At 45.0% G+C, this 41,202-nt stretch carries 23 protein-coding genes; 13 read left to right on the top strand and 10 right to left on the bottom strand.

Features of this window, described 5'->3' with window-relative positions; genetic code table 11:
- Positions 1 to 131: 131 nt before the first annotated feature.
- Genes U2P89_RS13570 through U2P89_RS13560 form a run of 3 tightly spaced genes read left to right on the top strand, consistent with a single transcriptional unit; the run spans position 132 to position 7,910 of the window.
- Positions 132 to 2,420 carry an efflux RND transporter permease subunit gene (locus U2P89_RS13570; RefSeq protein ID WP_416188641.1) on the top strand — a complete coding sequence of 763 codons (2,289 nt, stop codon included), beginning with the start codon at positions 132 to 134 and terminating at the stop codon, positions 2,418 to 2,420.
- A 40-nt stretch (positions 2,421 to 2,460) separates the two neighbouring features.
- Entirely contained in the window at positions 2,461 to 7,161 is a 4,701-nt protein-coding gene (locus tag U2P89_RS13565; protein WP_322191652.1) for an efflux RND transporter permease subunit, read from the top strand.
- A gap of 32 nt (positions 7,162 to 7,193) precedes the next feature.
- Positions 7,194 to 7,910 carry a hypothetical protein gene (locus U2P89_RS13560; protein ID WP_322191651.1) on the top strand — a complete coding sequence of 239 codons (717 nt, stop codon included), beginning with the start codon at positions 7,194 to 7,196 and terminating at the stop codon, positions 7,908 to 7,910.
- A gap of 46 nt (positions 7,911 to 7,956) precedes the next feature.
- Here U2P89_RS13560 and U2P89_RS13555 read toward each other — a convergent pair whose 3' ends face one another.
- Both U2P89_RS13555 and U2P89_RS13550 read right to left on the bottom strand, forming a co-directional pair.
- Entirely contained in the window at positions 7,957 to 10,416 is a 2,460-nt protein-coding gene (locus tag U2P89_RS13555) for a kelch repeat-containing protein (RefSeq protein ID WP_322191650.1), read from the bottom strand.
- 402 nt (positions 10,417 to 10,818) lie between these two features.
- Positions 10,819 to 11,982: an IS4 family transposase gene (locus U2P89_RS13550; protein ID WP_076928794.1), complete on the bottom strand. Its 1,164-nt coding sequence runs from the start codon at positions 11,980 to 11,982 to the stop codon at positions 10,819 to 10,821.
- Between the two features lie 138 nt (positions 11,983 to 12,120).
- On the opposite strand from U2P89_RS13550, the gene U2P89_RS13545 reads away from it, so the two are divergent.
- From U2P89_RS13545 to U2P89_RS13515, 7 genes are all read left to right on the top strand, one after another.
- Positions 12,121 to 13,920: an MSCRAMM family protein gene (locus tag U2P89_RS13545; RefSeq protein ID WP_313382181.1), complete on the top strand. Its 1,800-nt coding sequence runs from the start codon at positions 12,121 to 12,123 to the stop codon at positions 13,918 to 13,920.
- 163 nt (positions 13,921 to 14,083) lie between these two features.
- Positions 14,084 to 15,532, top strand: coding sequence for a glycoside hydrolase family 76 protein (locus tag U2P89_RS13540; RefSeq protein ID WP_083711053.1), 1,449 nt, complete (start codon positions 14,084 to 14,086; stop codon positions 15,530 to 15,532).
- 22 nt (positions 15,533 to 15,554) lie between these two features.
- Positions 15,555 to 18,725, top strand: a complete 3,171-nt coding sequence (locus U2P89_RS13535; RefSeq protein ID WP_076931275.1) for a SusC/RagA family TonB-linked outer membrane protein — start codon at positions 15,555 to 15,557, stop codon at positions 18,723 to 18,725.
- A gap of 42 nt (positions 18,726 to 18,767) precedes the next feature.
- Positions 18,768 to 20,825, top strand: a complete 2,058-nt coding sequence (locus U2P89_RS13530) for a RagB/SusD family nutrient uptake outer membrane protein (protein WP_092120819.1) — start codon at positions 18,768 to 18,770, stop codon at positions 20,823 to 20,825.
- Between the two features lie 126 nt (positions 20,826 to 20,951).
- The gene (locus U2P89_RS13525; protein ID WP_092120822.1) at positions 20,952 to 21,767 is read left to right on the top strand and encodes a DUF3823 domain-containing protein; all 816 of its coding nucleotides are present in this window, start codon (positions 20,952 to 20,954) and stop codon (positions 21,765 to 21,767) included.
- 90 nt (positions 21,768 to 21,857) lie between these two features.
- Positions 21,858 to 24,029: a hypothetical protein gene (locus U2P89_RS13520; protein ID WP_416188642.1), complete on the top strand. Its 2,172-nt coding sequence runs from the start codon at positions 21,858 to 21,860 to the stop codon at positions 24,027 to 24,029.
- Between the two features lie 130 nt (positions 24,030 to 24,159).
- Positions 24,160 to 26,439 carry a GH92 family glycosyl hydrolase gene (locus U2P89_RS13515; RefSeq protein ID WP_322191647.1) on the top strand — a complete coding sequence of 760 codons (2,280 nt, stop codon included), beginning with the start codon at positions 24,160 to 24,162 and terminating at the stop codon, positions 26,437 to 26,439.
- 492 nt (positions 26,440 to 26,931) lie between these two features.
- Here U2P89_RS13515 and U2P89_RS13510 read toward each other — a convergent pair whose 3' ends face one another.
- Both U2P89_RS13510 and U2P89_RS13505 read right to left on the bottom strand, forming a co-directional pair.
- On the bottom strand, positions 26,932 to 27,330 hold the full coding sequence (locus tag U2P89_RS13510) for a two-component regulator propeller domain-containing protein (RefSeq protein ID WP_322191646.1): 399 nt from the start codon (positions 27,328 to 27,330) through the stop codon (positions 26,932 to 26,934).
- Positions 27,331 to 27,575: 245 nt separating this feature from the next.
- Positions 27,576 to 28,748, bottom strand: coding sequence for a Xaa-Pro peptidase family protein (locus tag U2P89_RS13505; RefSeq protein ID WP_322191645.1), 1,173 nt, complete (start codon positions 28,746 to 28,748; stop codon positions 27,576 to 27,578).
- An 83-nt stretch (positions 28,749 to 28,831) separates the two neighbouring features.
- Between U2P89_RS13505 and U2P89_RS13500 the strand changes: the two genes are divergently transcribed.
- Positions 28,832 to 30,190: a sigma-54 dependent transcriptional regulator gene (locus tag U2P89_RS13500; protein WP_322191644.1), complete on the top strand. Its 1,359-nt coding sequence runs from the start codon at positions 28,832 to 28,834 to the stop codon at positions 30,188 to 30,190.
- 28 nt (positions 30,191 to 30,218) lie between these two features.
- Here the strand turns inward: U2P89_RS13500 and U2P89_RS13495 are convergent, their stop codons facing one another.
- Positions 30,219 to 32,765, bottom strand: a complete 2,547-nt coding sequence (locus tag U2P89_RS13495) for an ATP-binding protein (RefSeq protein ID WP_322191643.1) — start codon at positions 32,763 to 32,765, stop codon at positions 30,219 to 30,221.
- A gap of 595 nt (positions 32,766 to 33,360) precedes the next feature.
- Here U2P89_RS13495 and U2P89_RS13490 point away from each other — a divergent pair.
- Complete coding sequence (locus U2P89_RS13490) at positions 33,361 to 33,960, top strand: hypothetical protein (protein WP_076931247.1); 600 nt, start codon at positions 33,361 to 33,363, stop codon at positions 33,958 to 33,960.
- 113 nt (positions 33,961 to 34,073) lie between these two features.
- On the opposite strand, the gene U2P89_RS13485 is transcribed toward U2P89_RS13490, so the two are convergent.
- The 5 genes from U2P89_RS13485 to U2P89_RS13465 all read right to left on the bottom strand — a co-directional run bounded on the left by U2P89_RS13485 (position 34,074) and on the right by U2P89_RS13465 (position 39,563).
- A complete protein-coding gene (locus U2P89_RS13485) occupies positions 34,074 to 34,826 on the bottom strand; it encodes a shikimate dehydrogenase family protein (protein WP_092026824.1) in 753 nt (250 codons plus the stop codon).
- Between the two features lie 100 nt (positions 34,827 to 34,926).
- The gene (gene ubiE, locus U2P89_RS13480; RefSeq protein WP_092027268.1) at positions 34,927 to 35,673 is read right to left on the bottom strand and encodes a bifunctional demethylmenaquinone methyltransferase/2-methoxy-6-polyprenyl-1,4-benzoquinol methylase UbiE; all 747 of its coding nucleotides are present in this window, start codon (positions 35,671 to 35,673) and stop codon (positions 34,927 to 34,929) included.
- 36 nt (positions 35,674 to 35,709) lie between these two features.
- Entirely contained in the window at positions 35,710 to 36,654 is a 945-nt protein-coding gene (locus tag U2P89_RS13475; RefSeq protein WP_092027266.1) for a phosphoribosylaminoimidazolesuccinocarboxamide synthase, read from the bottom strand.
- Between the two features lie 48 nt (positions 36,655 to 36,702).
- Complete coding sequence (locus tag U2P89_RS13470) at positions 36,703 to 37,638, bottom strand: PhoH family protein (RefSeq protein ID WP_091905847.1); 936 nt, start codon at positions 37,636 to 37,638, stop codon at positions 36,703 to 36,705.
- Positions 37,635 to 39,563 carry an amidophosphoribosyltransferase gene (locus U2P89_RS13465; RefSeq protein WP_091905845.1) on the bottom strand — a complete coding sequence of 643 codons (1,929 nt, stop codon included), beginning with the start codon at positions 39,561 to 39,563 and terminating at the stop codon, positions 37,635 to 37,637. Before U2P89_RS13465 ends, U2P89_RS13470 begins: the two co-directional genes overlap by 4 nt.
- A gap of 147 nt (positions 39,564 to 39,710) precedes the next feature.
- Between U2P89_RS13465 and dgt the strand changes: the two genes are divergently transcribed.
- A complete protein-coding gene (dgt, locus tag U2P89_RS13460) occupies positions 39,711 to 41,039 on the top strand; it encodes a dGTP triphosphohydrolase (protein ID WP_092027262.1) in 1,329 nt (442 codons plus the stop codon).
- Positions 41,040 to 41,202 lie beyond the last annotated feature (163 nt).

Genomic DNA, 41,202 nt, shown 5'->3' with positions numbered 1-41,202 from the left:
TGCATTTCCCTTCTATTTCTTTGTCAATGGTTTGAGGGAAGTGCGAAACATGAGTCAGTTATAATCCTACCGGGACAAGCACTGCAGGAGCCGCTTCGCAAAATACAGATGGCTATACAGAAAGGGCGCCTTTGTTTTTAGGTGAAGTGGCAACCGTGAAGTTTGAAAATGCACGTCCCGATAATATTGTGCGCATCAACGGAGAGCGTTGTATCGGCCTCTCCGTCTACAAAGAGACACAATTTAACACGGTCAGGGCTGTCAATTTAATAGAAAATCAGTTGCGTGTTATTGAGCAGGCGCTGCCGGGATATAAGTTCCAGGTCATCAGTAATCAGGGGACTTTTATCAAACAAGCGATCGGGGAGGTAAGAGACAGTGCTTTCCTGGGTATGCTATTAGCCGTGCTGGTCCTGTTTTTCTTTCTTCGCCGCATAGGTACAACGCTTATTGTCAGCATATCCATACCCATATCCATCATTGCTACGTTTAATATGATGTATTTCAATGGGTTGACGCTTAATATTATGACATTAAGCGGCCTGGCTTTGGGAGCAGGGATGCTTATCGACAATGCTATCGTGGTGATAGAGAGTATATTCCGAAATCGGGAACAAGGTCTGGATCGGGAAGAATCGATTGTCAAAGGAACAACTGAAATATCTGGTGCTGTCATTGCCTCTACATTGACAACCATCGTTGTATTTATCCCGATTGTCTATTTGCATGGCGCTTCGGGAGAACTTTTCAGAGATCAGGCATGGACCGTGACCTTCTCGTTACTGTCATCACTATTTGTCGCTTTATTGGTGATCCCCATGTTATATGACAGGTTTTCGGGACGGAAGAAGATTAGAACCGAGACAAAGGCAGTACAATTCAAAGGGTATAGTAAACAGCTTCGGGCTTTGCTCAAACATCGCTGGTTGGTGATTGGTATTTCGACAGCTATATTGGTTATTTCCCTGTTTCTTTTTCCATTTATCGGTACCGAGTTTCTGCCCCGTACGGAAGGAAAAGATTTTACGGTATCGGTCAAACTGCCGGAAGGTACCCGGTTAGAACGGACCGATGCAGTAGTGAATAATCTGGAATACCTGCTTCATACAATAAGTGAGGATAGTCTGGCCACGATATATAGCCATATCGGTAAGGGGTCTTCAAATGAGATATTCGAAGGTGAACATACGGCCATGATGAAAGTTATTTTATCCGAACAGAGCCGTTTATCACCTGAAGAGGTGATCTCCCGTTTTCTGGAAGCGACAGATAACATAGAAGGTCTGGAACTTTCGTTTAAGCAGGATGACCATTCATTGGGTGAATTTCTGGGAAGTGATGAAGCGCCCATTGTTGTGGAAGTCAAAGGGGAAGATCTGGATGAGATCGCTTTTCTCACTGATGAAGTTTTATCGGAAATGGCATCTGTGGACGGTATTTATAATATTAAGTCGTCGATGGCAGACGGGGCACCTGAATTGAACGTCTCTATTAACCGTACAATTGCGGGAATCAATAACATTACGGTTGCCACTGTAGTCCAGCAGATAGGGCAACAACTGCAGGGACGGGAAGTCGGGAAAATGGATTATAGGGGGGAGATGCGTGATATCCTCATCAAAGTGCCGGATATCACCAGGAGCGAATTGGGAAATCTGGTGATAAGAAGCGGAAGTCAGGAATTCCGGTTAAATGAAATAGCTACCATCACCGGCTCGCAGGCACCCAAAGAGATATTCCGTCGTAACCAAAGCCGCATCAACAAGATAGTTTCCGATATGGAAACAGGCAGGTCACTTGACAGGGTAGCCCAGGATATTCGCGTTGCTGTCCGGGATATAGAGCTTCCCTCCAATTATTCCATCACAGTAACAGGAGAAGAGGAGAAACGTAAGGAGTCGATGGAGAGTCTTTTGTTTGCATTATTGCTTTCCGTGGTTTTGGTATACATGGTTTTGTCTTCCCAGTACGAATCATTACTCTATCCGTTCGTGATATTATTAACCATACCGTTTGGCCTGGTGGGTGCCGTCATGATCTTTCTGATAACGGGGATACCTCTTAATATCATGGGTGTGATAGGTATCATCATGTTGGCCGGGATAGCTATCAACAATTCAATCCTGTTGGTCGCGCGCATCAACCAGTTGAAGACAACGATGGAACTGACAGAGGCGATCGTGCAAGCGGGACAACAGCGTATACGGCCGATCATCATGACAACGCTTACGACCATACTGGTGCTGTTGCCGATGACATTTGGTTTCGGGGAAGGGGCATCAATGCGTTCGTCAATGGCGGTGGCCGTGATTGGCGGACTGGTTACTTCAACGTTGATGAGTCTGGTTGTTATCCCCTGTGTATATTACGTCTTTGAACAAATGAAGCGGAGTTTGGGGAGACGAGGAGACAGGGTTTGAATGAGATTGATGGAAGCTGAATAAGATTGAAACGAAAAGGATGGACTTTCTTTTAAATAGAAGAATAACAATCAGTATGTTGTTTATTGCATTTACCCTGTTGGGGTATGTGTCTTATAAACAATTACCGATAGAGCTGCTTCCCAATGCGGAGTTGCCGATGCTGTTCGTATCTGTCAGTTCACAACAGGATATGGATCCTGCCTATGTGGAATCGGAAGTAATCATCCCGCTTGAAGGAGCCATCAGCTCCGTGGGTGGAGTTGACAAGATACAATCGGAGATCAGCAGCCGGCAATCATCCATACGCATTGATTTTAAGAGCAATGTGAATTTCAAGACCACTTCGTTGAGGCTGGAAGAGAAGATGAAGGAAGTATCGGCTTCACTTCCCGATGGTTTCACCGTACGTGTGCAGAAAATGGACGTGTCGATGATGAGTAATGCTTTCATGTCACTGCAGGTGCGTGGGTACGGGGGAGTCGATCGGGTACGTAATATTGTGGACGAGGAAGTGGTATCCGAACTGGAGAATATCGACGGGATCGCCGCGGTTCAGGTTTTCGGTGGACGTGAGCGGGCCATCGAGATACAATTGAATAAAGAGGCGGGCAGGGCATTGAATATCACTCCCTCCCAGATAAGCAATCTGCTGAGCAGCAACGCCCGTGAAAAAGTATTTGTCGGTACTGTCAAAGAAACCGAAAGCCAATATTTCGTTCACATAAACTCGTCTTATACCAAAGTGTCGGATCTGGAAAATCTCGTGATTGCCCCTGGTCCCATTTTATTAAAAGATGTGGCAACTATATTCTTCGATTTGAAAGAAGAAACCTCTTTTAGCCGTGTCAATGGCATGGAGGCGATATCTGTTTCACTTGTCAATGATGCACAGACAAATCTGATTGACCTGTCGCATCGTACGTTAGAAACCATTGACGAACTGAATGGACGACTGGCAATTCTGGATGTGGAGATCGTGGTCGACGCCAATACGGCCGAAACGATGGAGAATAATATCAACCAGATCATCAATCTTGCCTTGATGGGGGGATTGCTGGCTGTCCTGGTGCTTTGGTTCTTCCTGAAAAATGTCCGGTTGGTATTTTTTATTGTTCTTTCTATCCCGATATCTGTCTTTACCGCTTTCAACTTCTTCTATTATGCAGGAATCTCTGTCAATAGCCTTACGCTTGTCGGCATGGCTTTGGCTGTAGGTATGTTGTTGGATAACAGTATCGTCGTCCTGGAAAATATCTACCGGTTGTCCGGCACGGGCATGCCGCCCGGCGAGTCGGTTAAGCAGGGAACCAAAGAGGTGTGGCGTTCGATTGTGGCGGCAACCTTTACCACGGTAATTGTTTTTCTCCCTTTTATTTTTTCGGATAATTTTTTGCTCAAACTCATGGGAAGCCATATCGGTGTATCGATCATCTCTACCCTTTTGGTCTCTCTGGCCGTGGCGCTTTTGTTCGTGCCGATGACCACCTATTTTGTTTTGCGCAGTAAGAAAGACGAAAGTGTTTTTTATGAAAAAGTATCCTTGTCGCAACGCCCGACTCAGGTATACCTCGTGCTGTTAAAGACATGTATGCGCAACCCCGGTGTGACCATCTTCGGCGCCATCATCCTGCTTTTTCTTGCCCTGATCTTATCGCTTTCGACAGCTACGCGACAAAACAGGGAGGTGGATTCGGACCGTTTTAATATTTATGTTACGATGCCCGCCGGAAGCACATTGGAAAATACCGATAATATAGTTGTAGTGTTGGAAGAACGCCTTGAGGAGATCCCCGAAAAACAAGACCTTATCAGCCGTGTCAATGAGGAAGAGGCTGTATTGACGCTTGTTTTGCAGGAGAACTTCCAAAAGATCGGGAAACGTAAAATATCCGATATCAAAGCGGATGTACAGGCCCGAATTCCCAATGTCGGGGGAGCAGAGATATATGTGGCTGACGCTACGGGAGGTCGACAGAGTGATACCGGAGGATTGAGCGGAATGGTCGGTTTCATGAGCATGTTGGGTATTGGAGATAATCAGGAACGGATTGTTATCAAAGGGTCGGATTATGAAATGATGCAGCTGGTGGGCGAAGATATTCAATATCAAATTGACCAGCAGGATTATATACAAAATTCCCGGGTCTCTTTTATGCGTCGTCAGCCGGAGATCCTGCTTGATTTCGATCAGATATTACTCACTTCCTATGATATTACACGTGCTAATATATTGACCGGGTTATCCGAATTGAATACGGAGTTTTCGTCGGGAACCACGTTCAGGGTAGGCGATGAATCGTATGATATTATTATCCGGGATCAAACACCCGAAGAAGAGGAGGAGCAACGTAGAAAACAAAAAACGATAGATGATCTTGAAGCGGTACAGATCATGAATACAAGCGGAGGTTTGCATAACCTGCAAGATATTTCGACTATCAACAAAGGATTCGGACGAGCCCGTATCACGCGTGTCAATCAGGATAAACAACTTGAGGTACGCTACTCATTCTTACGGAGCGCCGAGCAATCCAAAACGTTGCTTGATAGTTATCGCAACAATATTGATGAGTTGATTGCCAACTATAATCTGCCGGCAGGTGTAGCTGTCGAGGTGATCCATGAAGAAGATCAGTTCGGGGAGTTTAGATTTCTTATCCTTGCTGCTTTTTTATTTATATTCATGATCCTGGCGGTTGTGTTTGAGTCTGTCACTACCCCTTTGGTCATGCTCTTTTCCATCCCACTGGCCGCCATCGGTTCGTTGCTTGCATTAATCATCACCGGAAACAGCCTTCTGAACGCGAATACATTGATGGGATTCCTCATCTTGCTGGGTGTGGTGGTAAATAACGGTATCATTCTGATCGACTACGCGAATATTCTCCGAAAGCGCGGATTCCGCCGTGAACGGGCGTTGATGACAGCCGGGCTGTCACGCATCCGTCCGATCCTGATTACGGCTATCACGACGATCATAGCCATGCTTCCGTTGGCGATGGGCGATACGGAATATGCGGGAGCCATCGGCGCCCCCTTTGCCATTACCGTGATAGGAGGACTTGTGTTTTCAACTTTGTTGACACTTGTGATTATCCCAACAGTGAATATGGGACTGGAGAACACGTTGGAATGGTATCGTACGCTGCCGGTAAAAACAAAAATAATCCATCTCGTGCTTTTTGTGATGGGTGTGGCATGCATCTATCTGTATGGAGACGGAGTGTTGTATCAGGTGTTATACCTGACGGCGCTGACAGCACTTATCCCGGGGGTTACCCATTTCATGCAGACCAGCCTGCGGCGTGCCAAAGCAGATGTGGTTGATCCGGATCAGGAAATACATATCGTGGTGCGCAGCCTGGTGAAGATATATGACCGTTCCGGACGTTTTGCCCGTGAATGGAACAGCGGATTGGCAATACGACGACGTTTGGGACTGAGTGGTGAGTACCATTCGCTGAAAGATTTTGTCAATGTCAGCTGGCAATTTATCCTTTGGGGATTTGGCTTCTATTTCACTTACTTTTATATCGAAAGCAAGTTATGGAGTTTCCTGCTCTCTTTTATTATGTATGCCGCCACACTGTATTTGTGGCGCAAGATAAGGGCATACCTTTTTTATCGGTTTGAAGGAAGCAGGGTAGTAAGATATGTGAACCGCTTCATTTTCTGGAGTATACCGCCTTTGATCTTGTTTGGTCTCTACAAGAAACTGGATAATCTTCCGATGGTCTTGATTATTGGAGTTTTGTGGGGAGTGGGTATTGCTATTTATGTCACGTCTCAATACCTATATGCAAAGAATATCAATATTGAACGCGTAAAAGGCCGGTTTGCAGGGTTGAAACGTTCCTGTTTCCGTCTGGTTATGAATATTCCTGTGATCGGTAAGCGTCGTCGTCCGTTTAAGGCACTGCGTAGTGTGTCGTTTGAAATAAAAACAGGCATGTTCGGATTGCTTGGCCCGAACGGGGCCGGAAAATCGACCCTGATGCGTATTGTCACGGGTATTTTGGAACAAAGCTATGGAAGTATCTGGATCAACGGGTTGGATACCCGTGTATACCGCGAAGAACTGCAGAGTCTGATCGGTTTCCTTCCGCAGGAGTTCGGTACGTATGAGAACATGACTTCCCGGGAGTTTCTGGATTATCAGGCTATACTTAAAGGATTGACCGACGGTAAAGTACGCAGTGAACGGATCGAGTATGTATTGAAAGCAGTACACATGTACGAACGCAAGGATGATAAGATCGGTTCTTTCTCGGGCGGAATGAAACAGCGGATAGGTATTGCCTTGATACTTTTGCATTTGCCGCGCATTCTTGTTGTGGATGAACCTACGGCAGGACTTGACCCGCGCGAACGTATCCGTTTCCGTAACTTATTGGTAGAATTAAGTAAAAACCGTATTGTCATCTTTTCCACACATATCATTGAAGATATCTCCAGCTCTTGTAACCAGGTCGTGGTAGTGGACAAAGGGGAGTTGAAATACTTCGGAGTACCGGAGAATATGGTGAATATGGCTGTGGGTAAAGTATGGCAGTTCCTGATCGATAAGGAGTCGTTTGAGGAAAAATTAGATAAATCGTTGGTGGTGCATAATATCCAGGTTGGAGATCGGATACAGGTGCGCTATATCTCTGTGACGGAGCCTTATCCGGGTGCAGTACAGGTGGAAGCCAACCTTGAAGATGCTTACTTATGTTTGTTGAAAAATATCAGATCCTAAGAGTGATGCGCTGGATGGTTTTATTGATCCGTATGAGTATAAAAAATTATATAGGCTTGACAACGAAGATCGTGCGGTATAACTTAAAGATTATATTTGCCGGTAAATTCTTCTGGTTTCTTTTGGCGGCTTTTGGCTTTTTTGCCTTTTTCATGTTTCAGCAGGCATGGAACCGGGCGGAGATCAATGAGGGCTCGATCTATGGTTTATTACTGTTTCCCTGTTTGCTGCTTATTTTCTATCCGGTTGTTTTCGGTATTCAGAATGATGAAGACAACCGTATTCTGGAGATTATTTTCGGTATACCCAATTATCGTTATAAGGTATGGGGTGTGCGTATGCTGATGATTTATGTGGCAAATTATTTTATCCTGGTTGTTTTTGCTTATGTCGCCCGTATTTTACTTTATCCGGTCAATGTGTTTGAAATGGCTGCACAGCTTATTTTCCCGATGCTGTTTTTCGGCAATCTGGCTTTTATGTTTTCGACCATCACCAGGAGCGGTAACGGTACGGCTGTGATCATGATTATTTTAGGGCTTCTGTTATTTATCTTCATGAATGCCAATCGCCAGATTGCTAATTCCTTTTGGAATGTTTTCCTGAACCCTTTTTCCATACCTGAAAACATCCACCCTATGATCTGGCAAAACACTATCCTTAAAAGCCGTCTTTTTCTGATAATCGGCGGTATAGTGTGGCTGATGGTCGGCTTTCTTAACCTGCAAAAACGTGAGAAATTTGTGTAAATTTATAGTTTAACTTTCGTAATCATACAACACCCGAAAGTTGAATTTATAATTTCAAGGGATTGGGATACTCCTTTCCCATTATTTTTTTGTATTCTATCAGGAAAGAAAGATACTTGATCTTGGCGCCTTCATGCATCCCCAGTTTCTGCATCGCCTTGATCATACAATTGAGTGCCGTTTCATTCATAGGGTCGATATGAAAAGCGGCTTGTGCAAGATCAATAGTCGTCTGCCACTGCTCCTTATCATAACTCTCTTCCATAGCACGGATGATGAGCGGTTCAATCCGTTTTTCCGTCTTCTCCTTCAACGAATCGTAAAACGGTTTATCTTCATTTTCCAGAAATTTGCCGCGGATTACAATCTCGATCAGCTCTTTGTATTCAGCTTCCCACTGATTTGAAGAAAGAATCTCCATACACCTTGTATAATCACAGTAAATCGGACTTTTTAGCGTGATAGTGAACATACCTTTCTCATAAAGAAGTTCTATCCCATCCAGCTCTTCCAATATCTTGCGGAGACGGTTTAAAGTTACATTCCTTATGTTTTTTACTTCCTGAAGCGGTTTTTCAGGCCATAACAGCCTGCTCAGATGCTGTGAGGTGATACCTTCCTTTTCCTGGCTGTATTGTAATAGCAAACAAAATGTTTCTTTCAGCTTTTTACTGAACATATAGGTGATATTGCGATTATCGCGGTTACACACTGTAAATTCACCGAACAGATAAATAGAATTGGTCTTAGGTTGTACTTTGTTTTTGTGATTGAGTTTATTAAAAGTGTTACTGATATCAAATATCTGTACATCTTTTCTTTTACCCCTGCCCGACCTGTATAAAACAATTCCTGTGCCGGTTAAGATCGCTACTATTATCAGGTAAATAATCCATGTGTCACTTTTCTTTCCTGTTGGCGGATGGTTGGCAAGCTCCTTTTCCGTAATCGGAGGAAAAGCGAGAGAATAGATATGCAAATCGGATTTAATATCATCTTCAAATTCATGAACAACAGCATAAAGGGTGTTCAGATCCTCGTCATAGTAGAGATTGGCATTGGTATTGATTTTGTCTGAGTAGATCGGGATGGAGTCACCCAATATGGTATAGTCTCCATCCTGCAGGGAGAATCGATAAAGTTTCAGGAACGACTCGGTGAAGTGTTCCGGGTAACACAATGTATAGAAAAACGATTTGTCATTGATAACCATTCCCCTCACCGGTACTGCATTTTCCTGATTCCATGGAATTTCCCATACTTTTTTGAGCACATTGGTTTGTAAATTCAACCTGTAAAGATCATAAAAATACTCCCTCCCCAGTAACTGGTCTCCCGACAAGTTTCCCGTACCCCCGAAAAGATAAAGTCGGTGACTTTCTTCATGATGTCCCAATGATGTAAAGTATCTGGGAGTGATACTCCCTTTATTATCTATAGGGAAGGAATTCCATTCCTGTGTGTCGAGACTATATCGGTAAAACTGGTCGCTGAAGCGCATATTGCCGAAGCCGCCGAATATCATGTATTGTCGTGACGATGCATCGAACCATGAAGCATGGTGATGAAGCTGAGTGGGTAGCCTATCGTAGCTCTCGATCCGCCATTTGAAAGTGTGCAGATCCAGGCTTGCAACGGTCGGGCCTTGATAGGTGCTGTCGTGATATACCTCGTAACAGTATAACCGGTCGTTCTCCTGGTCAATGAAATTTGTACCTAATCTGAGGTCAACGGGACAAGGTTCACTGAATATGATCGTCTCGGAACTCCTTGTTCTTAAATTGAATATCAGGATCGAATCACGATTAAAATAATAGAGCTCTTTTCGTCCGTCATGATAATTTGTACCTGAAACGGTAGAAGAACGGAATTGGGATTCTAATTTCCAGTGATAGGAGTCGTTGATCAGCCAATCGGGATTGGCAACACTTCCCATTTTTTTCCCCCGGATATCATGCACTATATTACCCTGATATTCATCGAGGAGAAATCTGAACTTTCTGTTATTACCGACAGAGAGATCCTTAATGGCAAAAGGAGGTACATCTATGATATGGTCGCTTCTTCCGAATACAATAGTCGGAGCGAACTTATCAGGAAGAGAGATATTATCCGACTGATAGATCTGATCTGCAACAGTAAGAGTAATTATATTACGTTTAAGATCGAATCCGATATGTATGGAAACCCATTCACGTGGAGGATAGACCGACTTATCCAGAGCGACGCTGATCAGATTGCTTCGCCCTTCTTCATTCAACAGGAAAAGATGATCTTTCTCATGCCCGTCGTAAAACAGATTGAATATACGATTGTCACTGTCTTTAATCCGGACAATATTGCCTATGTCGGATGTTAAGTATAAAGAAAGATCAAAGCTGATTTCGTAATTATCTGAAAATGTGACAGGATGCTCACTGAAAACATTATAGGAGGTTCTTTTGTCTATCGGATAACCGTTACCGAAAAAACGGAGTCCTTCCGCAAAAATTCCCTGTAAATTCAATGAGTAAAATATAAAAAAAATATATAATAGTTTCTTAGTGACTACATACATACGATGAATTCCTATTCCTGAGTCATATCATAATCCCCGATATTTAAGAATACCGTTATAAAAAACTCTTTCTACAAAGATAATATAACCACTCACATAATACAAACGGATCACTTTCGTACGGATGATAAAACAGATAGAAGAATAGTTAATAGTTTGATGGATTACTGTTAATTTAAAAAATGTAACCCTTATTTAACCCGCTGATTAACCACGCCGCCTCTATATTTGAAGCCAACGACGAGGTGCATATTTTTAAATATGTGAAAAATGTCAGTGAGGCTGAATGTATTATGTGAAAAACAGAGAAATGTAAATAAATCACAAGTGTCCACTAAAAATTGGACACGGTTAAAAGTTGAATAAATTTAGTTCACTCGAACCATAGAGATCTTTGACATCATTGATATTCTTTTTGTCGAACAAGTCCCGCAAATGGGTCTTGTCGGTAAGCGAGATTCCAAGAATTTGAAGGACTTCGTAGATGCTGCGTTCCAATTTCATGCCGTGTTGAACTATTGCTACAAGGCAATAAGTAATTATTGCACAATAGATTTGGACACGCACGGCATTCTCTGATGTACCCCAGAACTTCTTGATTCGGAGATGTTGCTTCACCCATTTGAAGAATAGTTCCACACTCCACCGATTGCGGTAAAGTTCCGAAATCAGAGAGGCCGTGGCTGTCAGATTATTGGTAAGAAAAATGTATTTGCTACCATCCTCAGGATCGATGCAAATCACCTTTCGCAGTTCCTCCGGATAAACCTTGGTGCTTTTATACACGGTGAAAGTGCCGACTATGTCGGAAACGATGCCTCGCGCAAGTCGCCTTTTCCAAGTTCTCGGCTTCATCTGGACGTTGTTTTTGGCTCTCAGAACGAAGAATCCTTTAGTGCGGTGAATAGTGTACAGGTTGCCGTAATCGTTGTAGCCGCGATCGAAAATATAATGGGCCCCTGGCTCGTATGGTATCTCAAGCATAGCCTTGGAATCGTGTACGTTTGCCGGAGTAATATGCACGAAAGCAGGAACTTGAGCCTCTATATCGTAAAGCGTGTGCATCTTGATGCCGCCTTTATGCTTACGGAATTTAGCCCATTCGAACACCGACAGACACAGGTCAATCGTAGTCGAATCGAACGCATAGACATGCCCTTCAAGCTCGAAGATTTTGTCAATCCGCCGCTTCCTTGCCTCGTTGATCATGAACTTGGCATAGTCCTCGAATATACGATAGTCGCGCTGCTCATTAGCCTTGCTAAGATTGCTTCGGGTCACCGACTTTCCCATTCCAAGATGGTAAAGTTTGCCGCTATGCGCCTCGGTCGCTACAATTAGATCGCGGAGGCTTTCGCGGTTGGTCAGTTGCCCGAACATCATCGTAAGTAGCTGATTCCAACAGGTAAAGCTCTTGACGTATCTATCACCTTCATACTTGCGTACAAGGTAATTGAAGTGATTCCTATCCATGAACTGGACTAATTGGGAGAAAACGAATGGGTCTTTATGCATAACGGTCTGATTCTGACCGCAAAGATAAATTCAAATCCGTTGACTCGAAAATCGGATACAATAAATTGAATATCAACAATTTCAAAGAACTATTATGATTTTTTAGTGGACACTAATGTAAATAAATTTATAAATCAGATGAAAAACTTATTCTATGTTGCATTAATCGGATTAATGCTATTGTGCCAGGTTTCCTGTGAAAAAGATGAAGGAACTGTAGATAATCGACTCGGTAAAATTGCCGGTATTGTTACAGACGCCAATGGTGACCCTATTCCCGGGATACAGATCACTCTTTCGGGTATTAAAGAAAAGGATATGTCCACAACGAGTGGGGATGATGGTAGGTACATTTTTGAAAATGTAACCTACAAAACGCATGCTCTCACTTTCTCTAAAGATGGATGGCTTACGGTTAGCCTTACGGTTACTGCCGATAAATTTGATGAGAGTGGTATGGCGAATGCCGATATGGAGATGATCAAGGCTTCTGCCAGAATTATCGGGAAGGTTACAGATGCCAAGAATGACGGTGCACCGCTTTCAGGAGTGAAGGTCACTATTGGTGTCGCAGGGACTGTAACAACAGGTGAAGACGGAACCTATGAGATACGTAACCTGGTTGAGGATGATTATACCGTAACATTTACCAAGGATAATTATGTAACGGTAGTACAGCAGGTGTCAAGTTCCGATTTTGTGGACGAGGTGGTAACAGTGAATGTGCAGATGGGCGGAGAAGAGTTACTCCGGGGCCTGACTGCCGCAGATTTGCAAAAAGCGGAGAAATGGTACTATAATGAATACCGGGGAGGTAGGAATGCCGATGATTATCCGCACTGGGACTGGGCATGTAACTATATGAGTACGCTCGATTTCAGGGGTGCATGGCAGGAACAGAATGAAGGTACCACGCTCCAGATCCGTAACAACGGAGATGAACAGAAAAACCCTGCTGATCTGGATGTATTCGACTCTTTCGTGTTCGGTAGCAAGTTGATCACCAATGAGAACAGAATTCTTTCATTAAGACTGCGTACCCATAATGCAGATGAATCGGCTCCTGCCTACTTTGGCGTGCAGGTAGTGGATCTTTCTGCTGAACAGCCCAAAGCTGAAAAAGTGGGTGAAACCCGTACGTATGGTTCGGGAGACTATACCGATTTCGATTTCGACCTGAGCGCTTATGTCGGAAAGGAAGTGATCATCGCCATCGGGATCTACCGGCAAACCACCGGTGACTACTGGAAACAGCTTGTACTTCGTGCTATCCGCTTTGCCGATAGAAAAGTAGAGGGATGGGGTTGGTTGCCCGGAACCGAAGTCATTGACGGATGGAAACTCAGTCGTGAAACTGTACTTTCTACCATGCCGCATACCAAGAAGAAGTTTACCGGAATCAGTCCTGTTGGCGGAAACCGTGACGAATATGTTACTGCGTACCGTGCATGGAGAGGGGTAGCTCATGTAGCAGCGGAGTGGATGTTTATGCCTCTGAAAAAAGATCCGGAAGTGTTCCCGTCAGAAGGATATCTGATCAAAACACGTGGTGATGCTGAGGTGAATACCACTGTGCCGGAAGCATACCTCTACGCGAAATTCCCCATAGCCTCCGGAAACAACCGACTGACTCTTAGTACCCGCAATTTCGGGAGCAACTATACCTATTTTAAATTAACCGCGATTGAAGATGACGGTACGGTAACTCATCTTGCACCGGTATCCAATACAGCAGACGAGGCGGAAGCCGCGGAAAACGGATGCTGGAGATTCAAACACGGGGATGGTGGTAAAGATAATCCCGAAGGATATGCTCTGTTTAATTACGACCTCTCACAGTTCAATGGTTCCAATGTTACCCTGGCACTTGGTATCTATAAGGGAGAAACCAACAGGGATGAAAATAAACTGGTACTGCATAATATCGAACTGAAATAAAAAAATTGATTGATGATGTGATGATCCTGATAAATCGGGACAACTTGTCCCGATTTATCGGAAAGTAGTGATGGTTTGACGATGTAATGAGGTGTCAAACGGAATAAAATAAGTGTCGTTAATCCAATTTAATCTTATTAATATAGAAAATAAAATAAATAGTATGAAGAAAAATGTGATTATTGTAATAGGCACTCTTTTCCTGCTCATGACCTGTGCTTGCGGAGAGACTACGCCGGAAAATGGTAACCAGGAACCTCCTCCTTCGCAGGAGGAGAGTCTTGCGGAAAGGAATCTGACGCGAGCCATGGAACTCGCCGATAACGCGATTGCCGCTCATTTTACGGGAAGTGCGATGACTATGGCCCGGTATTACAACCCTTATACCGATACCCGTTCAGATGAGGTGGGGAGTATATGGATGTATACCAGCGCTATAGAAGCAGTCAATGCGATCCTTCACGCACTTCAGGCAGAAAAAGAGCAGGGAAACGATTCGCGCTACAATGAGCACTTCGACCGCTACTCGGAGCAACTCAGTAACCTTTATGACAATGCTGATTACTATCTGGGAACATTCACGCTAACCTCATATACCCAGACGAAGGAATGGACGGTCTACGGTGTCAACCGGGGAGCATCCAAAGGAGGGGCCCGGGTAGATGGGATTGAAAATGTGTATGATGACCAGATGTGGTTGATACGGGAATTGCTGGAATCTTATAAACTGACGGGCGAAGTGCAATATCTTGAAAAAGCAGAATACCTTACTGAATATGTACTCGATGGGTGGGACTGTACTTTTGATGCGGATGGAAACGAGACCGGAGGTATCCCATGGGGGCCGGGATATGTCACCAAACACTCTTGTAGCAATGGACCGTTGGTGAGTCCTTTAGTCTGGCTCCATGAACTCTATAAAGGAAAAGATGATGAGGTGCCCCATCGCTATATCGATCCGGAAGACAGGAGAACAAGGAAGACGCAACAGATGAAGAAAAGCGAATACTATCTCATGTTTGCTGAAAAGATATATGACTGGCAAAAGCAGTACCTGCTCCGGGCCGATGGTGTGTATGACGATATGATGGGTGGATGTACCCCGGGAAATCCTGAATTGGAAACAATCGACGGAGTTACATACCGCAAGGGGATCACCTGCCGCGACAGGGTAGGACCTGCAATCACCTATAACAGTGGTACCATGTTGTCGGGTGCTGCCGATCTTTACAGGGCGACGGGCAATGGAAAATATCTGGCCGACGGGTCGGGGCTATCGGATGCGAGTTTCACCTATTTCGCCAGGAAAGACATGAATGTGCAAGGATATTATACCTATGATATCAGTGGCTTCAGAAATTGGTTTAACGGAGTACTGATGAGAGGATATGTGGATTTTTACCCCTCCTATTCGAAAGCTGCTACTTATATCGACTCTTTTCAGAAGAATCTGGATTATGGTTACGACCAGTTCCTCTATAACGGGTTTCTACCCACCAACCTGCTGGTCGGATGGAGCCGGACCAACAATAACAACAATACGGAAGGGATGTTCAATTTTGCTTTTGCGGCTGAGTATGCAGTGTTGTCACGGTATGAGCTGACAAAATAAAACCAATAAAAATTTTAAGGGTATGATAAAAAGATTTTTTACCGGAGTGAGTGCCTTTCTGCAACTGGCATTGCTGGTGCTTCTTCTGGTTCCGGCCACATCATTGGCGCAGAATATCAATGTAACAGGAGTGGTCAGGGATACCGATAATGAACCACTGCCCGGGGCAACGGTAATGGTAAAGAACAGTACTGTGGGAACTGTTACCGATATCGACGGGCGTTATTCGATCAATGCCCCGGAAGACGGGGTTCTGGAATTTATGTTCCTGGGATTCATTACAAAGGAAGAACCGGTGAACGGTCGTTCCGTGATCGATATGATTCTGGAATATGAACAGCAGAGCCTCGATGAGGTGGTTGTAGTAGGTTATGCCACACAGAGAAAAGTTACGCTGACAGGTGCGGTATCAGGAGTGAAAGGTTCCGAAATGATACAGACCAAGAATGAGAACCCTCAGAATATGCTTACCGGGCGTATACCCGGTGTAAGGGTATGGCAAAAAAGTGCAGAACCCGGTACATTCAACAATAATTTTGATATCCGGGGACTGGGTAGCCCGTTGGTAGTGATTGACGGGATACCCCGGAGTACCGGAGAATTTCAGCGGCTTAATCCCAACGATATCGAAGACATATCAGTGTTGAAAGATGCGTCGGCTGCCATTTACGGAGTACGTGCGGCCAATGGGGTAGTGCTGGTGACAACCAAGAAAGGTTCCAGAGAAGGAAAGACCAGTATAGAACTCAATACCTCCTATACTTTCCAGCGGCCATCGGGTATGCCGGTGCTGGCCGATCCCTATGAGACGATGACGATCTATAACGAACGGGCTATGAATAATATCAGCGGGGGAAATATCATTTATACGGAAGCAAATTTTGAAGCGTTTCGCAATGGTACGCGCCGTACCACTGACTGGACTTCACTGCTCTTCTCCAACTATTCTCCGCAAACCCAGTCGGATCTGAGTATTACCGGTGGGACTGAGAAAACCCAGTATTATATCGGATTGGGGCATCTTTATCAGGAAGGATTTTTCAAGTCGGGCGATCTCAACTATAATAAGATCAACCTCCGGTCGAATATCACAACTGAGATCATCGACGGCCTTACTTTCGATCTTAATCTGAGTGGTATTGCCGATCAACGCAATACCCCCTATGCCAGTTCGGTAGATATTATCCGGAATTACTGGCGTCAGGGAGTACTCTTCCCGGCCTATGCGGATCCCGAAAATACGATGCTCAATCATGAAGGTCTTGATCTTGAAGAGAATACGGTGGCGATGATTTACTCCGATGTGTCGGGTTACCGGAAATATGCCCAGAAGTACTTTCAGTCCTCTGCTGCCCTGAACTATGACTTCAGTAAGATTTCCGGCAGCCTGCAAGGCTTGTCGGCAAAAGCACTGGTCAGCTATGACTACCGGATGGATGATAATAATATCAATAGAAGAGAGTATTATCAGTATGCTTATAATACGGTAACCGGCTCCTATGATGCGAAACTGTATAACAGGAGCTCTCCCAACCAGATCAGAAGGGAGATGTATAGTAAGAGCCAACTCCTGGGTCAGTTTATCCTGAACTATAACCGTACGTTCGACGACAGACACTCTGTAAGCGGTTTGTTAGGGTGGGAAACACAGAAACGTGTCGGTGATAATTTCTATGCCCAGCGCGATCTCGCATTCAGGATGGAATACCTTTTCGCCGGTGTGGACGAGAACCAGATCGGAGGAATGAGATCCGGACAAGACGATATCTATGAACTGGCCAATTCGGCACTGATCGGTAGGCTTAATTATACCTACGGAGACCGGTATATCGCTGAGGCACAATTTCGTTATGACGGCTCTTCAAAATTTGCCGAAGGTTATCAATGGGGATTCTTCCCTTCGGCATCCGTCGGATGGCGTATCTCTGAGGAGTCGTTCTTCAAAGAGTGGGAACAAGCATCATTTGTAGACCAGTTGAAGCTGCGGGCAAGTTACGGGGTGCTGGGTGATGACGGTGAGTTGAGGTACGACTGGGCAACCGGTTACACCTATCCGGCCACATCCGGAAATGCCGAGAATGGCTATTACAACCAGTATGCTCCCGGTTATATTTTTGGAGATGAATTTGTATACGGGGTTTCGACCCTGGCGTTGCCCAACAGGATGATTACCTGGTTTACCGCGCATACGTTCAACGCAGGGATCGATTTTGACGGCTGGAACGGACTCTTCGGCTTTTCATTCGACTTCTTTAACAGGGAAAGGCATGGACGTTTTGCCCGCCGTGTGGGTGACCTGCCTACAGTGGTGGGAGCGGAGGCCCCACGGGAAAATCTCGACAGCGACCGCCATTTCGGAATGGATCTGGAATTGTCTCACAGAAACAGGGTTGGTAATCTCTATTACAGGATGAAAGCAATGGGGACAATCACCCGCCAGAAATATCTGACCGCTTCTGAGAAAGGACCTTGGGGAAATTCATACGACAGATGGCGTAATGATAACCTTACCAATCGTTACCAGGGGATGCAGTTCGGTTTTGCTACGGACGGACGATACCTGAGTTGGGAGGATATATGGAGTTACCCTATCTATAAAGAGCGGGGTACTTTGCCAGGCGATTATAAATACCTCGACTGGAACGGCGATGGAGAGATCAACGATCAGGACCAACACCCTATTGCCTTTGACCAGACTCCGTGGTTCAACTACAGTTTCACGTTCGACGCGACCTATAAGAATGTGGATCTTAGCCTTCTCCTGCAAGGATCGGCGCTTGGTTCCATGGAATATAAGGAAGCGCTCTACGGAATATGGGGAAGTAACGGCGGTGGCACACTGACGCAATACCTTGACAGGTGGCGTCCCGTCGATCCGTTGGCTGATCCCTGGGATCCGTCCATTGAATGGATCAGCGGTTACTATGGATTTACCGGGAACTATCCCCGTGCAAACTCTGGCTTTAACCGTGTAAGTACCGCCTATCTCCGTCTTAAAAGTATTGAAATAGGGTATACATTACCTAAACTGAGATCTTTCTCGTCAATGGACCTGAGACTATTTGCCAACGCATATAACCTGCTGACATTTACCGGAGTGAAATTTGTGGATCCGGAACATCCGGATGATGAACTGGGAAGACTCTACCCATTGAATAAGACATTTACCGTGGGACTTTCTCTTAAATTCTAAAAGTCTTCCAATAGTTATGTACAAGAAAAATAAAATAATCGTATGAACAAAATATATCAATTAATATTGGTACTGCTTCTCTTCATCACCTCATGTGCGGATCTCGATATCCCGCCGAAGAATATTATCAGTGATGAAGATCTGCTGACCAGCGAGTCGGGTATGAATATCTATCTGGCACGTATGTATAGTAATATGCCGTTTGAAGATTTCAAATACATGGCAGAATGGGGTGTAGAATTCAATTCCTGGCTCGGAGCACTGGGTATTGAGGGTACGGGTGAAGCACTGAATCGTGACGGTATCAGTACTGCTTTTAGAGGTGAGAGAACTCCTTACTGGGGTAAAGCTTTTACTCTTTTGAGGGATGCAAACTACCTGATTGAGAATCTGCCTCTCTATGAAGGTTCTTTCCCTGAAAACATGTATAACCACTATTTGGGTGAAGCTTATTTTGTAAGGGCATTTGTATTCAATGCCATGGCAAGGCGTTTTGGCGGCGTGCCGCTGGTTACAAAGGTCATTCAGTATCCTGCAGAACAGGATGCCCTGGAGGTGCCCCGTGCAAGTGAGGAGGAGACCTGGGACCAGGTGCTTGCCGATTTCGACCGGGCGGTTGAACTGTTACAGCCGGCAAGTCCCAAAAAAGGTTACGCCAACAAATATGTTGCACTGGCTTTTAAATCGGAAGCAATGTTATATGCCGGAAGTGTGGCTAAATACAATGAAACGGTATCCGGCCGTCTTACCGGCTTCGGTGAAAAGACCGGAGTGCGTGTAATCGGTTTTGCTGAAAACGCATGGGAAGCAGCTTCCAGAAGATATTTCAAGGAAGCCTACCTCGCTGCCCGGGAAGTGATCGAAAGCGGAAACTATGCTCTTTACAAGAAAAGATGGGCTGCCAATAATTCCGAAGCACAATATCAGAATATGGTGGATATGTTCAGTGATCCCGAAAGTCCTGAGAACATTTATGTGAAACAATATTCCTATCCCACTATGACTCACGGATATGATGCTTATAGTGCCCCCTTTATCTTTAAAGCACCACTCGCTTCCGGCACCTGTCCGACGCTCGATTTTCTGGAACTGTTCGAAGGATTTGACAGGTATCCTGACGGTACGGTGAAAGTAACTACCGGCAATTCCAACACCCAGGGCGAATACCTTATGTATGACTCTCCTCTCGACTTCTTTGCCGAAGCTGAACCGCGGCTGCGAGCCTATGTGATTTTTCCGGGCGATCGATTCAAAGGAAGAGATATCGAAATACGTGCCGGTATCTATACCGGAAACGAACCTGTTAGTCCGCTCTTTAATGATTATTCTTATCAGACAGCTGAAACCAGATATCAGCATCTGGATGCTTACAGAACGAATCCCAAAACCCTTTATCTTAGTCCGAGAGAGGGCAATAGTCAGGAATTGGTTGAATATAACGGCACACAGATGACAGCAGCCGGCGCGAACGGCCCTTTCTATGACAATGGGGAAGGATGCCTGACCGGCCTCTATGGAAGGAAATGGCTGAATCCCGATCCCTCTTTCGAAGCAGGTGAAGGAAAATCGGATCAACATTTTGTACTGATGCGTTATGCCGATGTATTATTGAATGCCGCAGAGGCTGCCGTTGAACTTGCTCTGTTCGGTGAACCCTCTCCCGACGGTGCAGATCTGATGCAGGTAGCCACTGATGCTGTGAATGATATCCGGGAAAGGGCAGGTGCAACTTTGCTTACCGGTTCCGTCACTCCCGATGTGAGCGGGCGTAATATCGTGCGAAAAGAGAGACGTAAGGAGTTGGCGCTGGAACATAAGACAAAGTGGGACCTGCGTCGCTGGAGAGTACAGCATTACGAAAACCGGGATGGCTTCTGGGGTGAAGTGAGAAATAAAGATTCCTTCAGCAGCAATACCCGTTATCGCTTCCGCGGTCTCTATCCTTTCTTCTCTACCGGGAGTGGAAAATATTTCTTCGATGCCCGCTTCCAGTGGGTCAGCCTGAAAACCTTTGAGTATAATATTATAGATTACTACTTTGGTATTCCAGGCGGAGAAGTGACCAAGAGTCCGGTTATCGATCAGCAACCCAACAGATAATATTTCACAATGTAATGATTCGGTGATGTGATGATGTATGTAACGATGTGGTGATTCATTTTTAATTCCCATATCCCAAATCAAACATCCCAAATCTTTACGCTTTACTCTAATAAAATTAATCAAATGAAGAAGATCGCATATTTTATAATATTGGTTGCCCTGCTCTCTGTATCTTCCTGCAGTATGTTTGAGCTGGATAACTATGAAGCTCCCAAAGAGACGTTACAGGGAGTAGTGGTGGATGCAGCTACCGGAGAGCCGGTACTGACCGACCAGGGGAGCGAAGGGATCAGAGTACGGCTTACAGAACTCAGCTGGGGAGATAATGTGACGCATAATCCCGATTTTTTCTGCATGCCCGACGGTACTTTCCGGAACACGAAACTGTTCAAAGGACACTACAATGTCCGTATTGACGGTCCGTTCATTCCCCTGTTAAGGGAAGACGACCGTGGTGTTCCTCTTGCCGACGAAACGCAGGATGTGGATATTGAGGGTGTGACCGAGGTCAAGTTTGAAGTGCAACCATTCCTGAAAGTGGAATGGGTGGATGAACCTCAGGTAATTAACGGTAAGGTGCGGGCAAAGGTGAAAGTGACCCGTGGAGTATCGGAAGGTGAATTCCGTGAGAAAATTGAACCGATGGGCGGTTATAGTAACAGCTTCCTGAATGTGACGGATATTCAGCTTTTCGTGAGCTATTCTCCCACAGTAGGATACCGTGCCCGCGATGAGCGGTGGTCGAGTTCCATCGAATATTCCGGCACCTCTTTCAACAACCTGCTGGGAGAGACAGTCACTATAGAATCCAACGGAACGATCCCATCCGGGCGGGTTGTCTTTATCCGTGCCGCAGCCCGGATAAACTACGATACGCCTAAAGGTAGCGGCACCCGCCGGTGGAATTATAATGCACCATTGGAGGTGTTGGTACCGTAAAAATATACTATATTTGAAGTTTAAAGTCTTTCTGACCGAAGGAAAGACTTTAAACTTCTTTTTAATAAAATATAACCTATGAAGAGATCAATGATCACCCTGTTTATCGGATTGGGTCTTTTGCTGCCATTGAATGCCCAACAGGAGAAGAAAGTGAAAACTACACTCCAGACATCCCGGGAGTGGAGGCCCACTATTGATGTGAGATCAGATGCCGTGATGGTGTATGGAGTAGGAGGAAATCCTTCCGATAAATCAAGAAGAATACCTTTTGAAGACCGGGTACAATCCTGGCGTGACAGAGGTTATATAACCCATTTTATGACCGGGATAGCATGGGGTGAATACCAGGATTATTTTACCGGGAAATGGGATGGCAAGATGCATCTCGACGAAGGACAGGTGCAGCAGAGCGGCGATACCATCTGGCATGGACATATGGTGCCTTATATTGTCCCGTCGGAGAATTTCCTGCGCTATCTCAAGGAGATGCATGTGAAGAGAGTGATCGATGCCGGTATTGATGTTATCTTCATGGAAGAACCTGAATTCTGGGCGAGGGCCGGATATAGCGAAGCCTTCAAGCGGGAATGGAAAAAATATTATGGTTTTGACTGGAGACCTCAACATCTGTCCCCCGAAAATACCTATCTGTCCAATAAACTGAAATATCATCTCTATTATAATGCTCTCGACGAGGTCTTTTCTTTTGCCAAGGAATACGGGAAGAGCAAGGGGATGGATGTGAAATGCTATGTCCCCACCCACTCCCTGGTCAATTACGCCCAATGGATGATTGTCAGTCCGGAAGCAAGCCTGGCCTCGCTTCCCTCGGTCGACGGTTATATCGCCCAGATATGGACCGGCACTTCCCGTGAGCCGAACTATTTCAATGGCAAAATGAAAGAACGGGTTTTTGAAACGGCATTTCTTGAATACGGCTCTATGGAATCGATGACTGCCCCTACGGGCAGGGAGATGTTCTTCCTTACAGATCCGATTGAGGACTGGCCACGCGATTGGGTGGATTACAAGAAAAATTATGAAGCTACCTTTACGGCTAAGTTACTCTATCCGCGTATCGATAAGTATGAGGTGATGCCCTGGCCGGAACGGATCTATGAGGGGCTATACCGTACCAGTCCCGATAGTGATAAGAGAGAAAGGATCCCCCGCCATTACTCCACCCAGATGCAGGTGATGGTCAATACATTGAATCTGATGCCGCAGAGTGAGAATCGGGTGGACGGATCGCACGGTATAGGGGTACTTATGTCGAACTCATTGATGTTTCAGCGTTTTCCCGAACATGACGGGTATGAAGACCCCCAACTGGCTAACTTCTACGGGCAGACGCTTCCGCTATTGAAAAGAGGAGTGCCGGTACAGACCGTGCATATGGAGAATCTGGCCTATCCTGAAACTTTGAAAGATATTAAAATCCTGATCGCTTCCTACTCCGGCATGAAACCTATGGAGTGGCAGTCACACCGCTTACTGGCCGAATGGGTGAGAGATGGAGGTGTATTACTCTACTGCGGGAGGGACGACGATCCCTTTCAGCAGGTGACGGAGTGGTGGAACAGCGGTGGAAATAATTATGCGACTGCTTCCGCACACCTTTTTGAAGAATTGGGATTGCCAAAGCCGTATGCAGCAGGTGAATATACTGTAGGGAGCGGAAAGGTCCATGTCCTGCGGAACGATCCTAAAGAGTTTGTCCTGGCCGAAAATGGAGATGCCTTGTTTCTGGACTTATTAAAGAAAGCCTATGGCGAGATATCGGGTGAACCACTCCTTTTGAAAAACTATTTCAGCCTGAAAAGAGGCCCTTACCGGATGATTTCCGTACTGGATGAGTCGGTCGGTACCTTGCCTTTTATTGTGGAGGGTCGCTTTATCGATCTTTTTGATCCGGAAATTCCGGTCCTGCGGAAAAAAGTGGTGAATCCGGATCAGCAAGCGTTGCTGTATGATATCGATGTGATAGAAAACAGGGAGCACCCCTGTGTACTGGCGACAGCAGCACGTGTGAGTGACGAGAAGAGAGAAGATAGTAGCTACAGCTTTATCGCGAAAAGTCCGATCCACACTACGAATGTGATGCGTATTCTCTTGCCGGAAGAAGCTACAACCTGCAAGGTGATGAACAGCGCCGGTGAACCTGTCGATCACGAATTCTCCTGGGATAATGAGAGCGGAACTGTTTTCCTGAAGTTTGAGAACGATCCCGATGGTATCGCAGTGCAGTTGGAATGGTAATAATTAATTTGTTGATCCCGACAAGTCGGGACGAGTAGTGATAATTTAATGATGTGATGATTACTCTGCTAATCAGTAAATCTACAAATCAGTAAATCGTCTTTGTGCTTTACTCTAATATATAAATTATATGAAGAAAGTCCTGTTATTGAATGTTGTTTTTTTCCTGGGGATATTCCCGGAGGTGAGTGCACAGCCTTATAATCCGGTTGATTACGTGAGTACATTGGTGGGAACCGATTCCAAGTATGAGCTCTCTACCGGGAATACCTATCCTGCAATTGCCCTGCCCTGGGGGATGAATTTCTGGTCACCCCAGACCGGTAAGATGGGTAGCGGGTGGATGTACACCTACCATTCCGATAAGATCAGGGGGTTCAAGCAGACCCATCAGCCCAGTCCCTGGATGAACGATTACGGCCAGTTCTCGCTGATGCCTCTTACCGGAAAGCCGGTTTTTGATGAGGAAGAGCGGGCGAGCTGGTTCTCCCATAAGGCGGAGATAGCCAAACCCCACTATTACCGGGTTTACCTGGCCGATTACGATATAACCACCGAGATCACTCCTACGGAACGCGCTGCCATGTTCCGTTTTACCTTTCCGGAGAACGATAGCGCCTATATCATTACCGATGCTTTCGACAAAGGCTCCTCTATCCGCATCATCCCTGAAGAGCAAAAGATCGTGGGTTATACTACCCGCAACAGCGGTGGAGTCCCTGATAATTTCAGGAACTACTTTGTGATTATTTTTGATAAACCTTTTACTTATGTTGCTGCAGTAAAAGATGGCGAGATTGCCGAAAATGAGAAGGAATTTACCGGAAACCATGCCGGTGCGGTGATCGGCTTTAAGACATCCAGAAGAGAGCAGGTACATGCCAGGGTAGCCTCCTCCTTTATCAGTGAGGAGCAGGCATTACTCAACCTGAGGGAATTGGGAGACGACTCGTTCGAAGCCATCAGGGAAAAGGGAGAAGCCCGTTGGAATGAAGTGCTGGGACGGATCAGGGTAGAGGATGACAATATCGATAACCTGAGAACATTCTACTCTAACCTCTATCGCACACTGCTCTTCCCGAGAAATCTCTCCGAGATCGACGCCGATGGCAATATATACCATTACAGTCCTTACAACGGGGAAGTGCTTCCGGGCTATATGTTCACCGATACCGGTTTCTGGGATACTTTCAGGAGTCTTTTCCCTTTCCTTAATTTTGTCTATCCCTCCGAAAATGTGAAGATGCAGGAAGGACTGGTGAATGCCTATAAGGAGAGTGGTTTTCTTCCCGAGTGGGCCAGCCCGGGACATCGTAATATCATGGTGGGTAATAACTCCGCTTCGGTAGTAGCCGATGCATATATAAAGGGATTGAGAGGATACGATATCGAAACGCTCTGGGAAGCGCTCAAGCATGGCGCCAACAACGTGCATCCCACAGTGCCGGCTTCGGGTCGTACCGGTTATGCAGAGTATAACAAGTACGGATATATCCCCAATAATGTGAAGATCAGCCAGAATGTGGCCCGTACGCTGGAGTACGCCTATAACGACTGGACCATCTATCGCCTGGGAAAAGCTTTAGGTAAGCCGGAACCGGAAATTGCTATCTACGGCGAACGGGCGATGAACTACAGGAATCTTTACAACCCTAAACATAAACTGATGGCGGGTCGTGCGGACGACGGCTCATTCTCCGACTCGTTCAATCCGACCGACTGGAGCCGTGATTTTACCGAAGGGAACAGCTGGCACTACTCATGGTCGGTCTTCCACGATCCACAGGGATTGATCGACCTGATGGGAGGACGCAGGGAATTCGTCAATATGCTCGATTCCGTCTTTATCATTCCCGGATTGGAGGGGATGCAGAGCCGCTCCATGATCCATGAGATGCGTGAGATGCAGGTGATGGATATGGGGCAGTACGCACATGGAAACCAACCCATCCAGCATATGGTATATCTCTATAATTACGCCGGTGAACCGTGGAAAGCCCAATACTGGACCAGGGAGATCATGGATAAGCTCTATTCCGCTGCCCCTGACGGTTATTGCGGCGATGAGGATAATGGTCAGACCTCCGCTTGGTACGTCTTTTCCGCATTGGGATTCTATCCTGTTTGTCCAGGCAGTGACCAGTATATCCTCGGTTCACCGCTCTTTAAATCGGTAGAGATTGACCTGGAGAATGGCAAAACTCTGCAGATCCAATCAACGGATAATGCAAGGGGGAATCGCTATATCGAAGAGATGGAACTGAACGGCAAACAATATACAAAGAATTTCCTTACCCATGGCGACCTGATGAACGGGGGTAAGATCACATTCAGGATGAGTTCCCAGCCCAATAAGGAGAGAGGAATTCAGCGTGAGGATTTCCCTTATTCCTTTTCGAATAACAGATAAGACAGACAATAGGTATATTTATTACCTACCATATATATAAAGGCAAAGTTTTCGTCGCCAAAGGTGAAAACTTGCCTTGTTCTTTGTGTTCCTTATCCTGCCGTCCGGATTTGGTAGGGTAGTACAGATACGGTCGGAGGAAGGCGAAAAATTTAACCATAACTATGCAACGTTTTTAGTTTTTTTGCATCTTATAAATGAATGGGTGTATCTTATTATTTATCTTGATTAACAATCAAATATTTAATACTTTTACCATAGAATTAGCCGAAAATATGAATCCATATCTGCCATCGGGCTTTAGATACTACCTGTGAACAGAGTTTGCAAGTGAGCGGTATTATGTTGAACTACATGTAAATTTATCAATCAATTAAAGATATATACAATGAAAACGGAAAAACTGTTATTTGGGATGTCACTCCTGTTTACACTAATTGCAATGGCAGGATGTGAGAAGGAATCAGAGGAATTACCCACGTGTCAGAATGATCAATTTGTTTTCGCCCGGAATTGGAGGGAATCTCCTTTCGGATCATACGTGAATAACGAATCTTCAACTACACTCCATATATCTCCTTTGTAAGTAGAGAGTGTCCTGACTCCATTCGTGCGAACTATATGGAATTCCTGTTTGCGGATATCGTACCGCATCAAAGCACCGTCTGTCCTGAAAAAAACGTCTCCCTCCCGGTTACTTCGGATAAAATCACATTCATTCCCGTAGAGCACTTTCATAGGGTCTCTGTTCTCTCCATTTGCCCAGGGTTTGTAAACAATGGTATTATTCCCATCATAAATGGTAATTCCCTCCCGTGTCCCAAACCACATCCGTCCTAATATATCCTGATGAATAGACATCACAGACGTCTGGGAGAGCCCTTCTCCCATCCCGATGTGTTTAAAATGTGCAGGAAACGCCGGTAGGAAATGGCACAGGAAAAAAAATATGACCAAACAGTTTTTCATCGATGACATCCAATGTTTGGCTGCAAATATAATAAGAATAATGTAAAATTGCTAATATTTGCTAAGATGTCTCTTAGGTGGCTTTCAGTGAGCAACAGCTATACTTTAATAAGTAAACTTTTTGCAAGTTGTATAGAGATAGTCGGATATACATGTGAAAGTTGGATTTATGACAATACAATCATCGCTTCTTCGCAGAGAGTGATCTTTTCAAAACCCGATTCGTGTACCACGTAGGTATTCTCTATCCCCACAGCACCAATACCCGGAAGTACGAATTTAGGTTCCAGGGCAAATGCTATTCCCGGTTCCAGCACCTCTCTCGAACGTGGGGTAAGTACCGGAGGTTCGTTGATTTCCAGTCCTACACCGTGACCAATAAATTGGGCCTGCTGTATAGTGCCCATGAAATAGGGTGCTAACCCATTTTGGTTAACTATCTCTTCTGCCAGCAAATAGAGCTCGGAACAAAGGGCTCCGGCTCGGAAGTTCTTCATGATGGCATTATGTATATCGATGGAGACCTGATGTGCTTTATAGGCCATATCAGGAGTATGCTCAATTGCAAAAGTGCGGGTCATATCGTCCATCCATGGGCGGTAGTTTCCTGCCATATCTACCATGAGGGTAGTACCTGGCAGGAGTACTGTGCCGTTAGCTCCCAGCGGTAACAACGGAGAGATCCCTGCTCCACCCAGGGCATAATCATAGGGTGATGCTGCCTGGGCATTATCTCCGGCCAGCATGCTACCCATAAAAATATCCATATTCTCGCCGAAGGAGCGGAAGATACCGACTGATCCATGGAGGCGCATCTGACGTTCTATTTCTATTTGTAGCTCCAGGTCGGTCATTCCTTCACGATATAAAGAGGGGATTAATTCATATACATAGGCGTGAATCCTGGCGCTCTCACGCATCTGCTCCAGTTCGTATTCAGATTTTACTGATCGTATTTTCCTTACTTCCCCTGAAATATTCTTAGTTTCCGGCATACCCAATGCCGCTTGTAAGCGAGTGGCCGCACTGAAAGAGAGTTGATCGGCTTCGACCAGAATGCGTTTGGGTAAAGATATTCCGATTTCTCGTAACATATCGGGAATCTGTTCCGGTTTACGGATCTGTTTTGCACGTTCATCCACAATATTGGAAGGGCGTTTCACAAATAAAATAGGATCCCCTTCCGGGAATAGGAACATAAATCCGTCAAAAATAAATCCACAGAGCCAGTACTGATTAACGGATGAAGTGATGATGCAGGCGTCTGCTTCCATCTCTGTGATAGTTTGTTGTACTCTTTTCAACCTCGAGTCGGCTTCATATAACGGTAATTTGTTCATATAAAATGTGGCTTTTTGACGTCAAAATTAGCTGATTTTTTTGAAAAACCACTATCTTTACACCATTACTGGTTGGGGAGGTGATGAACGGAAGAATACTGATAGTTGAAGATGATCGTTCTTTTGGGCTTATGCTTCAAAAATGGTTCGAACGGAACGGGTTTTCGGCAACACTATGTTCAGGCATGGTGGCGGCCCAGGAGGCGCTTTCTCAATCCGGACCTTTCCAGATAGTGCTTTCTGACCTGCGTTTGCCTGATGGCGACGGTATTATGTTATTGAGTTGGTTGAACGAAAAGCGTCTGTCGGTACCGGTAATTATTATGACTGGTTACGGTGAAGTCCAGACGGCTGTGTCGGCTATCAAACTGGGTGCTTTCGATTTTCTGGAAAAACCCATCAATCCCGATATCCTTACAAAAAAGATTGAAGCGGCTTTTGAAGCGAAGCAGGAGAATCTTGCTCCTCTTGAGAAACCGCGACCCGAGAGAAAATATAATAAGGAGACCAGGGTGTTTGTGGAGGGACAAAGCCCGCTTTCTTTGCAAATGTACACCCATATCGATTTAGTGGCACCCACCCAGATGGCGGTGATGATCGTAGGTGAGAGCGGAACCGGAAAGGAGCATGTGGCGCGTCTTATACATACCCGGAGTAACCGCTCTAGCGGTCCCTTTATCGCGGTGGATTGCGGTAGTTTGTCGATTGAATTGGCACCGAGTGAACTTTTCGGGCATAAAAAAGGATCTTTTACCTCCGCGATAGAAGATAAAACCGGCTTTTTCCGGGAAGCACATGGCGGAACTCTGTTCCTTGATGAGGTGGGTAATCTGCCTTACGGAGTGCAGATGCAGTTGCTTCGTACCTTACAGGAGAAGAGGGTGAGGCCGGTAGGTACTTCGACGGATCTGGATGTAGATGTGCGGATTATCACTGCTACTAATGAAAATCTGGAGAAGGCGATTGAAGAGGGAAATTTCAGGGAGGATCTCTACCACCGTTTGAATGAATTCATGATCAGGGTACCATCATTGCGGGAATGTGTGGAAGATATTCCATCTTATGCAGGTCATTTCAGGGAAGAAGCCAATAGGGAACTTGGCCGGGAGGTGGCTGTCATTTCCCCCGATGCGTTGGCGGTGTTGAAGAACTATCACTGGCCTGGAAATCTGAGAGAATTACGAAATGTAATCCGTAGGGCTGTCCTCTTTACAAGAGGTGGCATCATCACAGCCGACAGTTTACCCCTACTCACTACAAGAAAGGAAGAATCATTCCCAAAAATGGATATTTCTCTCTCGGTGGAGCCGGAGGAGGAGAAAGAACGAATACTGAGGGCCCTTGAGCAGGTGAAAGGGAACAAGACCAAAGCCGCTATCCTCCTGCAGATCGACAGGAAAACACTCTACAATAAAATGCATCAGTACAATATTGGTCTATAGGGTGGGGATCCCCTACAACGAAACAATCTTATGACAAGTAGTTATTGCTGATATCTCCAGTGAATTTTCTTATTTCCTCAACTGTTTTTAATAACTCTTCTTTCCAATTGGGATAGGATGATTCGTCTTCTCCTCGCAACCTATCCATTTTGCGCAAAACCACACACATGTGATCGGCATCAAGCTGACTAAAGAAGGGGTGGATCCTGTGGCTTAGTTGTTGTGCTTTCTCAAAGTCACCCTCTTCGATGTATGTTGCGAGTGTGTCCATATCTTTAGTGGCCGACCCGACAAAACCTGCCAGGATATCTTTGATGGATTCTTCATCTTCCTGAAAAAGAGCGGAAAGTTGTGGGAATTTCTCACTAAGGGCATTTCCTTCATCTGTGGAATTCATTTCTTCCAGTTGTTGGATATTGTCTCCCTTTGTATGATTTTTTTCTTCCTCTACCGGAATTTTTTTCTCCTTATCCAGGATCTTTTTTTCCTTCGACAGGATATCAGCAAGCCCACTCATCTGGATAGGTTTTCTTATTAAGCCGGAAAATCCTTCCGAAAGAGATCTCTCAGTGGAATAGTCGTCGTGGGCCGTCATTAACCATACAGGTATCCTGCTGTCTCTTTTCCTGATCTCGCGCAGGATATCCGTCCCCGTTATCTTTGTCATTTGCATATCGGTAAATACGATGTCGAATAAGGAGATTACTCTCAGAAATCCATTCACGTCATCCGGATTACTACATAGTTTTACCTTATACCCGTTGCGGACAAGATACTCCCTGATCATATTTCCCAATGCAATATCATCTTCAAAGAGCAGTATCTTGTGGAACTGTATTTCCTTTTGTACAGGGTTGTTGCTGCCGGGTATAACGGAGTTGCGGCCATTACCGGCCGGCGCATCTTTTCCCGATACCTGCCGTATAGGAAGGGTGATGGTGACGCAGGTTCCTTTTCCTTTCTCCGATGTCACCGCGATAGTTCCTTTTAACAAGTCTACCAATCCTTTTGTGACGTACATTCCGAAGCCGCTCCCTTCTGCTTTCAATGGATTTTGCATGCGGGAAAAAGGCTTGAATATTTCAGGCAGCTCGTTGGAATCCATGCCGATACCGCTATCGGTAACAGTGAAAATCAGTTGGTCTTTATTTTGCAATCGGATAACGACACCGCCTTGGAGTGTGTACTTCACGGCGTTGGAAACTACATTGGTAAGTATCTGTTTTAGGATTGTGTAATCTGTATTGATATACAATGGGGAAGAGGCCAGATTTTCCAACTTCAGGTCCAATGATTTTTCATCCGTCAAAGGTTGGAACATGCGGGTGATATCCTCCATCAACTCAATAAGGTTGAATTGACTATAGTGCAGTTTGGCCGAATTCTGTTGCAGGCGCGAGAACTCAAGCAGATTGGTCAGCATATTCAGAATGTGTTTTCCCGAATTGCGGGCAGATTGCAGTTGCCGCTTTTTATTTTCGTCGCTCTCTTCCGAATCCCACATTTCCATATATCCCATCATGGAACTCAGAGGTGTTTTAACGTCGTGCGATACGGATAACAGCAATTTGTGCCGGCTCTCGATCAACTCTTCCGTAAGTTGTTTCTCCTTTACCAGGTCCGCCCGTGCTTTTTGTCCTTTATTAAGATCGTCGATTATGAAAAAAATAATGATAAGAATAAAAAAGATGGAAAGTGCACCAACGACAATGGCAAATCGGAAAATCCGCTGGGTGAGCTTTTCGCTGTTTTCTGTTCCACTCCATGCGATCTGGATGGTTTCATTATAAAACTCATTAGTAAGTTGGGAAATGTGGAGTGAAATATTTTGTTCGGCAACCAGGAGCTCTCGCACCTCTCTCTCAATCCCCTGTATTCGGGTGAAGTAGGACTTCGATGCCTCTTCCGTTATATTTTTCAGATCGGCATACATGACGGTATCTACTCTTGAGGTTGACCTTGCTTCTTGTTCGATTCGTATAATATTGATGGTTGTATCGGGTGTGTGTTGGGGGTCAAAAACATTTCTCAGACGGTTCCAAAATCCCTTTTTCGGGGTTTCTTCTACCACCTTTGTCGTGTCGGTACTGGTAATCACTATGACAGAATCCTGGATAATTTCATCGTAACTGTTGATTTTTTGGTCGAGTTCCGTAAGAGGATTTTGAGACCTGAAGAGTCCCGTTAACCTGCGTACAATCCTGTTTTTTTCCTGTAGTAATGAATCTATATCCTGTAGCAGCACATCTTGCTCCTTCTCCGGCTTCATATTCTTTATATTCAGTATTTGTAGGGATATGTCGGATGAAATAGAATCGTATTGCTGTTGGAGTACTCGCCGGGGAGATGAGAGGTACATGTTCAACACATCCTGTGCCTGTTGTATGGATACAATTAACTGATTGCTTTGGGACAGGACTTTATAGGAATTGTCCATCTCCAATTTTTGGAGGTCCATATTCTTTTTAAGGGAATAAGAGTAGACGAATAATCCGGAAAAATAGAGAATGACCACAAGAAATATCAATCCTATTTTTATCCTGACTCTCTGTTCCGGTGATTTTTTTTGTTCCATTCGTCCAATTTTTAGATCCCTTACCCAGGTTTCGCAAGTCAATTGCATACATCTCGAAAGATACATACGGAACTTGAATCCCTTATAAAAGTAGCAAGGGACTGTTCCTGATACTTTATATAGATCAAAAACAATTCAAATATAGTGAAAACTAAGAGAAAAACCAAGTTCGTTTGAACTATTCTGTTAAGAGAGGGCAGAACGAGTTTACTCGTTTTGCCGAACGCAGGATCGAAAATCGAGGAGCTTGCGACTCAAATAGTCCGGCTCGTTGAATTTTTCCGGGGCACCTCTTAATTGTGGAATTGTACATCCTGGTTGTGGAATTTTTCCACAATTTCCACATTTTTTCCACAACAATGGTGTCTGGCATATTTATTATGTTAAAAGGGTAAGATGTTTGTAGTCTGTGCCTTATGATATGTACGTGGTTTCTTTGTATTGTTTGGTATTTGATTTGATATATAATTGTCGGCGAATGGTCGCCAAAACAACCAAAACAAACGGAATAAAAATTCAATCAATGCAGTTTTTATTTTTCTAAAAAATTATTGTTATGAAAAAGGTTATTTTATCAGTCGCAATTATTACAGGTATGCTTATTACGACAAACGTCTATAAAGCACATGCTATTCAAGAACAACCCACTGTGGCAGTAGTTTTAGACGATGATGGTTTTGTTGAAGTGCAGTTGCAGGATCTTAGCGAAGTTGTTCAGGCAGCGATCAGCGCATTTACTCAGGAATATGATATAACATCGCTTAAGTACAATGCGGAGAAGCAACTCACAAAAGTGAAACTTACGAAAAAAGATGATCAGTCTGTCAAGAAAGTTTATCTTGATGCTGAAGGAAAAGAAGTAGAAGCTCCGGCAAAGTCCGAAGAGACAGGAACAATAGAACAGGAAACTCCATCGGCTGAATTGTCGGAAGTGATGCAAGACAACGGATTTGTGAATGTTAAGTTGGAAGATTTGAATGAAAAAGTACAGGCAACTATCCGTACTATTGCCGAGACCTATGATATCACCTCTTTGAAATACAACGCAGAGCAAGCTGTCACCGAGGTGAAGGGTACCAGTAAGGCGGATCAGTCTGAAAAAGTATTCTACCTGAATAATGAAGGAGAAGAAGTAGCACCGCCAGCTTCTCAGGAACAACAACAGGAAGAAACAGAAATTCCGATGTCATTGTAAAAAACAAACAAACTACACTATCGCACCTCTATATATTTCTTAGTTAACATATTCTTCTTAATACAATGACTAAGGACGCGATCGCCCCTTTACTGAGAGAAGTAAGGGGGCGGTTATTTTTGCCATATCTCCCAGGCAGCCAGCGCCTGAAGCTCCAGCATCTCCCTGCCGTTTTTGGTCGTGGCACCCTGTGCTTTTCCTTTTTGCAGAAAAAGTGTCTCTTCGGGATTGTAGATCAGATCATACAATAAATGGCGGGACGAGAGAAGATTATAGGGTATATCGGGACAATGATCTATTTCAGGGAAGGTGCCTACCGGGGAAGCATTTATAATAAGGGTATACTCTGAAATGACCGCTTGCGAAAGGTCGCCATAGGTAAATCTGTCATTCCCGGGTGTACGTGATACCTGTTTCCATTCGATTTTCATGTCTATAAGCGTCTGGGCAACTGCTTTCGATGCTCCACCGGTACCCAATATCAGAGCTTTTTTGTGAGATGCCGGATCTATCAGCGGCACAATTGATCGTTTAAATCCTATATAATCCGTGTTGTGACCGGCAAGCTTGTAATAATACATATCTCCTGGCCTCCTCTCCACTTTGATTACGTTCACAGCACCAATTTTTTGTGCTTCCGGTGAGATTTCATCCAGAAAGGGGATTACCTGTTCCTTGTAGGGAATGGTTACATTTAAACCTTTCAGTTGTTGGTTGAAAAGAAGGATATGACGGAGTTCCTGAATATCCTCGATTTCGAAATTCAAGTATTCTGCATTGATCCCCTCACGATTAAATTTCTCAGTGAAAAATTTTGCCGAGAAAGAGTGTTTTAGGGGAAAACCAATCAAGCCATATGTATCCATTCGTAAATTGAAAGTTGAAAATTGAAAATTGAAAATGACAGAACCAAGACTTCTTTACTTCCGATTTCTTTTTAATTATTCTTATTGGCACATTGGCACATTAGTCAATAGGTTTTTCTGCCATATAGAGGGTGACGATCCCGAGCGTATACCTTCTTAACCGGATATTGGTGAAACCATTTTTTTTCAATATCAACATCATCTCTCTTCCCTGTGGGAAAGCAGCGATAGATTCGGGCAGATAGTTGTATGCGCGCTGTTCAGTAGCAAAAATCCCCGACAGAACCGGCATTACATATTTGGTATATGTGGCATATAGTTGTTTCATCGGAGTCTCTTGTGGCGTAGTGAGTTCGATAAAGAGAAACAGGCCGCCCGGTTTCAATACACGGAGTACTTCCTGAAAGCTTTTGTCGATATCTTCGAAGTTACGTACTCCGAAAGCTATGGTGGCTGCATCAAAACTATTATCGGCAAAAGTGAGATTTGCACAGTCCTGTACTTCGAAGGTGATGATATCCTGCAATCCTTTTGCCTTAACTTTTTCTTTGCCGACATTCATCATCCCTTCGGATATGTCCACCGCCGTGATCTTCTCCGGCTGTAGTATCTTCTGTGCCAGGACCGCGAAGTCTCCCGTACCGGTGGCAATATCCAATAACTGTTTGTGGGGATATTTCCTTAGTTCTTTCAGCGCATCGCTCCGCCAATAATCATCAATCCCCAGTGACAGTGTTCCGTTCAGTTTGTCGTATTTCGGGGCGATACTATCGAACATCCGCTTTACCTGCTCCTTCTTCGGCTGGTCGGGATTATAAGGGTTTACCTTTTCTACTTTGTAAGCCATTCTTGTAGTCTTTGTAGCTGATTGGACATATAACCATTAGTGAGTTTGCAAATACTCGGTAATATTTTTTTCAATACGCGATACCAGATTGGCGGTATCGGCTTTCACAAATTTTTCGCCTACAATTTTCTCGTACAATTCTATATATCGTTCCGATACGCTCCGGCAGTATTCATCGGTCATCTCGGGTACCTGTTGTCCGGGTTGTCCCTGAAATCCGTTATCCATTAGCCATTTGCGTACGAATTCTTTAGAGAGCTGTCTTTGTTCTTCGCCTTTTTCGAAACGTTCTTGATAGCCTTCACTGTAGAAATAGCGTGATGAATCGGGGGTATGGATCTCGTCGATCAGGTAGATCTTGCCTTCTTTCTTGCCAAATTCATATTTAGTGTCGACCAGGATCAGTCCTTTCTCGGCTGCCATTTCGGTGCCACGTTTGAACAGGGCGTAAGTATATTTTTCCAGTTGTTCGTATTCTTCCCTGCTGACCAATCCCTGTGCGATGATCTCCTCTTTCGAGATATTCTCGTCATGTCCTTCATCAGCTTTCGTGGTAGGGGTAATCAGAGGTGTTTCGAACTTCTGGTTCTCACGTAATCCTTCGGGTAAGGGGAGGCCGCATAACATACGTGTCCCCTTTTTATACTCGCGCCATGCACTGCCGGTAATATAACCGCGGATTACCATCTCCACCTTGTAGGGTTCGCACTGATGCCCTATCGTCACCATCGGGTCGGGGGAAGCTGTTTTCCAGTTAGGCACAATATCGGCTGTGGCATCGAGGAATTTAGCTGCGATTTGGTTCAGCACCTGTCCCTTATATGGAATGCCTTTTGGCAGTACTACGTCGAATGCCGAAATACGGTCGGTGGCAATCATTACCAGTGTCTCATTACCGATGCTGTATACATCGCGTACTTTTCCGTGATACACACCCGTCTGTCCGGGAAAATTGTAATCTGTTCTTGTCAATGCATCCATATTAACTGATTTGATGATTTACTGATTTATTAATGTGATGATTTTTCTTCATTCTTCACTTTTCTCATACGCCTCCACTATTTTCTGTACAAGTTTATGGCGTACAATATCTTTCTTGTTGAACTCTACTGTACCGATACCTTTGATACCCTTCAGCACCTGCATGGAGTGGATCAATCCCGACTGTTGCGAGTGGGGTAGGTCGATCTGTGTGATATCGCCCGTGATGATCATTTTTCCATTCAGTCCCAACCGTGTCAGGAACATCTTTATCTGCGGCTTAGTGGTATTCTGGGCTTCGTCCAGAATGATGACCGCGTCGTTCAGTGTGCGCCCCCGCATAAACGCAAGCGGAGCAATCTGTATGATCTTGTTTTCGATATATTCTTTCAATTTGAGCGGAGGGATCATATCCTCTAATGCATCGTAGAGTGGTTGCAGGTAGGGATCGATCTTCTCCTTCATATCCCCGGGCAGAAAGCCCAGTTTTTCACCCGCTTCCACGGCGGGACGGCTTAGGATGATCTTGCGTATCTTCTTTGTCTTAAGGGATCTGACTGCCAGTGCGATGGCGGTATAAGTCTTTCCCGAACCGGCCGGGCCGATGGCAAATACCATATCGTTTTCGTCGAACGCTTCTACCAGTTTTTTCTGATTGGCAGTACGGGCTAAGATAGGCTTCCCGTTCAGGCCGTGGATAATCAGATTGTCCACATTCACGATAGCAGGCGCCTTGCCTTTTACCATATCCAGAATATCTTCTTCTCTCAGCACATTCATTTCATTACTGAACTTCTCCAACTCGTGGATCTTCTCCTCAAAACCGATAAGTTCTTCCTCCTCGCCGATCACCTTGATCACGTTACCCCTAGCCACAATACGCAACTTGGGATATAGTGTCTTGATCAATTGGATATTGCTGTTGTTGATGCCGAAAAAGACAACCGGATCCACATTCTCTATGATAATGATGCGTTCAATCATTCGCTGCTCTTTGAGAAGTTTAACGAATATTGGTGGGATTTGTTCTCCTGGCCTTCGATATAATTAATAAACGCATTGTTTACAAGTCGGTTACCTCCCGGGGTAGGATAGTCGCCTGAAAAGTACCAGTCACCTCCGTTATTGGGACATGCCTTATGGAGGTCTTCAATGCTTTGGAAGACGATCTTCACTTCGGCTTTTATATCTTTGGATGTGAGCATCTGTGCAATCTTGTCGGAGATCTCTGCATCTGTAAAGGGTGCGTAAATATCCTTTACATGATTGACGATATGCTCCTTTTTCATATGCCGCTGGGCTACCGATTTTTTATATGTCTCGTCGATCACATACTGCATGCCACGCTCCTTCAACAGTTCAATGGCTGCTTTGAAAGCAATGAATTCGCTCATCCTCGACATGTCTATTCCGTAGCAATCAGGGTAACGTATCTGTGGTGAAGAGGATACGATGATGATCTTTTTCGGATTGAGCCTGTCCAGTATTTTGATGATGCTCTGTTTGAGTGTAGTCCCGCGGACAATGCTGTCGTCGATAATCACCAGGCTGTCCACACCTCTTCTTAATGATCCGTAGGTCACATCATAGACGTGTGCGGCCAGGTCGTTTCTTGTATTTCCCTGTGCAATAAAGGTCCGCAATTTGATATCCTTGATCGCCACTTTCTCGGAACGTACCCGTTTGGAAAGGATTGCGTCAATCTCTTCTTTACTTAGTGAGTTTCCTTTTTCAAGGATCGTGAGCGCCTTCTTATGATTGAAATGATCCTCCAATCCCTGTAACATGCCGAAGTAAGCTACTTCTGCAGTGTTAGGAATAAAAGAGAATACCGTATTGTCGAAATCGCCATTTACGGCTTCCATGATCTTGGGAACCAGCAATTCTCCCAGTTTTTTTCGTTCCAGATAGATGTCATGGTCGGAGCCGCGTGAAAAGTAGATCCGTTCGAAAGAGCAAGGGGTGATCTTTTTCTTCTTTTCCTGTATCTGATGCAGGTTGATAGAGCCGTTGCGCTTTACAATCAGGGCTTCGCCCGGATTGAGTTCATGCACATCTTCTTTCTTCAGGTTGAATGCCGTCTGGATGACCGGGCGTTCCGACGCTACTACGGCCACTTCATCGTCGTGGTAATAAAATGCAGAGCGGATGCCCCATGGATCACGCAGTACAAATGCATCGCCGCAACCGATCAGCCCGCAGAGGGCGTAGCCGCCGTCCCAGATTCCGGATGCCCGTTTCAGCAAAAAAGGGATATCTAGTTTTTCCCCGATCTGACGACTCACTTCCTGGCCGGTCATCTGTTCTTTATCCAGATGATCGTACTGGTATTGTACCTCCCGGTCCAGATAATGACCGAGGGATTCGAGCATGACAAACGTGTCGGCATAATCGCGCGGATGCTGCCCTTCCTGGAGAAGTTGATGAAACATCTCGTCCACATTGGTCATATTGAAATTTCCCGCTAAGGCAAGGCTTCTCGATGCCCAGTTATTGCGGCGCAGGAGCGGATGTACATAGCTGAGGCCGCTCTTTCCGGTAGTACTGTACCGCAGGTGCCCAATGAAGAGTTCCGAAGCGAAGGGGACCGATGTTTTGACAAATTCTATATCATTCAATTGTTCCTTTGTGAATTGCTGAAACGATGTGTGTATATGGGAGAATATTTCCGAAATGGCGCCTGATCCCAGTGCCCGTTCCCTGAAAATAAACTCGTTACCGGGAGAAGCCTCCAGCTTCACAGCACCCAGTCCCGCTCCTTCCTGGCCACGGTTGTGCTGTTTCTCCATAAGCAGGTACATCTTGTCCAACCCGTATTGCCAACTCCCATACTTATTATAATAATAATCGAGGGGTTTGAGGAGGCGGATTACTGCAATCCCGCACTCGTGCTTGATAATGTCAGTCATTGATAAACCTTTCTGTAATAAGGATACAAATTTAGTCTTATTTGTGGAAATTCTACAGGTATCATAACGATAATCTTATCAAAAAAATGTCAATGATCCAATTTTTCGGACAGTTGGTGTTATCTTTGCCTGTATAAATGAAATTATATGGACTGGGAACGTTTATTATCTGCAAAGAGGTTTGGAATGGAGCATTATGAGAATGCGAAGAAACATGAACGTACGGAGTATCAACGTGATTATGACCGGTTGATTTTCTCGTCGCCTTTCCGCCGGTTGCAAAACAAGACGCAGGTATTCCCGTTGCCGGGAAGCATTTTTGTACATAATCGACTGACACACAGCCTGGAGGTCGCTAGTGTCGGCCGCTCCATGGGAGAAAACGTAGGACGTGAATTGCGAAAAAAATATCCCGGATCAGAAGCCCATTTCGAAGAGATCGGCTCAATTGTTGCTGCTGCATGCTTGGCGCATGACATGGGAAACCCGCCGTTTGGCCATTCAGGTGAAAAGGCGATTTCCACTTTCTTTTCTGAGGGAAAGGGAGCTTTTCTGAAGAGCGAGGTAGAGCAAGAAGGGGGCCGCTGGAGCGATTTCACCTGCTTTGAAGGGAATGCCAATGCCATACGGTTGCTGATGCACCAGTTCAGGGGAAGGCGGGAGGGAGGTTTTGCGATGACCTATTCCACACTGGCTTCTATCGTGAAATATCCTTACTCTTCGGAATTAAGCGGAGGGAAAAATAAATTCGGTTTTTTCGCTTCAGAGGAGGACGATTACCGTCAGATCGCGGAAGACCTGGGTATACTCAAACAAAACGAGTCTCCGTTGAGATTTGTCCGTTACCCATTGGTGTATTTGGTGGAGGCTGCCGATGACATCTGTTATCAGGTGATGGATATCGAAGATGCACACAAGTTACGTCTATTAACTACAGAGAAGGCCATAGAACTGTTCCTCGGTTTTTTTGAAGGTGAGAGCCGGGAGCGATGTGTGAGGATTTTATCATACGTGACCGATGTAAACGAGCAGATCGCCTATTTACGTTCCGCTGTGATCGGCCTGTTGGTCGGTGAATGTTCGGCACTCTTTCTTGCAAACGAAGGCCAGATTCTTGCAGGAGAATTCTCCGGCACACTTATCGGAAATGTTTCCCCTGTGATAGCAAAGGCTTATGGACGATGTGCCGAATTTGCCCTGCAATATATATATCGATCTAAAGACGTACTCGATATTGAATTGGCCGGTTACCGGATTATTGGATATCTGTTGGATGTTTTCACGGATGCCATTCGGAATCCCCAACATGCCTATTCAAAACTTCTTCTTGACAGGATTCCGGAGCAGTATGAAACCGATTCTACGACCCTTTATGGCAAAACTCAATCGGTGATCGATTACATTTCTGGTATGACCGATGTCTATGCGCTTGATTTATACCGCAAAATAACAGGAATGGGTTTGCCGGTTGTCTAATTTTGCTTACAATTTGACAAAAAACGATATTTTTTTATTTTTTATTGAAATTATTTGCTGAGATTTAATTTCTTTTTTATATTTGCATCGTGGTTTTTTCATAATAGTATTACTCATGTTTCGCACTTCCCTCAAACCATTGACAAAGAAATAGAAGGGAAAT

This window comes from Proteiniphilum sp. (genome assembly GCF_034331125.1).
Classification (GTDB): Bacteria; Bacteroidota; Bacteroidia; order Bacteroidales; family Dysgonomonadaceae; genus Proteiniphilum; species Proteiniphilum saccharofermentans.
The sequence above is the reverse complement of the archived record's forward strand: the minus strand, read 5'-3'. Positions and strand labels throughout refer to the sequence as shown.

What these genes read in the sequence shown, in the direction of transcription:
- U2P89_RS13565 (WP_322191652.1), top strand. Translation starts at nt 2,461, where the DNA reads ATGGACTTTCTTTTAAATAGAAGAATAACAATCAGTATGTTGTTTATT.
- U2P89_RS13560 (WP_322191651.1), top strand. Translation starts at nt 7,194, where the DNA reads ATGAGTATAAAAAATTATATAGGCTTGACAACGAAGATCGTGCGGTAT.
- U2P89_RS13550 (WP_076928794.1), bottom strand. Translation starts at nt 11,982, where the DNA reads ATGCATAAAGACCCATTCGTTTTCTCCCAATTAGTCCAGTTCATGGAT.
- U2P89_RS13545 (WP_313382181.1), top strand. Translation starts at nt 12,121, where the DNA reads ATGAAAAACTTATTCTATGTTGCATTAATCGGATTAATGCTATTGTGC.
- U2P89_RS13540 (WP_083711053.1), top strand. Translation starts at nt 14,084, where the DNA reads ATGAAGAAAAATGTGATTATTGTAATAGGCACTCTTTTCCTGCTCATG.
- U2P89_RS13535 (WP_076931275.1), top strand. Translation starts at nt 15,555, where the DNA reads ATGATAAAAAGATTTTTTACCGGAGTGAGTGCCTTTCTGCAACTGGCA.
- U2P89_RS13530 (WP_092120819.1), top strand. Translation starts at nt 18,768, where the DNA reads ATGAACAAAATATATCAATTAATATTGGTACTGCTTCTCTTCATCACC.
- U2P89_RS13525 (WP_092120822.1), top strand. Translation starts at nt 20,952, where the DNA reads ATGAAGAAGATCGCATATTTTATAATATTGGTTGCCCTGCTCTCTGTA.
- U2P89_RS13520 (WP_416188642.1), top strand. Translation starts at nt 21,858, where the DNA reads ATGATCACCCTGTTTATCGGATTGGGTCTTTTGCTGCCATTGAATGCC.
- U2P89_RS13515 (WP_322191647.1), top strand. Translation starts at nt 24,160, where the DNA reads ATGAAGAAAGTCCTGTTATTGAATGTTGTTTTTTTCCTGGGGATATTC.
- U2P89_RS13510 (WP_322191646.1), bottom strand. Translation starts at nt 27,330, where the DNA reads ATGGGAGAAGGGCTCTCCCAGACGTCTGTGATGTCTATTCATCAGGAT.
- U2P89_RS13505 (WP_322191645.1), bottom strand. Translation starts at nt 28,748, where the DNA reads ATGAACAAATTACCGTTATATGAAGCCGACTCGAGGTTGAAAAGAGTA.
- U2P89_RS13500 (WP_322191644.1), top strand. Translation starts at nt 28,832, where the DNA reads ATGAACGGAAGAATACTGATAGTTGAAGATGATCGTTCTTTTGGGCTT.
- U2P89_RS13495 (WP_322191643.1), bottom strand. Translation starts at nt 32,765, where the DNA reads ATGGAACAAAAAAAATCACCGGAACAGAGAGTCAGGATAAAAATAGGA.
- U2P89_RS13490 (WP_076931247.1), top strand. Translation starts at nt 33,361, where the DNA reads ATGCTTATTACGACAAACGTCTATAAAGCACATGCTATTCAAGAACAA.
- U2P89_RS13485 (WP_092026824.1), bottom strand. Translation starts at nt 34,826, where the DNA reads ATGGATACATATGGCTTGATTGGTTTTCCCCTAAAACACTCTTTCTCG.
- ubiE (WP_092027268.1), bottom strand. Translation starts at nt 35,673, where the DNA reads ATGGCTTACAAAGTAGAAAAGGTAAACCCTTATAATCCCGACCAGCCG.
- U2P89_RS13475 (WP_092027266.1), bottom strand. Translation starts at nt 36,654, where the DNA reads ATGGATGCATTGACAAGAACAGATTACAATTTTCCCGGACAGACGGGT.
- U2P89_RS13470 (WP_091905847.1), bottom strand. Translation starts at nt 37,638, where the DNA reads ATGATTGAACGCATCATTATCATAGAGAATGTGGATCCGGTTGTCTTT.
- U2P89_RS13465 (WP_091905845.1), bottom strand. Translation starts at nt 39,563, where the DNA reads ATGACTGACATTATCAAGCACGAGTGCGGGATTGCAGTAATCCGCCTC.
- dgt (WP_092027262.1), top strand. Translation starts at nt 39,711, where the DNA reads ATGGACTGGGAACGTTTATTATCTGCAAAGAGGTTTGGAATGGAGCAT.